Genomic DNA, 51,187 nt, shown 5'->3' on the forward strand with positions numbered 1-51,187 from the left:
AAAGGAATTAAGCACGAAAAACCCAAATACAACCTAAATAGTGGTAATTAATAATGATCCCAGAAATTGGTTATTTTTCTTTAACCTTAGCCTTAGTGCTAAGTGTTTTATTGTGTATTTTTCCGCTGTGGGGGGCACATAGCGGTAACCTGCGCTTAATGCGTGCCGCTCCTTCGTTGGCGGTAGGGCAATTTGCGTTTGTATTAATCTCGTTTGTGGCGCTAATTTATGCCAGTTTAACCGATGACTTTACCGTTTCGTATGTGGCTTATCATTCAAGTAGCACCTTACCTTGGTATTATAAAATCACCTCAACTTGGGGCGGGCATGAAGGGGCGATTTTATTATGGCTCGTGATGCAAGCTGGCTGGACAGCCGTAGTTGCAGTGCGCTCTAAGTCGCTACCTTGGGTATTGCGTGCTCGCGTACTGGGGGTGCTGGGCTTTTTAGGGGTGGGCTTTATGCTGTACACGCTGTTACTTTCAAGCCCATTTGAGCGCTTATTGCCGTATTTTCCGGTGGAAGGACGCGACTTAAATCCGTTATTGCAAGACCCAGGCATGATTATTCACCCGCCATTACTTTACATGGGGTATGTTGGCCTCTCGGTTGCTTTCTCATTCGCTATTGCAGCGCTGTTAACCGGCAAATTAGATAACACGTGGGCTAAGTGGTCTCGCCCATGGACCATGACTGCATGGGGCTTTTTAACGCTTGGCATTACCATAGGTAGCTGGTGGGCATACTCAGAACTAGGCTGGGGTGGCTGGTGGTTTTGGGATCCGGTTGAAAACGCTTCTTTAATGCCGTGGTTAGTGGCCACTGCATTATTACATTCATTAAGTGTCACCGAAAAACGCGGTGTGTTTAAATCATGGACCGTGTTATTAGCCATTGCGGCATTTTCGCTGAGTTTATTGGGCACCTTTATTGTGCGTTCGGGCATTATTGTATCGGTACACGCGTTTGCTACCGATCCCGATCGCGGGCTGTTTATTTTAGCGTTTTTGGCCATTGTGGTCGGTGGTGGTTTAGCCCTTTATGGCATGCGAGTATCGCAAGTACATAGTGAAGGGCGCTACAAGTTTGTATCACGGGAAGTGGCTTTATGGCTGAACAATATTTTCTTAGTGGTGGCAACGTTAATAGTATTACTAGGCACGCTCTTACCTATGGTGCATAAAGAAATGGGTTTAGGCAGCATTTCAATTGGCGAACCGTTTTTTAATAAAATGTTTGCCATATTGCTGGTGCCGTTTGCCATCTTAATGGGCATTGGGCCATTTTTACGTTGGAAACAAAATAACTGGGCATTTTTGCAAAATAAACTCCTAATGTCCGCAGTTGCGAGCATTATTATTAGCTGTACGTGGTTGTTCTCTAGTTACGCTGTGGTGGCGCCGCTCACCTTAATTGCCACTACCCTTGCGGTGTGGATAGTGGTCACTGCAGTGGTTGACTTATATAGTAAAGTGACCGTGCACAACACAGTTCAAGAGGGCTTTAAACGGCTTGGTTTAAGCTACTGGGCAATGGTGCTTGGTCATGTAGGGATTGCCTTTGTGATTGCAGGCGTTACCCTCACCTCAGCTTATTCGGTTGAACGAGATGTTTCCATGAAGCCTGGTGATACTGTGCAGCTCAATGAGTATCAATACCGCTTTGAAGGAGTTAAAACTATCCGCGGCGCCAACTACAGCGGCCATGCAGGGGTGGTGTCGGTATTGAAAAACGACCGCTTAGTAACGCAATTACATGCAGAAAAGCGCCGTTACGACATTGGCATGCAGTTTATGACCGAAGCGGCTATCGACGCCGGCTTTACTCGCGACTTATACCTCGCCTTGGGTGAGCAATTAAGCCAAGGTGCATGGTCATTACGTATTTATCATAAGCCATTTGTGCGTTGGATGTGGCTTGGTGGCATACTTATTTCACTTGCTGGATTTGTGATTCTGTTTGATAAACGCTATCGCACATCAGCCAGAACAAATAAAGAAATAACCCAGGAGGAGGCACTATGAAGCGTAAGATAATAGCGATAGCGCCCTTACTGATTTTTATTTTTATTTGTGTGTTTTTGTACCAAGGCTTATTTGCTAACCCGCGAGAAATTCAAACGGGTCGCATAGGCCAAGCCATGCCCACCTTTAACTTGCCCGATTTAATGCAAGATAATAAGCAGTGGAATGAGCAACAGTTAAAAGGCGAGGCTTACTTGCTTAACGTATGGGGCACCTGGTGCCCAACGTGTTTATCAGAATTAGCTTACTTAACTCAATTGCGTGAGCAAGGCGTTAAAATTATAGGTTTGTACTATGTACAAGGTTATGACGCTGATTTTGATGGCCCGTTTGATATGCAAGCACTGCGCGACGATGTTAGTAATATGCTGGCGCGCGCCGGCGACCCTTATCAATTTAATATTTTAGATTTACAGCGCACATTATCGTTAGATTTAGGTGTCTCGGGTGCCCCAGAAACGTTTTTAGTGGATAAAACCGGCACCATTTTATTGCACCATACGGGGGATATTAACCCGCGAGTATGGCGAGCTAAATTTGCGCCAATTATGCAGGAGCTTAAATAATGAAGTGGTTGTTAGTTGCCTTAAGCCTATTAGTGAGTGTTGCGGCATTTGCTCAGCAAGACCGTTATCAGTTCGATAACAATGAACAGGCCGTGCGCTTTGAAGAGTTGACTAAAGAGCTGCGCTGCCCGAAGTGTCAAAACCAAAATATTGCCGATTCTGATGCGGTGGTGGCCAAAGATTTACGCGACAGAGTGCTGTCATTAGTAAAAGAAGGCAAAAGCAAAGATGAAGTGATTGAGTATATGATTGATCGCTATGGCTACTTTGTACATTACGACCCGCCGGTGACACCGGCGACGTTAGTGTTGTGGGTACTGCCATTATTAATTGTTATTATTGGTTTTGGTTTTATTGTGATTCGGCAACGTAAAGCGTCAGTCAAGCAGAGCTGGAGTAGCGATGATGAAGCGAAGTTAGTGAAGTTAATTGCAAAAAACAAACGTCAGGAGCAAAATTAAATGATTTTAATGTGGGCGTGTTTTGCTTTACTCACACTAATGGCACTGTTATTTGTGGTGCTGCCTTTTTTAAAAAAAGAGCAAGTGACCACTATTACGCACAACGCTAATGCCGAGTTAATTAGCATTTATGAGCAACGCTTAGCTGAGTTACAAAGCGATTTAGATAGCCAGCGTATTGACGCACAAAATCACAGTGAGTCGGTGGTGGAATTAAAGCGCCGTTTACTGAACGAGTTATCACCGGAAAAATCACTGCATAGTCGTGGTAATAATCGAATTTTTGCTTTAACCGGTGCAGCATTCGTAATTGCGCTTACTGGAGTATTTTACACCATGACCGGTAACCAGCAGCAAATAGTGGCATGGCATGATGCGATGGACAACTTAGCCGAATACGGCGAGCGTGCGGTAATGCAAAAAGGCGAGCCGCTCAGCGAAAACGAGCTGCAAGCATTTGCGTTGGGTCTTCGCACTAAATTAAGCCGTAGTGGTGATGATGAAATGGCGTGGATGTTGCTCGGCCGTGTTGCTATGACCTTAAGCGAGTTTGATATGGCGCAGCAGTCATTTGATAAAGCGTTGCGAATGAACCCAAATAACTTACAGGTACTGATCAGTTATAGCCAAATATTGCTCATAGAAGGCAGTGATGCCAGCATGACTCGTGCTGCGGGAATGTTGTCAAAAATATTACAAGTTGAACCAAACAATGTGGATGCTATTTCATTATTAGCACTGATTGCGTATGAGCGTAAAGATTGGCCGCAAGCAAAAGCGGCTTTTGAAGTATTATTAGCGAGTATGGATAAAACCGATACCCGCTATACTATGATAGAACAACGCATTAGCGAGATAGAGCAGCAAATCGCAACCACGAACCCCCAAGTTAACACGTCGGGTTCAGCTATCAGTGTAACGGTAGATATTGCCCCAGAGCTTGCCAATAAACAGCCTGAAAACGGGATTTTATTTGTATTTGCAAAAGCACTGACAGGCTCGCCCATGCCGATAGCCGTGGTTAAGCTGACAGAGTACCAGTTCCCTATTACCATCGAGTTAAGTGATGAAAACGCTATGGTGGCAGGGTTAAACCTTTCTAGTGCAGAGCAAATAATTATATCTGCGCGTATCTCTAATGATGATTCAGTGATGCCAAGTGCGGGTGAGTTAGAAGGGCATTCAGCAGTATTGCAACGTGCAGCTACTGAGCAATTACAGCTGCAAATAAACACATTAATACCTTAAGGATACGAGATGTTAAAACACGGCTTTACTTACCTACTTTTGTTAGTGCTGGCAGGGTGCGCACAAATTCCCGAGAGCCAGCAGGATGAGCGCGACCCGTTGCAAAGTATTAACCGTCCCGTTTACGACTTTAATATGGACATTTTAGACACTTATATATTAAGGCCGACTGCGGTTGGGTATATTACGGTTACACCGGCTCCTGTGCGACAAAGCTTAGTGCATTTCACTAATAACATCAGTGCGCCCGTTGATATGATTAACGCGGGCTTGCAAGGTAAAGCGGGTAATGCCAGTGTCAGCTTAGCGCGATTTTTAGTGAACTCCACCGTGGGTGTGTTCGGCTTATTTGATGTGGCAAGCTCGTTAGGACTTAACCATGTTGATGAAGACTTTGGACAAACATTAGGAGTGTGGGGAGCCGGTGATGGTGCTTATTTAATGTTACCTGCCATGGGGCCTTCTACGGTGCGTAACTTAAGCGGTGATCTCGTCGATAACTTTGTGTTACCAGAAATAGCGTTAACGACACCGCAAACCGTGTTAGTGTTTGTGTTAAAAGCAGTCGAGACGCGCGCATCACTGATCTCTCAAGAAGGTTTATTAAACGACTCGCTAGACCCTTATTTATTTGTTAAAGATATTTACTTTCAGCGCCAGCTGTATGAGCTGTATGACGGTAACCCACCGATTAAAGAAGAGCCCGATGACTTTGATGAAGACTTTTTAGATAGTCTGTAGTGATATTAACAAGCAAAAACGCCAAGCAATTGCTTGGCGTTTTTGCTGTATAGTTGCGCTTTATTCGTCAATCATAATTTGCATTTGTTCGTTTACCCAGCTAATTGCTTCATGATACGCGTCGGGTACCTTTCCACCTAAAGCTAACTTTTCGGTCAGTTCATTGGCTGCAGGCCAATTCCCCTGTTCATAAAATTTAACCAGATTTAAATAGCTTGCCAGTAAGCCTTCATCATTTAATAGTGCCGCTTTTATCTCGTTAGATAATGGCAGCTTTTTCATAACACTTTGCATACTTTCATCAAGAATAGCGTCCATCAGCGACATCATGCCGGTTAAAAAGGCCATACCGGTGTCTTTAAATTGACCATGGGAAATGGCCAATAACTCGCTAAAACGCGCTCGGGTTAACGATAAGCGAATAAGCTCTGTCGGCTTGTCTGCTGACATTTGCGCAGCAAATAGCAGAGATAGCAGCTTTTTAATTTCGTTTGCGCCCAGCACTATTAATGCTTGCTTGATGGTGCTAATTTCGGAGCGGCGTACGAAGGCAGCCGAATTTGAGTAACGTAATAATTTATAAGACAAGTTAACATCACGCTCAAACACTTCAGTGATCTTTTTCAGATCCATATCCAGCGTGGATGTTTCGTAAAGCAATTCAGCAAGTGCCATTTGCGAGGGCGGTAACGCTTTACTTTGGATCATTTCGGGTTTTGAAAAGAAAAACCCTTGAAAATAATCAAACCCGAGCTCCAGCGCTTGATGATACACCTCATAAGTTTCTACTTTTTCAGCAAGTAATTTTAGGTGCGGGTAAGGCTTTAAGTCTGCTACGATTTGTTTAATTGTGTCGATATCACAGCTTAAAAAGTCTATTTTAATAATATCTACAAACGGGTAAAAGTGACGCCATACGGGTTGATGAATATAGTCATCTAAGGCCATGGTATAGCCTTTTTCTTTTAGGTCTTTAACAATCGCAAGTAAGCGTTTACCGGGTTGTATGGTTTCAAGAATTTCCACCACAACGGTATCTTTACCCAGTAAAGTGGGGTAACCCTTTAATAAGGTATCTAAGGTAAAATTAATATAGGCAGGTTTATCGCCAGTTAAATCTTCCAGACCAAAATTAAATTGGCTGCCTTCAATTAAGCGTGTGGTTGCTTCGTTGCCGTCGATCTCGGGGAAAACATTTTTTACACCATCACGAAACAGTAACTCATAGCCAATAAGATTTTTATCACGATCTAATATAGGTTGGCGTGCAGCATAAAAGTACATAAAAGTTCCGTTTTGGTCAAAAAATTATCAAGTATTGTAATAATATATGGTAAAACAAGTAAAATAGCATTGAGTAAATTATGAATCTAGCCTTATTAAGCCCAATGACTAAATTATTCGGCTAAATTGCATTATTAATATGCAAATTGATGGTTTTTAAGCCGTTGAGATTGACATGTTGGAATTATTACTATTACCCATGGTATAGTTGCAGCGAATGGTTTTTATCCCAATACTGTCTTAATTATAATACTTTAAGAGTCATTATTTGGATTGAAAGCCTATTATAATTTATTATATGGAGGCGAATTTGGAAACAGGAATGATTATTTCACTGGCATTGTACTTTGTTGTAATGCTGGGTATAGGTTTATACGCATATAAACAGTCTACTAGTGATGTGTCAGGCTACATGCTAGGTGGACGTAGTTTATCGCCAAGTGTGGCAGCACTGTCTGCAGGTGCATCAGACATGAGTGGCTGGATCCTAATGGGCTTACCGGGTGCCATGTTTGTTAGTGGTTTTAGCAGCACTTGGATAGCGATAGGGCTTATTGCCGGTGCGTGGTTAAACTATTTACTGGTTGCACCTCGCTTAAGGGTATATACCGAAAAAGCCAATGACTCCATCACCATCCCCGATTACTTCTCAAACCGCTTCAATGATAAATCTAATTTACTGCGTGTTGTATCTGCTGTAGTCATTATCGTATTCTTTACGCTTTATACTTCATCGGGTGTGGTTGCCGGCGGCAAATTATTTGAAAGCTCATTTGGGCTTAGTTACGAAACCGGCCTGTATATCACTACCGGCGTGGTAGTGCTTTATACGTTATTTGGTGGCTTTTTAGCGGTAAGTCTCACTGACTTTGTGCAGGGTTGTATTATGTTTGTTGCATTAATACTGGTACCTGCAGTGACTTATTCATTGCTTGATCAACCTTTAGAGTCAACGTTAAATAGCATTGATCCCAGCATGTTAAGCTGGATTGGTGCCGGCTCTGTACTGGGTATTATATCGGCAATGGCATGGGGCTTAGGTTATTTTGGTCAGCCACATATTATTGTCCGCTTTATGTCTATTCGCAGTGTTAAACAAATGCCAACGGCGCGCCGTATTGGTATGAGCTGGATGATCACCGCGGCTTTAGGTGCGGTGGGTACAGGTATTTTTGGTGCCGCTTACGCGTATGAAAATAACATTGAAGTTGCAGATCCAGAAACCATTTTCTTGGTATTGTCTGAGCTGTTATTCCACCCGCTCATTGCAGGTTTCTTACTCGCGGCTATTTTGGCTGCTATCATGAGTACTATCTCATCTCAGCTATTGGTGAGCTCAAGCTCGTTAACCGAAGACTTTTACAAAACCTTTTTACGTAAAAATGCCAGCGACTTTGAACTTGTCAGCGTAGGGCGTATTAGTGTTGCTGCTGTTGCACTTTGTGCCATTTACTTAGCTTATGATAGAGACAGCTCTATCTTAGACTTAGTGAGTAACGCATGGGCTGGTTTTGGCGCTGCTTTTGGTCCATTGGTGCTATTTAGCCTTTATTGGAAGCGGATGAACTTCGCGGGTGCCTTGGCGGGTATGGTTGTTGGCGCACTCACCGTATTGGTTTGGATATATGCCCCAATTACCATTGACGGTGCAAGCCTAAGTAGCCTGATCTATGAAATCGTACCAGGTTTTATCTTAGCCAGTATCGCCATTGTGGTTGTTAGCTTAGCAACGAAAGCGCCGAGTGATGAAATTACCACATTGTTTGAACAAGTAGAGCAAGAGTTATAATGGTATTTATGCCCTAATGTGGCGCACTAAAAAGGGAGTAACGTGAGTTACTCCCTTTTTTAATGTTTAACGATTAAATTGCTATTAGCTGGCTTTTTTATCTTTATTGTCTTCGATGGCAGTTACCTCAGCAGTGTTTTTACTACTCGCTGCTTTTGCCTTTGCTACCGGCTCTTTAGCTCCTTTTAAAATAGCCATAAAATCATCTTTACTCTTCGCCATTTCTAAAGCAAGCGACTCTACTTGTTGTTCGCTTAGGGGCACGTCAACCTTTGCTAATAAAACCTCAAGTGACTCAGCAATATCGAGCATTTTGTCATAGGCATCAGCTTCTTTTTTGGTAGTAAACGTCATGCGCTCGACTCCGTTTCGTTCTACAACATACTTAACAACAACAGCCATGATTTCTCCTGCTTACTTGCGTGGCAATATAGTTTATATAAACCATTAGATTACTGTTTTTATGTACAGTACAAGTTTGCGGCTAAATTTGCAAGTTAGAATACTAAGTTTTCAAGCGTAAAGTTGACAATAAAGAGTTAGTTTACTTTAGTTAAATAGGGCGTGTTGAGCTAGTTTTATGTAGCAGAATAAACGCGACCTAATCACTTTTGAGTACCATAGCTGTTAGGGATTTCAAAGGGAGTGGATTTAAGCTTAGCGATCAATTAGCTGAATGGAGGTAAAAACATTCTGTTTATTAAGAGCTAAGTAATTAAATAACCAACTAAATGTTCAAGTAAGAACAAACAAGGATAAATTATGAAACAACTTAAATGTGCAGCTTTAGCACTCGCGTTATCACTATTGAATATTAGCGTAGCCTATGCGAATAATGAAACATCAGCCACTTCACAGCAGGTAATGCCTGCAACGATCAATATCAATACCGCAGACGTAAACCAATTAGCAAAACTGCCCGGCATTGGTAAGAAAAAAGCACAAGCAATTGTCGACTATCGCCAAGCTCACGGTGAGTTTAGTTCATTGAGTGACTTAACGATGGTAAAAGGCATTGGCACCAAGCTCATTGCCAAACTGGAAGGGAAAGTTTCACTTTAATCTGTGCAGGGCGTTATTCGCCCTGCTGATATTGCTGTAATGCGGCAGTGAGATGTTTTTTGGCAAAATTAATTTCAATGGGAGTGGTAAGTAAAGGGTAAGCGAGCCCTGCTAATAATAAAAATGGCAGTAGGAGCCAACCCTCAAACACCACAAACATGAAAAAAAACGGACTTAATAATAATAGTTTTACAACCCGTAACAGCACCTTGCTCGTTGGCGATAGCATAGACAAAGCCAGTGCAATAACGTATTGCCGCTGACGTATTTTTAAGTGTTTAAGCTCGTTAAGTTGACTGGTAAAAAAAATAAACATTACAAAGACCTGTTGATCAGTAATCGGCTCATAACAACGATAAATAATGCGCCCGTAACTACCGCGAATATAATTTCCATCCATGCAGGCATACTCAAGCCAACAAACTGCCAATCAATATTACCACAATCGCCAGTGGCTGCGAAAAAGCTCGGTAGCCATTCGTGCAGCGGCATAAAAGTCGGAAAATTAGGTTCAAATTCACAGCTGTACGCAAACGGATCTGTGGTTGTTTGCATGTCGATATGCTCACGGGCAATTAATAACCCCCAAATGCTTGATAGCCCCCAGCCACTATAAGCTAATAGCCTAACGCCTTTATGTTTCGGGTTAGTCGCCCCAATGAGCGCTGCAATCAGTAACCCTAATACGGCAGTGCGCTGATAGATGCACATAATACACGGCGCTAAGCCCATATTATATTGAAAAAACAATGCTGTTGCTTCAAGCAGCAAAACAATAGCACTGAATAATAGCCAAGGACCCCGTTTAGTGGGGAGTTGTGCAAGCCAGTTCATAAAAAAATCCGCATTTAAATAAGTACCTTAGATTATGACTGAGGACAAAGTTGGGGGCAAGCAAAAGGGATAAACCTCGCTGCGGTCGGCTTTGTATCATCGTAAAACGGTAATATTCTAATAAATAGTATGCAAAAAACGCGTTATATGCCGTTAAGTTAGTTAACCATATTCACTGTGGTTAAAATAATTTATAGTCGCAGCAATCTGTAGTAGCGTGCACTATGCCGTTACATTGGCGCAGCGTAACGATTTAAGTTAGTTTGGCTGTGTGTGCAAACCATGTCGCAGGCGCCATACTCAGAGGCCCTACAAGTATAAAAGTGTATTGAAGATGAATAAAAGCCTATATACGCCTTCGTGTACTAATAAATTTAACAGTAAAACTTTAATTTTTAAGCTGAAAAACTTTTAACTATTTACCTAACGGAATATGGCGTACTTTACTTGTTAGTTGAGCGTCGTCTGGTACAATCAGTCGGTTAATCGTATGTAGTGATGTGAATTAATTCGAGTGAGAATTGAATGAGAATTTTTAAAGCGAAAAGCCCAGCAGGATTTGCTGAAGAATATATAGTCGAGTCTATCTGGAATGGCGACTTTCCTCCAGGTTCAATTCTACCTGCTGAGCGTGAACTCTCAGAGCTAATAGGTGTTACCCGAACAACGTTACGTGAAGTATTACAGCGATTAGCACGCGATGGCTGGCTGACGATAAAACACGGTAAGCCAACAAAAGTAAATAACTTTTGGGAAACATCGGGGCTCAACATACTTGAGACGTTAGCGCGTCTTGACGAAGATAAAATGCCTGAGCTGACAGATCAACTGCTCTCTGCACGAACCAATATAAGTGCTATTTACACTCGAGCAGCAATCAAGCTAAACCCACAACGGGTGATTGAAATTCTGTCACTGAGTGATGAATTAGAAGATAGCGCACAAGCGTTTGCTGATTACGATTATAAAGTGCATCACGAGTTGGCTGTTGCAGGTAATAATCGTATTTACGTGCTCATTCTTAATGGCTTTAAAGGGTTTTATTCAAAAATAGGCTGTCACTATTTTTCTGATCCGGGTACCCGTGAATTGGCTCGTCAATTTTATAAAGACTTAACCAAGTTGGCAGAAAACAAAGAGCACGACGGTGCCATTATGCTGATGCGTAAATACGGACATCAAACCGGTGAAATTTGGCAACAGATCCGCGGTGATATGCCAAGCGATATAATGGACTAAATACCTTTATGCGGTAAAGTTTGTAAAGAGAAGCCTGCTTAAGCAGGTTTTTTTATTTTCACCAAGCATGAACATTTGCACTATCGTTACTGGTTAGTCCGCTAATTTTCATTTGCCGACATGCGTGTTAACGATAAAGCCGATATTGCAACTGCTTCAGCCATCATTGCTATCGCTATTATCGATGGTGGGTATCGCTTAATACGATTGTTATTTTGTAGCAGTTCCCTCTAGAATGACAATAATTATATGTGCGCTCTTGGTTTTTTGATTTTAGCGCCCATATAACTATCAGTATTGCATAAGCAATTGACAACAAACTCAAAATATTTGGAGAATAAAATGGGTGTATTAGTAGGCCGCCAGGCACCAGACTTTACCGCTGCAGCTGTATTAGGTAACGGTGAAATTGTAGATAGCTATAACCTTCATGAAAAAATCAAAGGTAAAAAAGCAGTGCTTTTCTTTTACCCACTCGATTTCACGTTTGTATGTCCTTCTGAACTTATTGCATTTGATAAGCGTTATGAAGAATTCCAAAAACGTGGTGTTGAAGTGATTGGTGTATCTATCGATTCACAATTCTCACACAACGCATGGCGTAACACTGCTGTTGCAGATGGCGGTATTGGTAAAGTTAAATATGCACTAGTTGCAGACGTTAAACACGAAATTTGTAAAGCGTACGACGTTGAGCACCCAGAAGCGGGCGTTGCGTTCCGTGGTTCTTTCTTAATTGACGAAGAAGGTAATGTACGTCACCAAGTAGTGAACGATTTACCACTAGGTCGTAACATTGACGAAATGCTGCGCATGGTTGACGCACTAGCGTTCCACACCGAGCATGGCGAAGTATGTCCTGCTGGTTGGTCTGAAGGTAAAAAAGGTATGGACGCAAGCCCAGAAGGCGTTGCTAAGTTCCTATCTGAAAACGAAGGCGAGCTATAATTTAGCCCTTTAACAATCCAATCTGCTGGTTAATTAAGTTAACGTGACGGGTTGAAATAAAAAAAACCGCCAATTGGCGGTTTTTTTATGTGCTTTGCTTAGAACGAGAAAGTTACTTTAGTGTAAATATAACGCCCACGTGGGTTGTGTACCCCAGACGCATAACCGTAAAGGTCTGAATCGCCATCACCAATTGCAAACGGTGGTGCTTCATCAAACAGGTTGTTAATACCTAATGATACTTTAGCCGAGTCACTAATACGGTAAGCAGTTTGTAAATCAACCAGTACTTGTGAATCAACCATACGCGATTGATTGCTGTCGAAGTCTAAATTGCCATCAAAGTCGATATCTGGCGTATCTTCAAACTCACCGACATAACTAATGTTCATGTTGGTATTAAAGTCACCAAATTCCCAGTTAGTTGAAAAAATCCAACGGTGCTCTGGGTAACCGTATTCACCAGAATAATCACGACCATCTTTTTCAAACTTATCTTGGTAAGCCCATTCTAAATTGAATTTTAATAACCCTAAGTCATCCAGTGAGTGGTTATAGTTAGCAGAGAAGTCAATACCCGACACTTCTTGCGATGATACGTTTTCAAAGGTGCTATAGATTTTTTGAATCGAACCTAAGCTTTCACCATTAGTCGGCGGTAAGCGCACACACACTGTGCTGTTTTGGCTGTCACACTCTGCAGCATAAATGGGGCCAAACTCTTGCTCGTCAATTTTGTTATCTTGGGTAATGCTCCACACATCAATGCTTAGACCAAACTCAGCGGTGGGGGCCCAAATAAAGCCAACGTTCCACGATTCAGATTCTTCTGGTTGCAGATCTGCATTACCCGAAAATTGAATATTATAATCGAGTGCATCACAATCTAAGCCTGTTTGTTCACAGCGATAAGTATCAATAAAGAACTGGCTTTTTTCTGACGGACCTAAGCCAACTTGTGCCAGCGAGGGGGCTCTAAAGCCTTGTGCCCACGAACCACGCACGGTAATTTCATCACTCGGTGCCCAGCGCAGTGCCACTTTTGGATTTGTAGTCGTACCAAAATCGCTGTAATCATCGTGACGGCCAGCAAGTTGCAGCTCTAACGTGTCGGCAAGTGGGATTGAAAATTCAACATACGCGGCATATTGATCACGCGATGCAGCTGCTGAAACGGCCTCAGTACCAAAAATTAAACCACGACGGAATTGATCATCAGGGATATCGCTAACATCTTCCTCACGATATTCGATACCGGCTGCCATCATCACCACATCATCGCCAAAGCTAAATGCTTCACCGCTAATATTGGCGTCAAACGAAGTCATGTGTGACTCACCTTGGCGTACTAGGCTGGTAGTAATTCTATCGATCACGGCTTGATCGTTATAAGTGCCACCAAAAGGGTTGTAGTTACCGGCATCTATTTCTTGTTGTAAATAGTCGGTACGTACCCAACCTTGGCTGCGATTGCCAGTTTGTGATGATTTACTGCGGCCTTTTTGTACCGCTGTTTCCCAGCTCCAATCGTTAAATTCGCCGCGTAAACCGGCAACAAAACGCATGGTATCAGATTCAATATCCCATTGACGTGCACCTGCATCAACCGTTCTGTAACGACCAATTTCAATGTCTTTATTAAATGGATTATTAGGGTGATTTGCTGGCACTGTTAGGCCGGCATCTTCATCGAGTGGAGTAGGGGCACCGGCTGCAACCGAACTATTATGCTGTACCGCCATTTCTAAAAAGCCGGTAATGCCATTATCAAAATTATATTCAAACTGTGAAATAGCCCCGATACGCTCAGATGCTGGCGCAATATAGCCGTATGGGCCGTAATCAAATAAACAACTACCACTGGCTGTTGCGCTATCGGCAGGACATGCAGGGTCAATGGTTTTTACGCCATCGACGTAAAAGTAACCCGGGAAGCCACGCGATGAACGGAAATCTTCACCACCATAAGGGGTTTGATTCGCGGTGCCTAAGCTGCCCATTTCATTAGATGATAATGAGGTGTTTTTAAAGTAGTCTACTATCACTGAAGCGCTACTTTTTTCGCTAGTGGTACCCCACACAATGCTTGCCGTGGTTTCTTCGTAATTAGGGCCGTCGGTGCCACCATAACCTAAGTTAACCTCAACGCCGTCAATGTCTTTTTTCAAAATAACATTCACTACGCCAGCTACGGCATCTGAGCCATAAATTGCTGATGCACCATCTTTTAAAATGTCTATGCGTTCAATTGCCGAAACCGGAATGCTGTTAATATCAACAAACGAGTTGGTAATCCCTTCGGCAAAGGCGCTAATAGCAACGCGGCGACCATTAATAAGCACTAAGGTCGCATCAGCGCCTAGGCCTCGTAAGCTAACTGCCGCTGAGCCATTTGCTGTAGAGTCTTGGTTATTACCACGGGTTGAGAAAGTACCATTGCCTGCAACCGGCATTCTTTCAAGTAATTGCTGCAGGTTATCGTAACCCATATTATCGATATCGGCACGACTGATAGATTGAACCGGAGAAGGCCCTTCCATATCTGAGCGTTTAATACGCGAGCCTGTGACTTCAATGCGTTCTACTTTTTTTGCTTCATCAGCGGCGTAAGTTGTGGTGGAAAAGCCGGCTGTCAGTGCCAAAGTAGCCCCAGCGATTAGGCTAGGTGTAAAAGAACGTTGCTTCATCCTTAAGTCCTTGTTGTTAGATGATAAAAAATAATTGACTAAAAAGTCGCAACATTAATAGCATGTAAGCTAATGGTTATCAATAGTGTTAAATTATTTTTGCTAATAGGTGTTTGTTTGTAAATTAAACAATGCCTTTTGTGTGTATTTAAGAATAATAGCGGGTCTAATGGCGTATTTTGGCAATAAATATTGCGTTATGAGAATAGGAGGTAGTTAAATAATGTAAAAAATGCTGTTTTTGTAATAATTTATTTAACAAAATTAGTGGTTGAATTGTGTGGTATGTGTACGATGTGATGTGAAAATAGCCGTTAAATTATTTTTCAGCGTACAACGAAAAACGCCTAACAAAGTTAGGCGTTTTATTTATGCTTTATGCTTCATTAAGCGTTCTTTTTCTCGCGACCAGTCTTTATTTTTACCGTCTTCGCGTTTGTCGTGCAGTTTTTTACCCTTCGCTAAGTGAAACTCAAGTTTTACCCAGCATTTTTTCCAGTACATCGCGGTTGCGATTAATGAGTAACCATCACGCTCCGTTGCGCCTACAAGGCGATCGAGTTCGCGTCGGCTCAGTAACAATTTTCGATAACGTAATGGATCGCAAATTACATGGGTTGAGGCACTGTTAAGCGGCTGAATTTGACTGCCAAGTAAAAATGCTTCACCATTTTTAAGGTGGATATAAGTTTCAGAGATATTCACTTTTCCAGCTCGGATACTTTTCACTTCCCAGCCTTGCAGCTCTATTCCTGCTTCAAACTTATCGTGTAAAAAATACTCGTGTCGCGCTTTTTTGTTTAGCGCGATGGTATTATTTGTCGATTTTGATGATTTATTCTTAGCCATAGTGCCCTATATTATACGTAATACGCGATGTTTTACATCGATTTTTTAATAATGCTTTTAAAAACTGAGTAATTCATTTTAAGCCGCATGAATGTTTGGGGAAACGTGCAAAGCTTGCTAAAATCTCATCACACAGTTGGGAGTGAGTATGCCACAAATAGAAAAAAGTGCGCTGGTTATGTACAGCACTAAAGAGATGTTTGACCTAGTTAATGATGTTGAAGCCTATCCGCAGTTTTTACCAAATTGCTCGAACTCAAAAATTATTCAGCAACATGATAATAGCATGACCGCCAGTTTAGAAATATCTAAAGCGGGTATAAAAAAATGGTTTACCACAGAAAATACCTTTGTCGATGAGCAAACTGTGCTACTGCAGTTAGTCGATGGCCCCTTTAAAAAATTACAAGGGCGTTGGTATTTTCAACAGCTAGATGCAAAAGCGTGTAAAGTACATTTACAACTAGAGTTTGAGTTTTCCACTAAGTTGATTGAACTGGCCTTTGGTAAAATATTTAATGATGTGGCAAAAAATATGGTTAGTGCGTTCACTCAACGTGCAAAGCAAGTTTATGGAGCGAGAGTATGATCCGTGTTGAGGTGGTATTTGCATTACCCGACAAGGCAACTAGTTTAACCATTGAAGTCGTAAAAGGCACCACTGCAGAGCAAGCGGTGATTCAGTCGGGAATTATTGATAAGTGCCCTGAAATTGATGCCACGGCGCTGACTTTGGGTATTTGGAATAGAACCGTGAAGCTTACTCAAGAGCTTAAAGAAGGCGATAGAATTGAGATATATCGTCCTTTGATTGCCGATCCTAAAGATGCGCGCAGAAAACGTGCTGAAAAGGCAAAAGAAGAAGGGCGAGCTAATAAAATCACCGGTGGTCGTCCTTTAGAGCGCTAGCATCGCACACATTTGAGTTAGCGTGCTGGTATATAAAGGCGTTGTCTAACAAAGGTGAAGGTTATTCACCTTTGTGAGCGGCTAGCGCAAAGACTTTATTGTTCGAGCGGGGTAGTGAAGTTTTCTGGTTGCTGGTAATCACCCGCAATAGATACTAACTTATCATTTTCAAAGTGAATAACTAAAGACTTGTATTGCTCGTTTTTGCGGCCTTTATTAAAGCTATACACATAGCGCCAGGTGTTATTGTCAAAGGCATTTTCAGCAATAGGGTGGCCTAACACGTAAATAACCTGTTCACGGCTCATGTTAACACGCAGCTTATCAACATCGGACTGCTCTAAAAAGTTACCTTGGGGAATGTTTATTCTGTATACCCAGCTAGAACACCCAGCTGCTGAGCTCAACGTTAAAGCAACGATAAGCCAAAGAGAAAAAGTTTTTAACGACTGCATTGTTAGTTGTGATCCTTATTTTTTATAATCTGCATGATACCGATTAGTCACTGAAGGTAAAACCCTTTTCAGTAATTGTTTTTGTTTACTGTAATACGCTAAGGCAGTGTTTTGACCAGCAATATTGAAAAAAGTTTAAAATCTAGTAAAACACCCGCTACCACCGCTGACTCTGTGTGGTATTTATATATAGTGCAAACACGACTTGGTCATTGGTATACGGGGATCACCACCAATGTAGAAAAGCGCTTCGCTACCCACCAAGCAGACAAAGGCGCAAAAAACCTTAAGGGTAAAGGGCCGCTAATGCTGATCCATCAGCAAGCCGTCGGTAGTAAAAGCGCGGCGAGCAAATTAGAGTACCAGCTAAAAAAACTCCCTAAAGCAAAAAAGCGTGCCTATGTAGCAGCATTTAAGCACTCCACAACAGCAAATACAGCTTTGTGAGCACTAGCAAAGTGGCTTAGTTACGCGCTTAATGCACACATTTTAATTGATTTTCAGCCGCCGTGGTTTTAGCTGTTAATGTATTTCCTTTTCAAGTACATAGGCTTGCAGCGCATTTAGCTTAGTGGCATAGCGCTGCTGGTCGTGAGCAAAGTCAGCTTTTTTACCGGCTTGGCGTAAATGATAATCGGCTCGCGATAATTCTCCCCACTGAAAATAAACCCGTGCCAAACCAAAATGCGCTTCATGTAAAGTTGCGGCAAGTGAATAGGCTTTTTTAAAATGTTTGAGAGCTTGGGCGTAATTATTCTGTGCATAATCAGCATTGCCTAATGAAATATGATAATAGGGGTTACTCTGGCGTTTATTATCAAGTTGTTTGAGGATTTGTTGCCCTTGTTGTTCGCGGTGGGTAAGTTGGTACAGCACGGCTAAGTTACCCAGTGCAGTATGGTTGTTTTTATCTAAGTAAATGGCGTAGTTATAGGCAAGCTCAGCGGCATTTAAATGCCCAAGGTGGCGATATAAAATACCTAAGTTCCCCCAAGCTGCACTATAGCTAGGCGCTACTGTAGTGGCTGCGTTAAAGTAGCTATAGGCTAAATCATATTGCTCGTTTATCAGCGCCACTGCGCCTTTATTGTTATAAAACATCGCGGTTACTGTGGCTTTGCTGAGCAAACTGGTTTTAAAGCGGGCTTGACGACTGGCGGGGTAGAAGTCAATCACCAAGCCGTTATCCCGTTGATACACTGTTTTACTGCTACTTCGCGAGTTTGCCGGGTTAGCAACGGTTAAATTAATGTGTCCGGTTAAAAAGTTGACCCCTTGAGTCAGTGCCCAGTATTCGGGAATATGTACTTTTTGAAATTGTGCCTGTAAGCCAAGATGCTCCGCTAAGCTATAGGCTAAAATAGATAATGACAAACAATTAGCATTCAAATTTTGATAACTTTGCGCCGCAGTTAACGTTGCGCCCGATTGATAGGCAAGTGACGCATCGCCATTTGTTAATAGCAAATTTAAAATAGCATGAGCGAGTTGCGGTGCTGTATTTTGCCGTGTTAAATGACTATCGAGTTGTGCGACTAGGCTTTCATCTAGTTTAAATATCTCGTTTGGGGATTCAATCGGCTGAATTTTAATATTGGCAGGCTGTAAGCTCGGGGGAGTCATAGACTCTTTAGCCGCAGAGCTGCAGCCGATTAAACACAGCATAATGCTAAAGAGTAGCAGGTAAACAGACAGTCGTAGGGCATTCATATATCACCTCCGAGCTCAACATCCCTTTAAGTATAGGGGAAATTGGGCTCAGCGGTATATTTGTATCACGTATTAGCTATAACGGCTTAGCTTAACGTTTGGCTTCAAAAGTGGCCACCAAGGCGGCTAGGGCTTGTGCGCTATTCGCTAGGTCGCGAATTGCTTGTTCGGTTGTTAGTTGCTGGTGCATTGATTTATCACTAATTTCGCTAATTTGTTCAATATTGCGTCCAACATCGGCTACCACATTACTTTGTTGCTCCGTCGCAGTGGCGATCAAGGCAGCCATATCATTGATTTGGTTTGCTGTTTCGGTAATGGCATCCAGTCGCTCTACTGAGCTTTGCATTGCCCCTACGCTTTGCTGGGCTTTTGTTTTTGATTGGCTAATGTCGTTGACAACATCGTTAGAAATTTGTGTTAGCTCTTCAATCATCGATTGAATTTCGGTGGTTGACTGTGACGTCCGATTCGCCAGGGCGCGCACTTCGTCGGCAACCACTGCAAAGCCGCGACCATGCTCTCCCGCACGCGCTGATTCGATGGCCGCATTCAGTGCGAGTAAATTGGTCTGCTCAGAAATGCTTCGAATTGCGTCAACAATACTGGCGATATCCACCGTTTTTTTCGATAGCAAAGTAACTTGCTCAGTAATGCCGTCGATATCGCTGGCAAGGGCGGCAATAGTGGCTTGGCTTTGCAATACCTGCTGATGACTTTGTGTGGTGTTTTCATGGCTATTACTCGTGAGCTTAGCCGTGTTAGCAGCGCTTTGCGCTATTTCTTGCACTGTGGCGCCCATTTCGTTGATTGCAGCGGCAACTGAAATAGTTTGCTCTTTTTGCTGATCAATAGCCAAAGAGTTTTGCTTGGCTTGCTCGAAAACCTGATCAGAACTTTGGCGAATACCTTCACTTTCGTGTGCCACTTGCTTGATTGCGGTCTCAATTTTTTCAATAAATTGATTAAAGCCGGTGGTTAAATTATGCAGTTCAGGCTGTGTTGAGTGAGGTAACCGGTAGGCCAAGTTGGCATCACCCGAGCCTAAGCGCGAGAATAATTGCGCGATGTTAGAAAGCGGAGATGCCAGCGAACGTGCAAGTAAGTAGCTGATAAAGCTGGCTATTAACGCAATGATTACGGTAAAAGTTAAAATTTGCCATTCTAATTGAGCTACACTGGAAAACACTTCCTGCTTTGGCACTTGTGCGACTACGAAGAGGTCGGTATTTTTAATTGGAGTGGCGGCAACGAGTGTTGCTTCATCATTTAAATTAATTTCTTCTAATGTAAAACCATGCTGGTTTAACAGTTTAGTGTGTATATTTGCACCATAAAGTGTATCTATATTTACTTTTGCCACTTTGTTGGCGTCTTTATGTAATTGGATCAAACCATGCTTGTCGGCTAAAAAAACAAACCCCGATTGCTCAATATTAAATTGTTGCAGTAACTTTTGCATCTCGGTAATGCTTTTAGCCAGCCCCGCTAAACCAATGCCGTTAGGCTGCTGATGATTTATATACATTTTTACGTCATTGGCTGATTCTTGATAAATACTAATGTCGTAACGGCGCTTCGATTGTTTAAACGCATAAAACCAGCCATCTGCCGCATCATTTTTTAATACCCGTAAAAAGCCTTGTTGGTTCCAGTATTGCGCTGTTTCTCGGTTGGCCCATGAGGCGGTAGCAAGATCATATTGCTTAACCAGTCGATTTAATTCTTTCAGCAGTAGGGTGTCGTCAGTCGTGTCAGAATTAGCCCAATCGATCACAAAAACATTCGCGGATAACTGCTCTGCCGCCCCAAGTAGTTCATTAATTTCGCCACCAATGTGGTTACTGATCGCTTGAACTTTACTCGGCAGCTCAGATCCTATCATCCGTTGTTCGATAATGTTTTCTGCATTATGTAACGATGTAACGCCGATAAGGGCTGCAACACATATAGCAATTGCACTGCCTAATGCGGTAATTTTTTGGGTTATTGAGAGGTTTTGTATCATCATTATAATCGTTATCTTACAACTAAGCCGAGTAGCTTGTTATTTTAACACACTATTTAATTTGCGCGAGTGATCAATGCTGGACTGCAAAAACGAAAAAGCCCACTGCAAAAGCAAATGGGCTTGGTTTCTAACAAGTGAAACTTAGTGTGGCTTGGGATTAAACAATTTTCTTCATGGCCGACATGTAGCCACGTAATTTGGCGCCAACAATTTCAACAGGGTGTTCGCGCAAGGCACTGTTTATTTGGATCAAGGTTTGGTTATCGACTTGATTACTGTGCTCACCTAAGCCTTTGCCGATGACGTCGCTATCAATTTTTTGCATGAAATCTTGTAATAGCGGTAAACACGCATGGTTATATAAATAACAGCCGTATTCAGCAGTGTCTGAAATTGTGCGGTTCATTTCAAACAGCTTTTTACGAGCAATGGTGTTGGCTATTAACGGTGTTTCATGTAATGACTCGTAATAAGCCGACTCGGCAATGATGCCTGCTGCGGTCATGGTTTCAAATGCCAATTCTACGCCGGCTTTTACCATAGCAACCATTAAAATACCGTTGTCAAAAAACTCTTGCTCAGCGATTTCAACGTCGCCCGCCGGGGTTTTTTCAAACTGTGTTTCGGCTGTTTCAGCACGCCACTTTAATAGGTTAGCGTCATCGTTTGCCCAATCTTCCATCATTACTCGTGAGAAGGTACCATCAATGATGTCATCTTGATGTTTGTTGTACAGTGGGCGCATTATCTGTTTTAGCTCTTCACTTAACTCAAACGCTTTTACTTTAGCGGGGTTTGATAAGCGGTCTAGCATATTGGTAACGCCACCGTATTTAAGTGCTTCGGTGATCACTTCCCAGCCATACTGAATAAGCTTTGAGGCGTAACCGGCATCAATGCCTTTTTCAATCATTTTATCAAAGCATAAGATAGAGCCGGTCTGTAACATGCCACATAAAATAGTTTGCTCGCCCATTAAGTCAGACTTTACTTCAGCAATAAATGAAGACTTAAGGACGCCCGCACGATGCCCCCCGGTGCCCGCTGCATACGCTTTTGCTTGCGCTAAGCCGTGGCCTTGCGGATCGTTTTCTGGGTGTACTGCAATTAAAGTCGGTACGCCAAAGCCACGCTTGTATTCTTCACGTACTTCAGAGCCTGGGCACTTTGGTGCCACCATGATAACGGTAATGTCTTCACGTACTTGCATGCCTTCTTCAACAATATTAAAGCCATGTGAGTAAGCAAGTGTAGCGCCATGCTTCATTAATGGCATAATAGCGTTTACCACGGCAGTATGTTGCTTATCTGGAGTTAAATTAAGTACCACATCAGCGCTTGGAATTAGATCTTCGTAAGTGCCTACTGTAAAGCCATTTTCTGTGGCGTTTACAAATGATTGACGTCGCTCACTAATGGCTGAGTCACGTAGCGTATACGATACATCTAAGCCCGAATCACGCAAGTTTAAACCTTGGTTTAAGCCTTGTGCACCACAACCAACAATAACCAGTTTTTTACCTTTTAGCGCATTCACGCCATCGCTAAATTCACTCGCGTCCATAAATTCACATTGCGCTAATTGCGCCAATTGTTCGCGTAAAGGTAAGCTGTTAAAATAATTCGCCATGTTAGTATCCTATTAATTTCAGTTTGTTAGATATGTTGTAGTGTTTGCTTAACACCACCATATGAAAAATCTTTTCTTGCGTAAACTGATATATTTGCATTAGAGTGTTTCATAAAATGAAATGCAGATGCGGTTATGGATCATAAACATTTAAATTACTTTTTAGCGCTGGCGAAAACCTTACACTTTTCCCGTGCCAGCGAGCTGTGCCATATTAGTGCCCCCACCTTGAGCCGTAATATTAAGCAACTCGAAGATGAAGTGGGGGTGATGCTATTTTTACGCGATAACCGCAGTGTGAAGCTAACTCGTGAAGGTGTGGCGTTTATTGATTATGCCACCTCAACTTTGGCTAACTGGCAGCACTTTAAGACCCACTTAACCGAGCCTCAGCAACATATTTATGGCAATGTCAGTATTTATTGCTCGGTCACGGCCTCCTATAGCTTTTTACACCATATTTTAGAGCAGTTGCGCGCCCATCATCCGCATATTGAAATTACCTTAAATACCGGCGATCCTGCACTGGCGATTAATCGCGTATTAGATGGTCATGAAGCAATGGCGATTGCCGCGCGTCCCACTAAGTTACCGGCGCAAATAGCCTTTGTTAAAATAGGGCATACACCGCTGGTCTTTATTGCACCGAAAATACCGTGCCCAATCACTGAAAAGTTAGCTAGTACGGCAAAGCAAATAGATTGGTCGGCGCTTGAGTTCATTGTTCCCGAGCAAGGTTTTTCTCGGCAACGGCTAGAGCAATGGTGGCGTAAAAATAATGTGCATGGCAAAATTTATGCACAAGTGGCGGGGCATGAAGCCATAGTGTCTATGGTAAGTTTAGGGCTAGGTATCGCGATGATCCCCAAAATAGTATTAGATAACAGCCCACTACAAGACAAAGTCCAAGTGCTATCAACTGACACTGCCGCCCCTAGTGGCATTGATATCGGCTTGGCGGTGTTACATAAAGAATTAAACGACCCTGCCATTAGTGCGCTGTGGAATATAGCGCAAAATATGGGAGAAAAAGTGCTGTAGCGCAGTACCGTAGACTAAGTTAGCGATAAAAGAGGAAAGTGCAGCTGAAGCAAACTCAGGGTAATTGTATTAAAATTGTTAACAGTTGTAATTGACTAAAGCTTGTTTTCATTGCGCTTGCTACTATCAGCTTATAATCACGCTTTACACTCATAATAATCATGCGGCTTTATTCAATACACAACTCCATTTACTCAGTGTTTTTTTTCATGCTTAGTTTATCTGCCAGCGCTTCCGCGCAAAGTGATAACACGGTGCAGCCGCAAATAGCGACAGAACAGCTACACTTAAGTATTAACCTAGGAGCCGGGGTGATTACTAACCCTTTAAAGGGCGGCACTAATATCCCGCTGGTGGTGGTGCCGCAGTTGGCTTATTATGCCCAGCAGTGGTTTTTTGATAATGGCCGCGTAGGGTTTAGCGTTAAACAAACACAGCAACATAACCTCAATATTGTGGCGGAATTAAACCCCGAATCACGGTTTTTTATTGACTGGCATCCAAGCAATTTGTTTGCGTTAAAAAATACCAGCTCAAGTGAAGCTGTTTATCAGGCGTCGCAGGACAACTCGCCTTTAATTAGTATTAAAACCACACATAAACGTAAATTAGCACTCGATGCCGGCATCAGTTATAGCTATGTTTTACAGCAACAGCTATTTTCCATACAAGCCTTGCAAGATATGAGTGGGGTTTATAATGGTTGGCGAGCAGCGCTGCAATGGCAGTATTATGCCCACTTTGATAAGTTGACATTAAAACCCACTTTAGGGGTTAACTATAAATCAGCTCAGTTAAATGACTACTTTTATGGCCTACATGGTAATGAATCACCTTTAGGTGAAATAGTCGTTGGTAGTAGTTGGCAACCTTATGCTAAAATCGACGCCCGCTGGCGCCTGAGCGCAGCAAACGCTGTTCGTTTTCATGTAGCATATTATGACTATTCGGCTGTCGATAGTAGTCCGCTGTTCGAACGTCATTATTCAACGACTGCCTTTATAGGATTTGAACATACTTTTTAATATGAAGTATCTAATCTTAATCGTGTTTACTGCCTCACTATTTAGTGGCGTGAGTATGGCAAAAACAACGATGCTCTATGTATCTCCCAAAGTCTGTGTGGTCTCTGAACAACAAGATTTTTGCGATGTTAATTTGCAGTTTAGCTGGCAACAGGCCAGCGCCAATGATGTCTGTTTATATCAACACACCACGCAAATTAAATGCTGGCAACAGCAGCAAACAGGCCAGTTTAATTATAAAGCGCGTGTTCAGGTGGAGACCCTATACTCCCTGATCAATCCTCATACCGGTGCCTCGCTTGCAAATGTACTTGTTGAAGTACAAAGCGCCCATGCTAAAAAACAGTATCGGCTTCGTTCACCGTGGAGTTTCTTTTAATTTAGGAGTGGTTAATGCCAAAAATATTACTTGTTGAAGATGATCTTGGCTTGCAACAGCTAACCAAAGATTACCTAGAGAACAATGGCCTCGAAGTCGCTGTGCTGGATCGTGGTGACGAAGTATTTGCTTTTTTAGAAACTAATCAGGTCGATCTGATTATTTTAGATGTGATGTTACCGGGTAAAGATGGTTTTAGTGTTTGCAGACAAGTGCGCGACAAATACACTACACCTATTTTAATGCTTACCGCTAAAGGTGAAGACTTTGATCAAGTTATTGGCTTAGAGCTCGGTGCCGATGACTACGTGATCAAACCGGCTGAGCCGCGTGTGCTATTAGCCAGAATAAGTGCGTTATTACGCCGTGGCCAAGCGCCAATAAAAACCTCGGAAGAGTTACAGTTTGGCGACTTATTTATCGATAAAACCAGTCGTATTGTTAAATTGGCCGATAACGAAATTGTGCTTACCTCACACGAGTTTGAGCTGCTGTGGTTGTTAGCATCCAATGCCGGAGAAGTGCTGAGTCGCGAACATGTCCATCAACATATGATAGGGCGCCAATACGACGGCCTAGATCGCACCGTGGATGTGCGAGTATCCAGAATTCGTAAAAAGCTCGGTGATAACAGCGACAAACCGTATCGTATTAAAACGGTATGGGGACAAGGCTATTTATTTGTCTCTGACGCATGGGGAAAATAATTTAATGCTGACTGTTAGGCTGTTTTAATGGGAAAGCTGTTTATAAGCCTATACGTTTACATTATTGTGTCACTGTTTATTGTCAGTGGTGTTATTGAGCAGCTGTGGCCGTATGAAGAGTCGCAGCAGGCGCATTTTCTAGATAATCAATTTGGCCAATCTTTATGGCTATTATCGCAAACTAGTGATGGGCTTGAAAAATTACAACAGCACTTTTCAAGCCAAATCATTGCCCCGCGTGATTTAATGTTACCTGCTGAACAACAAGCGCAGTTAGCCAAAAATCACTACCTCCCTTTATACGACAATCAACAACGCGTTGTATGGTATGTGCAGCTTAATGCTGAGCAATTATTGCAAGTAGGCCCGATTGGGGGAGCGGTTAAGTCATCCAATTCAGTATTAGCCTACTTATTATTGCTCATTATTGTGGGGATACCGGTTGGCCTGTGGAGCTTTTTACTGTGGCGTGACTTTGCCAAACTGCGTCATGCGTGCGAGGCTGTGGGGGGGGCACAAGACTTTCAGTTGAGCAGCAGTTCAAAATCACTGTTTTTACCCATCACCGACACATTGCATGTTATGCAGCAACGCATCGAGTTTTTATTAACTGCACAACAAGAGCTCACCTCCTCGGTATCGCACGAATTTAGAACCCCCTTAGCGCGATTGAAATTTGCTATTGCCATGTTGCAAGACCGCTTAGCAGACGAGAAGGCAGCAACTTACTTAGCAAATATGCAGCGTGACATTTATGAGCTTGAATCTTTAGTTTCTGAAATGCTTGAATATGCGCGTCTAGACTCGCAACAACCTAGTTTACAGCTGATGGATTGCGACTTAGTAGCACTGCTCACGACGGTGATGGAAAAGCTGAGTTTTGGCGCCAACATACACATAACTAGTCAGCTTCCTGCGCACTTGAAATATCGCTGTGATAGTCACTTTATGGCTCGTGTGATGCAAAATTTAATTGGTAATGCGTTAAAGCATGCCAGCAACCATGTGCAGCTTTCACTGACGACAACAGACAGTGATATTCAGTTAATTGTGGAAGACGATGGCAGTGGGATTGCTCATAATGAACGCGAAAATGTGTTCAAACCCTTTACCCGTTTAGATAAAAGCCGCGATAAAAAGACTGGTGGTTTTGGTTTAGGGCTCGCCATTGTTAATAAAATAGTGACTTGGCACCAAGGAAAATGCGAAATAGCAGATACCCCATTAGGCGGCGCGAAATTCATTGTGAGCTTACCAATAAAAAAAGCGCCACTTTAACAAGGGCGCTTTTTGCGGTTAAAAACCAAAATCAACAAGTAGCAAATAAATAGACTCAGAATGGCTGATAAAGTTCCTGATTTTATTTTTTTTCTAATAAGGGCATTAGCATTGGCTCTAGGCCATTGAGTTTTACCTCATACATCATTGCCAGTTGACTGCCCAGCAAGGTATCGGGAAAGCCTTGTTGTTTAAACCACACTAAATAAGGCTCGGGTAATAGCAGCAAAGGTCGGCCGGCATACTTACCAAACGGCATAATAGTATTAATAGCGACTTTGAGTTGTTTCGCATCCATAGGTCTGTCTGATTGTGTAAAGCATAGCTAAGTGTAAGGGATTTGCGGCAGATAAAATAGGCTGTGACGGGCAAGTAACAGCCTATTGTTGAAGAGAGTAGGCTCTCAATTAAATTGCTATTGGTAACACAGAGTTAGCTGGAGTCTAACGCTGTGTAGAGACGCGGCTCTTAGATACCAATGACGCCTAGTTTACCCTTTTTTTCGGCGCGTAGCCCATTAGCATGTAAAAGAATGTAAACCAGCCTGCAGTAAGCAGGCAAAGTAGGCTTAAGAGAATAACTTGTGTTTAACATGCTCAGCAAAGCCACTACCGGCTTCTAGGTAAAAGTTATAGGTGGAATCAACTCCCATATCTTCAAGCTCTTTTTGCTGATCTGGGTAGTTGGCAATCGCGGTCACTTGGCCGTCATACCCCGACGCTTTTAATTGCTCTAAGGCAAAAATATTTTGCATATGCTGTGGCATAGTTAGCATTACCATTTCAACTTGTGAGTGATTAACGCGTTGCCAAAAATCAGGATCGGTGGCATCGGCAAGCAGTACCTTTCTACCTCGTTTAATATGCTTATCTACAACTTCAGGTTTTATATCAATGCCGGCAACAAATTGCGCATGGGATTTATTGATGGTTTCGTAGGCACCGGTACCAATGCGGCCCATGCCAAAGATAACCACTTTAGTATTGCTGAGGTTAACAGGTAGCTCTTCAGCTAAGCGGGTTTTGCTTTCGAACTTTAATAGCCAAGGTTCAATTTTACTGTAAATGTCGTTAGCGCGTTTATTTAGTGGCGAAGCAATAATAAAGGTAATTGAAACGGCAATAGCGATTACCGCTAACCACTCAGAGGTGATCATGCCCGTTGCAGCGGCTACCGCACAGACGATTAAACCAAACTCGCTAAAATTGGCTAAGCTAAATGTGGTTAATAATGAGGTACGCGCGCGCAAATTAAACATATTAGTAAATACATAATACAACAGCGTTTTAAAGGGTAATATTAACACCAATACTAACGCTGCAAGTAACGAGCTGGTCGTCAGCTCAGCGTTTAGACCTATGGTTAAGAAAAAACCAACCAGTAAAATGTCTTTCAAATTAAGCAGTGACTTAGACAGCTCACTGGCTTTTTTGTGAGGGGCAATCATCATTCCGATAATTAGCGCCCCTAAATCACCTTTTAAGCCCACCCATTCAAATGCGTGATAACCGGCAACCAGTGCAAAGAAAAAGCCAAATAAAGGCAATAATTCGCCATGCTTAGAGCGATTAAGTATCCAGCCCATCACAGGACGCACTAAAGGCAAAGAAATAATCAGTAATAAGGCCCAAAAATTAGGGATTTTACCGGTGCTGATAGCCAAAAACACCACGGCAAAAATATCTTGCATAACTAAAATGCCAATGGCCACTTTACCGTGTAAGCTGCCCATTTCACCACGTTCTTCAAGCACTTTAACGGCAAAAACGGTACTAGAAAAACTCAATGCAAAGCCGATTAATAAGGCACTTTTCCAGCTTAAGTCAACAAATAGCGGCAGTGCAAATAAACTCAGTAATAACATAAAACTGCTAAATAGTGCGCTACTTAAAATGATATGCAGAGTGGCCGAAGCCCACACTTGCGGCTTCATTAAGTTATGTACTTTAAGCTTTAAGCCAATACTGAATAGCAGTAGTGTTACCCCAAGAGTGGCGATGGTATTAAGTAATTCCGTGCTTTTATAGCCTGCTAAATTGAGTGCAAATCCCGCAAGTAAGAAGCCAATCAGAGGGGGCAGTTTTAGCTGATAAACAGCAAAACCACAGATAAACGCGGCGGCAAAGTAAATGAGTTCCATAATTATTACTATCACTTTATTTGGTGTTGTAGTTTAGCGAAAAAGTCGAGGCATTAAAATAAATATAGGCAGATAGTGCTATTTAATTAGCCTATAACGCGCGGGCAGTTTGGTTAACTGGATACACAGTTTCAAGCAGTGTTTGTGAGTGGGTGTATAAAAAAACGCCATTTAGCACTTATTTAATCGTAAACAGCATGTAAATAGCAGTTTTTCACTGACAAGAGCAATTAAATATGGTTAAGATGCGCTAACGACGGAGTTTAAGCGTGGGCAAATAACCGAGCCGCCCAGCTTAGGAGAAAAATATGTTTAAAAAGATTTTAGCATCAGTAGGCATAGGTGCCGCCAAAGTTGACACTATTTTAGAAACAGAGCATTTACAGCCCGGACAAATATTTAATGCAAAAATCGTGATTACCGGGGGAGATGTAAGCCAGCAAATTTCAGGATTAGATTTACTGTTAATGACACGCGTTAAAGTATCGAGTGAAGACAGTGAATATTTTACAAATCATGTTATCGAACAGTGGCGCATTACAGATATTGGCACTATTGAGCCGGGCGAAGTAAAAGCCATTCCCTTTCAAGCACGACTGCATTCAGAAACGCCAATCACCGAAATTAACGCCGGTTATAACCAATCACATGTGTGGCTAGAAACCGGTGTTGATATTGATTTAGCATTTGATCCAAGTGATAAAGACTCTCTGCATATTTATCCCAATGAAGCAGTTAAAACATGTATGCAGGCGATGGAAAAACTTGGCTTTAGTTTAACTAAGGCCGATGTAGAGCAAGGCCATTTACGTGCATCTACCTTTCAGTCTGTATCGGGTTGCTATCAAGAGCTTGAGTACAAGCCGAATAGCCGCAGCTTATTTGGCATTCAAGAAATTGAATTGTCCTTTATTCCTGAAGCGCATAAAACCCATGTATTAATTGAACTGGACAGAGCTTTTCGAAGCGATGGCTATGTTGATTTAACCATAGAGCATGATCATGTCAACTTATCGCAATTATGCGATCAGCTAGAGCGGTTATTTACCTAACTGAGTGAGACATTAAACGGTATCAAAACCCAGCGCTCGCTGGGTTTTTAATGCCTGTAATAGCGGGATATTAAATGCTTCACTCATGCTTGATGCAATGATGTTGCGTAATTTTAAATAATACTCAGCCTATGCTTTACGGTATGGGCTTTTTAGTAGCCAACAGGAGTTACAATGGTATTTCAATGTAAACCATTTATAGCGCTTGATACACACAGTTTATTTACTATCATGCGCGGCCGCGTTGATGTGTTTGTGGTGGAGCAAATGTGCCCTTATCCAGAGCTTGACGAGCATGATATTGCAGCCACTACGCAGCATCTCTATTACCTAGCAGGTGAACGCTTGTTAGCTTATGCGCGCTGCTATGAAAAAAACGCCAACTACAGTGCGATTGGGCGTGTGCTGGTCAATAAAACAGAGCGTGGCAAAGGGCTGGCTCAGCAGCTAGTTGCTGAGGCCATTAACTGCTGTAAAAGCCAATGGCCCGACCGCGATATTTATATTGGCGCGCAAACGTATTTACTCGATTTTTATCGTGGCTTTGGTTTTAACACGGTTAACGCAGCATATTTGGAAGATGGCATTGCCCATCAAGATATGATTTTGCAATTAGCTCGTTGAGCAAAAAGCCCACAAAAGTGGGCTTTTTTGTGCGAATAGTAAAAAGGCTAGCTTAATAAAGAATGAAGAAACACCAGGCCTATGGCAATTGGACAAACAAATTTAGTGTACCAAGGCCACACCTTCCAAAATAGCGTGTTATGTACCTCAGGGTTACCTTGTTGAATCGCTTTAAGTAGCGAGCCTCGTGACCAAATCCAGCCCACGTAAATACAACACATTAGTCCAAGTAATGGCTGCGCTACTTTAGTGGTCAAGGTGATCACTAACCCAAATAAGGTACCTAGGTTACATACTATGGTGATGCTGACCAGTGTAATAAGCGCACCAATCAGCCAAGTGGCTTGTATACGGCTCAGTGCAAAGCGCTCTACGGTATATGAAACCGGTGCTTCAAGCATAGAAATAGACGAGGTGAGTGCGGCAATACTCATCAGTGCAAAAAAAGCAAAACCAACAAACAGTCCCATCCCCCCCATGCCCTCAAATAAAGCGGGTAACACTTGAAATACTAAGGTGTCCTCAGAGAGCAACTTACCTGTGGTGGGTGAAAAAATTTCGATGCCTTGTGCTTGTGCGACATACATAGCCGGAATAATTAATAGCCCAGCGACAAAAGCAATAAACACATCAATTAAGGTTACATAAGCACCGAGTGAAACGAGGTTTTCTTTTTGGCTTATGTAGGAGCCGTAAATAATCATCACACTGGTGCCCAGCGATAATGAGAAAAATGCTTGGCCAAGCGCGCTTACTAATAAGGTTGGATCAAAAATAGATGAAAAGTCGGGCACTAAATAGGCTTTTAAGCCAACAATGGCGCCATCTTGGGTCATTACATAGGCAATTAGAGCAAATAAAATTGCCAGTAATGCGGGCATTAAACGTTTCGACCATTTTTCGATGCCGTTTTCTACACCACGACTAATAATTGCTACCGTTAATACGATAAACAGCACAGTAAATAAAATGTTGCGACTAAGTGATTGCTCACTTAACCAGCTTGACGCGGCATTGGCGCCGACTAAGCTGGCTACTGGCTCTGCGGTGGCACTGAGCATCCAACCGGCCACGATAGCATAAAAGCTTAAAATGAACCCAGCGCATAAAATACCGCCAAAACCAACGATAAACGAAAAGTGTTGCTGCCATGGGCGATTGGAAATTTTTCTTAAAGAGCTAACTGCATTAGCCTGACCATGACGACCAATCATTAGTTCCGCCATTAAAGCCGGATAGGCTAAAAAGAACGCCAACACTAAATAGGCTACCAAAAATGCGGCGCCCCCATTGCTTGCGGTTTGTGTAGGGAATCCCCAAATATTACCTAAACCCACGGCAGAGCCGGCGGCGGCCATAATAAACCCAAAGCGAGAGCTGAACTCACCTCTTACTGCACTCATATTATTATACTTCTCTATTTTTCAACGGCGCTGACAATCTACTGGAAATGTAAAAAAATAAAAAGTGCTTATTCGCTGATTTAGCACAATTAACGGATTAAATTACGGTTAAAGCGTAGCAATTTATATTTTATTACGGCTATTGTTGAATTAACAAACTGATATTGTTTAATAAATGTTAATTACAGTGTGTAGCATTTACTTTACAGGGTGGTGATGTTGCGCTATTTTCAAGGTAAAGTAGGCGCCGCCTAAGTAGCAACTATGACTCACTTGCACATCACCGTGATGCCAGTCTGCCACCTTTGCTACAATAGCGAGTCCTAAACCATAACTTTGATCGGCCCGATTTCGGTGGTTTTTCTCACGGTAAAAAGGGCTAAATACCTTAGCGGCATTTTCATTGGCGACACCGGGGCCATCGTCTTCTACATTTATAATCAGCTCGTGCTCATTGAGCGCGGCGCTAATATAAATATGCTGCGCAGCAAAGTCACAGGCATTATTGATTAAGTTGGTTACCGCTCTGGCCAGCCAATGTAAATCGGCATAAATCACGTCATCGCTACAGCTTAGCTGGACGCTGAGGTTACGCGCCTGCAACTTAGGCGCAAGCTGCGTTAAAATATCTTCAAAATAGCTTTTCAATGAAGTGGTTGAGTAGGTTAGGCGGTTGGCATTTTGCTCTAACGTTGCAAATGCTAAGTAGCTTTTAAGCATAGATTCCATCTGATCGAGATCATTTTCCATGCGGGTTAAATACTGCTTTAACTTGGTTTTATCTGCGCATTCTAGGGCGGCATCTAAACCAAAGCGAAGGCAGGCAATGGGCGTGCGAATATCGTGAGAGAGGCTTGACGCCATTAGCTTGTTTTCAGCGACGAGTTTTTCTATTTGACTCGCCATGCGATTAAAAGTGAGTTCCACATCTTTGATATAAGTAAAGTGCGACACTTTTATGCGTGCATGTACATCGCCCGCGGCAAACTTTTTCGCCGCTTCATTTAATTGTGTTAAGCGTCGGCCTAACGGTAAAATAATAAAACCCATAACGACACACAAAGCGGCATAAAACAGTAAGGTCAGCATAATGTCGTTACGCTGCTCATGTTCAAACGAGCGCTCTAGGCGCATAGCTAAGTGATACGGGCTGATTGCTTGGCTGCTATAGAGCAAGTAAAAGCCTTGCTGATCTTCTAAGATTAATCCGCCATGATTGTACATTTGTTGTTGTAGTGCAGGGGCAAGCGCGACTGAGTCGGTGAGTTTATACTCTAGCGGTAGCTTAAAGTCAGTGGCTAACTGTTTTACGAAATGACTGCGTTCAGCGAGTGCGACAGCTTGTAATTGCTGACTAAAGCCTGCAATCACCTTGCTTTGCACACTAAACTCGTCTTGAGGAGAATGCGCTTGTTGGCTAAATGCATCAATTAACCAGCCTAAAATAATAATCGACAGCAGCGCGCTACTGAGTAGTGAAATATAAAACTTTTTCATTTAATGGCTACCACGCTGTGGTAACAAGCAAATAACCACGCCCCCAAATTGTTTTAATTTTTTCTGGGTTTTGTGGATCGTCATGAAACTTTTTACGCAACGCCGAGATCAGTACATCAACACTTCGGTCTAGGCCATCGTATTCACGGCCTTTGGTCGCTTTAAATACCGCATCGCGCGAGACAACCTGACCGGCATTACTGGCTAAATAGTGCAGCAATAAGTACTCGGCACTGGAAGTATTAATATCTTGGCCATTATAGGTGACATTTCGCGACGCACTATTAATTTGCAGTCCACCTACATTAATAATGTTTTGCTGGCTGTGAGGCTGGTGTGCTTCGTTGGCGTGCCTAAGTGCTGACTTAATTCTGGCGAGCAAAGCACGCGGTCGAATAGGCTTCATGATGTAGTCGCTAGCCCCCACTTCTAAGCCTATCACTTCGTCCATTTCGTCATCTCGAGCCGTGAGCATAATAATAGGAGCATGGTAAAAACTGCGCAGCTCACGACAAACACTGATACCGTCAAGACCTGGCAGCATAATATCGAGTAATACCAGCTGTGGGTTTAAAGTTTTTACCTGACCTACCACCTCATCACCACGATAACAAACATGTACCCCATAACCTTGCTCGGTTAAATACTCTGCTACCCATTGCGCTAGGGAGCTGTCATCTTCAACCAATAAAATAGTACCGTAATTATCCATAAGCCCTCTGATTTAAAATAATCGCCAGCGACGTTTTTTTTGTCTATTTTGATACACCCACTGCACCTTTACTTCGGTGGTGGCAATAACCTGAGAGGTATTGCTGTTTATGAGCTCAAATGACAGGCTTTGCTGTGCATCAAACGCATAGTGAAAGACCCCGTGCTGCTGCTTAAGCCAACACTGCATAATGTACTTAGAGGTCGCGTCACGCAGACAGTAATTTCCTATGTTAGCTTGTTGCCACGAAAGCGTAACTTCAGTATAGCAATGCCGTCCTTCACGCAGCGCTACACAGGTATCGGGTACTGCGCTGAGCATGGGCTCTGGCACTGTGGGGGTTTTAAGCTCTGCGTGTACTAAGCTTGGGTAGGCCAGTAATAAATACCAAAACCATCTAAAATACATAACGCAGGCCTACCTTGGCTTTGTGCTGATATCCTTGTGAGACAATGGGGCTGTCGTCAATTTCTTTGGAAAACCAAGTCGTCAGCCAGCCGGCTAAAAATACCCAGTCTTGATTGAGCGGGTATTCAGCGTGAAATTCGAGCATGATACTGCTACTGCTATTGGTTTTATAGCTGGGGCGAAACGCAGTCGCTTCACTTTTATCAATCCCAAAATAATAGTTGGTAAAGTCAGCGGAGTACGCAGTAAAGCCAATACCCGAGCGGAACTCCCAATTGCGCCAAGGCTGAATACGACTAAAAAATGAATTAAACATCCAGCCGTTGTGGGCACCGCTGATATCATGTAAGTATTCAAAAGAGATTTGCGAGCCTTGAAAGCGCCGCGTTAAGCGCAAGCCGCCATTAAAGTCGTAATGACGTTTTTTAATGCCGCGCAGTTGTTCAATAACGCCATTGTTATAAAACCCTAAGCCATTTTCATCAAAACCTGCTTGGGCATTGGTGCCGAGTAAATCCAGCTCCCAGTTAAACTTATTGAGTAGACTATAGCCTATAATAAGCCCGCCACTGAGCTGGTTATGATCAAAGTCGAGGTAAAAGTTATCATAAGCAATAGCCAGACTTAAATCGAGCTCAAGCCCATCATTATAGGAGTCCATTCCTACTAGGTAAGAGTCTTCTACATAATAACCGGCGCCGGCGCTCCAATCCCATGCAAAACCTTGACTGGGCACCAAAGTATTATCGGCGTAATAGCGGTTGCTCGCGCTACTTGGCATGCTAAATACACTGGCAAAGAATAAGCAGCCATAACAAAAAACATGACTTATTGGTGAGTGTTGCATGCTTAAACCTAATTAAGTGACTGTTAAAAAGCCAAGTATATTGTTAAACGAACGACTAAGTCTGTAAGTAAATGTAGCCGTATGCCTTATTGCTATAGCACCTTTATTTTGTCGATTAAGATACTGCTTAAATAAAACTGCATCATCGGGGTTAACGCACTGACCTCGGTACGGCTGCACGGGCCGTGTAATTTAGTTAGCGTGCTCAGCTGGCTCATTGTCTGGTATTCAGGAATAGCAACCGGGGTGTTACTTTTCGCCCGCGCTAAACGTGCCTGTTCGGTATTTTGTTGATGCACAAACGCCACCACTTCAAGTTCATTAGTGATTTTTTGCTCTTCACTAAAGCTATAAATAAGCGGCTCGCGGTGAAAACTGCTGCTGTCGAGTGACGATTTTGCAAACCATACCACATCACCAGAGGCTTTGTGGGTTAAGCGCATACTCACTTCGGCCAAAATAGTGGCACACTGTTGGGTTGGAAACTGTCGTGCTACTTTACCAAACAGTGGGTAGGGCTGTTCAGGTTGCTTAAGGGTATATTTTGTGTCTTCAATAAATGCAAGGTCAGCTTGGTGAATAGCCAGGGTGTAATCACTGTTGTGACTACTGGTTACTTTAAGTTGCTTGTCATTGAGTGCTTGGCTAATTTGTGCCAGTAAAGTGTCGGTTACGCTGGCTTTGTCGGTGATGATTTTAACCGTTTGATTTCTTTTTACCTTATGCGCCGGCAATTGCACCGATTTCACCTTAGGTGAATTATGCTGTGCTTGGTACTCTAATTGGTACGTTTGGCTTTTTAACAGGGGTTTTACAGGCACAGCTAATGGCTCAGCAGGCATTCTAGTGACAGCACAACCCGATGAAAATAAAATAAAAACTAACACAACTAAAAAACGCATAACAACTTCACACCCACTCAAAAGTCAATAATCGCCATATTGTACGTTAGTCCTAACAAAAGTTCATGATATTATATACAGAGAAATAATTAAAAGAAGAAAAAACAGCCTACAATGAAGTACGTTAACTGCCTGATTTATTCCTTATTTGCTTTATGCTTCATGACAACGACTACTGCGTTGGCGAATACTATTGATGCCGACTGGCAAGACTTTGTAAAGCAGTATGGGCGTTACGCAGAAAAAAAACTAAAAAGAAAAGGCATACCCGGTGCGGCGTTATCAATTGTGAATAGCCAAGCTAATGATTACATTCATACTATGGGCTACACTAAAGCGCGTAGCGGCCAAAAAGTAAATAAACATACCCGCTTTAGGCTTGCTTCTGTCTCTAAAACTTTTGCCGGTTCGTTAGCGGCAAAACTTGCTAGTGACGGTGTACTGGACTTATTTACACCGCTAAGCAGCTATATTCCCGAGTTTGTGAATACAGTTTACAAAGATAATTTAAAAGTATTTCATATTTTAAGCCACTCCAGTGGATTAGTGCCGAATGCCTACGATAACTTGATTGAATCGAGAATGCGTTACCCCGATATAGTGCAAAAGTTGCTTACGGTAGAGCCTATTTGTGAACCAGGGCAGTGTTACGGCTATCAAAATGTGATGTTTAGCTTGATTGATGATGTGATTTTACAAAGTACCAATAAAAGCTACACACAGTGGCTAACAGAGAGTATTTTCACCCCATTAAAGATGCACGATACCAGCCTAGGTTTTGACGCTATGGTGCAAGATGACAATTATGCACACCCACATGTACGCGGCAAAAAGCGCTGGTATAGCGCAAAGTTAAAGCCAAATTATTATAAAGTAGCTCCCGCTGCTGGGGTAAATGCCAGTGCGGCCGATATGGCAATATGGTTAAAAGCGCAATTAGGGCAATATCCTGAGGTGTTATCACTTGACGCATTAGCTGCGCAAACTCGCCCCTACACCCATACCAAAAAAGAGCGCTACCGGCGCGTATGGAAAAGACACCTTAACGAGGCATACTATGGCTTAGGTTGGCGCGTGTATAATTATGATGATGAAACGCTGTATTATCACAGTGGCTGGGTTCAAGGCTATCGCACCGATTTAGTGGTGTTCCCGCATCTTAATGTTGGTTTTAGTTTAATTATTAATGCCGAAACAGGGGTTATTAATGAGCTCACCACCGAGTTTATTAACCGCTTACTGGAGTATAAGCGAGGGCAAAGATGATTCTAAAACAAACAGCGCTAATAATAGCGACGCTGCTTATAAATGTAATGAATAGCGCATCGGCGTATGCGGCGCCAGAGCAGATTTATTTATTTCGTCATGGCGAAAAACAAACGGGAAGTAACCCCGCATTAACAGCGCAAGGGGCTACACGTGCAGAGCACTTGGTGACATTATTACAACCGCATGCTGCAATCGAGCTGTTTAGTAGCAATTACATTCGTACTTTAGCGACTGCAGCACCGCTTGCGGAGCATTTTAACACCGCTGTTGAGGTGTATGATGCTCGTGACTTAGTGGCGCTTAAAGCGCAATTATTAACTTTGCAGGGTGTTGTCGTTGTCATAGGCCACAGCAATACCACACCGCAGCTGGCTGCGTTATTAGCAAAAAGTGACGTTGCATTGATGTCAGAGCAGCAATATTCGCTGTATTATTTGCTTAGTAAGCAAAGGGATACTGAAGACTATGCAATCAACGCATTAACCATGCAGTTAACGGCAGAAAAAAACCAGCACTAGGCTGGTTTTTTATTACTCGCAGTAACGCAGCACTGTTACGTTATTTAGCCACGCGGTAAGTGAATTTTCTTTTCGGCGCTTTGGCGGTAAAGCACAATAGTGTGGCCGATTGATTGTAATTTAGTCGCCCCGGTTTCACGTACAATTGCGTCAAAAATAAGCGCTTTAGTTTCGCGATCGTCGGTAGGCACCTTCACTTTGATTAATTCGTGAATTTCTAAGGCGCTTTGTATTTCTACAACTACACCTTCGGTTAAACCGTTAGAACCTAGTAAAACTACGGGCTTCAGGCTATGTGCCTGACCTTTTAAAAACTGCTTTTGTTTGTTTGATAATGTCATGTTTCTACAAATTTTGCTGAATATGGCTTGAATTAAGGGTATTCTACCGCCATCTAAACAATATTACTAATTAGTTGCGTGTTAATTTATGACAAATAAAAAACAGTCAGCCAGTTCACAGCGATGGTTGAAAGAACATTTTGACGATCAATATGTTCAGCAAGCGCAAAAACAAGGCTGGCGCTCTCGAGCTGTTTTCAAATTAGATGAAGTACAAAAGAAAGATAAATTACTCCGCCCAGGTATGACCGTCGTCGATTTAGGGGCTGCGCCGGGGAGTTGGTCACAATATTTGGCTGAAAAGGTGGGTGATAAAGGCCAAGTTATAGCCTGTGATATTTTGCCGATGGATTCATTAGCGGGTGTTGACTTTTTACAAGGTGACTTTCGTGAAGAGGCAGTGTTAACTGCATTATTAAAACGTATTGATGGTAAAAATGTGGATGTGGTACTCTCTGACATGGCGCCAAATATGAGTGGCAATAATTCAGTCGACCAAGCTGGTAGCATGTACTTGGTGGAGCTTGCACTGGATATGTGTAATCAAGTACTAAAGAAAAATGGTGCATTTATTGTTAAAGTATTCCAAGGTGAAGGCTTTGATCAATACTTACAAGATGTACGTAATAGTTTTAAAGCAGTGAAGATACGTAAACCAGATGCCTCGCGCGCCCGTTCTCGGGAAGTATATATAGTAGCGACTGGATATAAACTGTAGTACAGTTGTTGGGCGTTTAGTTGAATTTAAATTAATTGGATACAAGAGGTTAACCCCTTGAGCGATATGGCGAAAAATCTAATACTCTGGCTGGTTATTGCAGTTGTGCTGATGTCAGTATTTCAGAGCTTTAATGGTGGCGATCAAGTTGATCGTCAAACAAGTTACAGTCAATTTGTTAAAGATGCCCGAAACGGCTCGATACAAGAAGTGGCTATTGAAAGCACCAGTGGCACTATCACCGGTACTAAAACCAGCGGCGAACGTTTTCAAACGATTATGCCAATTTATGACAAAGACATTTTAAATGATTTGTTGAAAAGTGACGTGAATGTTAAAGGGGTTAAACCCGAAGAGCAGTCATTTTTAGCGAGTATTTTTATTTCTTGGTTCCCAATGATCTTGTTAATTGGTGTGTGGATTTTCTTCATGCGTCAAATGCAAGGTGGGGGCGGTAAAGGCGCCATGTCATTTGGTAAAAGCAAAGCACGGTTAATGAGCGAAGATCAAATTAAAACCACCTTTGCTGATGTTGCTGGTTGTGATGAAGCCAAAGAAGACGTGTCTGAACTGGTCGATTTTTTACGTGATCCATCAAAGTTCCAAAAACTCGGTGGCAGTATTCCTAAAGGCGTACTGATGGTGGGTCCTCCTGGTACCGGTAAAACGTTACTTGCTAAAGCTGTTGCTGGTGAAGCAAAAGTGCCGTTCTTTACAATTTCAGGTTCAGACTTTGTGGAAATGTTTGTCGGTGTGGGTGCATCGCGTGTACGAGACATGTTTGAGCAAGCGAAAAAAGCCGCACCGTGTATCATCTTTATCGATGAAATTGACGCGGTTGGTCGTAAACGTGGCGCAGGAATGGGCGGCGGAAATGACGAACGCGAGCAAACATTGAACCAAATGCTAGTTGAAATGGATGGCTTTGGTGGTAACGAAGGTATTATCGTTATTGCAGCAACAAACCGCCCTGATGTATTAGACCCAGCGTTACTACGTCCAGGTCGTTTTGACCGTCAAGTTGAGGTAGGTTTACCGGATATTCGTGGTCGTGAGCAAATACTTAAAGTGCATATGCGCAAAGTGCCATTAGGCGACAACGTAGAAGCGGCGGTAATTGCACGCGGTACACCGGGTTTCTCGGGGGCTGATTTAGCAAACTTAGTAAACGAAGCCGCATTATATGCAGCACGCGGTAATAAACGCGTGGTGAGCATGGCTGAATTTGATGCCGCTAAAGATAAAATCATGATGGGTGCAGAGCGCAAGACCATGGTGATGAGCGAGCAAGAAAAAGAAATGACCGCCTATCACGAAGCGGGGCATGCGATTGTCGGCCGTTTAGTGCCACAACACGACCCTGTGTATAAAGTGTCGATTATTCCACGTGGCCGAGCACTCGGTGTGACGATGTATTTACCCGAGCAAGACCGTGTAAGTCACTCTAAAGAACTGTTAGAGTCAATGATTTCAAGCTTATATGGCGGCCGTATCGCTGAAGCGCTGATTTATGGTAACGATAAAGTCACCACAGGTGCGAGTAACGATATAGAACGTGCCACCGATATTGCCCGTAAAATGGTGACACATTGGGGGTTAAGTGAAAAGCTAGGCCCGTTACTTTACGCTGAAGATCAAAACGAGATGTATATGGGCGGTCGCGCTAATAGCATGTCGGATGAAACTGCGAAGGTAATAGACAGCGAAATTCGTTTATTCTCAGACCGTAACTATCAACGTGCTGAAACGATATTAAAAGAAAATATCGATATTTTGCACTCAATGAAAGATGCACTGATGAAGTACGAAACCATCGATGCGAAACAAATTGATGACCTAATGGCGCGTCAACCGGTACGTGAACCGCGTGATGCGCATGACCGTCATGAGAAAAAACCGGCTAGTGATACAGCGGCACCAGAAAAATTAGTTGATGAAAATCAAACACCAACTAGTGAAGTTAAAAAAGATGAAACAAATCTTGATGACAAAGCCGAATAATCGTTAAAATAGCGAAACTAAAAGCCCCGAACTTCGGGGCTTTTTTGTATTATGCAAATAACAATTAATCGAGTAATACACGTTAACCCCAACAAGGTTTGTAATGAATAAACTACTCAATTTGCCGCGCCAGCGCACGCTGGACTTGGCGCAGCCAGTCATAATGGGAATACTGAATGTAACCCCTGATTCGTTTTCAGATGGTGGGCAGTTTTTACACCCCGACATCGCATTACAACGCGCGTTACAGTTACTAGAAGATGGCGCCCAAATCATTGATATTGGCGGCGAGTCAACCCGCCCTGGTGCGCCCGAAGTGTGTGTTGAAGATGAACTTGCGCGTGTTATTCCCGCCATAACAGCGATTCGCGCAAAAAGTGATTGTGTCATTTCTATTGATACTAGCAAAACAGAGGTTATGCAGCAGGCTATTTTAGCCGGTGCCGATATCATTAATGATGTTCGCGCTTTACAAGCGCCCGGCGCCCTCGACGTGATCGCGCAATACCCGGATGTTGCCGTGTGTCTTATGCATATGCAAGGGCAGCCGCGCAGCATGCAAGCCGCCCCGCACTATGATGATTTAATGGGGGCTGTAAACGCATTTTTTACTCAGCGTATCGCAGCGTGCGAAACAGCGGGGATTAAGCGAACGCAGCTTATTCTGGACCCCGGTTTTGGCTTTGGTAAAACGCTCAGCCATAACTTTGAATTACTAGCGAAATTTAACGATTTTAAGCAATTTGATTTACCGCTGTTAGCGGGGTTGTCGCGTAAGTCGATGATTGGCAACTTATTAAAAAGAGAAACGAATGAGCGATTAGCCGGCAGTTTAGCCGGGGCATTAATCGCAGCACAAAACGGTGCGCATATTATTCGTGTACACGACGTAAAAGAAACGGCAGACGTACTCAATGTATTACACGCCTGCGAACAAGGAGTTTGAAAGTGAAACAAAGAAAATATTTTGGCACCGATGGTGTACGCGGCTTAGTGGGTGAACACCCTATAAACCCAGAGTTTGCAATGAAGTTAGGTTGGGCTGCAGGGCGAGTATTATCAGAAAATGGCACCAAAAAAGTAATCATAGGTAAAGACACGCGCATTTCAGGTTACATGTTAGAAACCGCATTACAATCGGGATTGATAGCTGCCGGTATTGATGTGGTGTTACTCGGTCCGATGCCAACGCCCGCCATTGCCTATTTAGCACAAACCTTTAGAGCCGAAGCCGGTATTGTAATTAGTGCCTCGCACAACCCTTATTACGATAACGGTATTAAGTTTTTTAATAGCCGTGGCTTAAAGCTCGATGATAAAGTAGAGCTGGAAATTGAAGCCATGCTGGACGAGCCAATGACCTGTGTTGCCTCTGATAAACTGGGTAAGGCAAGTCGCTTAACCAGTGCCGATGGCCGTTATATCGAATTTTGTAAAAGCCAATTTCCACAAGGTTTATCACTGGACGGAGTAAAAATTGTGTTGGATTGTGCCAATGGTGCAACCTACCACATTGCACCATCGGTGATGCGCGAACTTGGCGCTCAGGTGATCACCCACGCATGTGAGCCGGATGGCGTAAATATTAATCATGAATGTGGTGCCACTCATGTTGATACACTAAAGCGCAAAGTGCTTGAGCACAATGCTGATGTGGGTATTGCTTATGATGGTGATGGCGATCGTGTGATGATGGTGGACCATAATGGCCGCGTATTTGACGGCGATGATTTAGTCTATATTATTGCCTGCCAAGCAGCTCAAGATGATAACTTAGGCGGTGGCGTTGTCGGCACTGTGATGTCAAACATGGGGCTTGAAAATGCGTTAAAAGCGAAAGGCATTGAGTTTGCACGCAGTAAAGTAGGCGACCGTTATGTTATGGAGTTGCTACAGCAAAAAGGTTGGATCATCGGCGGTGAAAGCTCAGGACACGTGTTAAATCTTGACTTGATCAGCACCGGTGACGGCATTATTTCAAGCTTGCAAGTACTGGCCGCTATGGTTGCACAAAATAAAACCCTGCAAGATTTAGGCGCGGGCTTTACCAAGTACCCTATGAAAATGATTAACGTACGTTACACACCAGGCACCGATCCTACACAAGCACCCGCGGTATTAGCTGCAGTGGCAGAAGTGGAACAAAGCTTAGGCGAAAAAGGCCGTGTGTTACTGCGTAAATCAGGCACTGAGCCGGTGGTACGGGTGATGGTAGAAGCTGAACAAGAGAAGCTAGTGATCGATAGTGCGGAAAAAATTGCCGCAGTTGTCGAATCTATGAGCAAACAAACTGATTGAGAACAATAACCTCTTGTAACTTTAAGCGAGTCGAGTTAATATCTCGACCGCTTTCTCATATGGAGTGGAACAATGATAGCACGTAAGACGATGGTCGCAGGTAATTGGAAAATGAACGGCTCTTTAGCGTTGGTTGAACAGTTAGCTGATGCTATTAACAATGTAAAATCAAGCGAGATAGACATTGTGTTATTTCCTCCGTTTCCGCTCGTATCAGCAATGATAGCCAGTGGGGTCACTACGGGAACGCAAACTGTATCAGAAAATACCCCCGGTGCATTTACCGGTGAAGTGGACGCACAACTTATTAAAGAGTTGGGTGCACAGTATGTATTAGTTGGTCACTCAGAGCGTCGTAGTATTTACCACGAAAGCAATGATACCGTAGCTGCCAAATTTGCTCGCGCACAACAGGTTGGTTTAACCCCTATCTTATGTGTGGGGGAAAGCGAAACAGAGCAAGCTAACGGCGAAACAGAACAAGTAGTTGCTGCACAACTGGATGCAGTAATTGATAAATTAGGTGTAGCAGCACTGAAAGATTCTGTGATAGCATATGAGCCCGTTTGGGCCATCGGCACAGGTAAGACTGCATCGCCTGAACAGGCGCAACACGTTCACAAATTTATCCGTGACAAAATTGCTAAACTAAACAGCGATTTAGCACAAGGGCTAACCATCTTATATGGTGGTAGCGTTAATGAAAAAAATAGCGAATTATTATTTGCACAAACAGATATAGACGGCGGGCTGATTGGCGGCGCCAGTCTAAAAGCAGATTCATTTACTGCTATCTGCAACAGTGCAAAAGGGACCGTATAAATGTACGAAATTTTATTAGTAGTTTATTTAATTGTAGCTTTAGCGCTGGTGGGTATGGTTTTAATCCAACAGGGTAAAGGTGCTGATATGGGGTCTTCATTTGGCGCGGGTGCTTCGGCAACTGTTTTTGGTTCGTCAGGTGCAGGTAACTTCATGACTAAAACAACCACTGTTTTAGCAACGGTATTTTTTGTACTTAGTATTGTATTAGGTAATCTAACTGCAGGTCAGATCAAAAAGACTGACGAATGGGAAAACTTAGAAGCGGCACCCGCTGCTGAAACAGTCATCCCTGTTGAAGAAGATGTACCAGTTACATCAACTAAACAGCAAAGTTCAGACGTACCAAACTAATTTTAGCGTAATAGCTAATTGTTAAACGATTTATAGTCCTCGCATAAATCAATAGAGTTTAACACCTTAAGCGCAAGCTTAAAAAATGCGGATGTGGTGGAATTGGTAGACACGCTACCTTGAGGGGGTAGTGCTTTCGGGCGTGGGGGTTCAAGTCCCCCCATCCGCACCAAATTTAAAACCCAGTAACTAATGTTACTGGGTTTTTTCGTTTTAGCTGCTAAATAGCACAAAACGTCTTTACTAAATCACTCCCTCAGCTGGTGTTCTCGCTAGCGTTATATAACTTGTCACGTAATGTTTTCATACCGCAGCAGCCCCTTGGTCCATTTAAACTATGCCGTAACGCTAAATAGCTGTTAAGTTAGCTAAAAAATAGGAGATGAGTTGTGTCAAAAGTAGCGTTTATTACGGGAGCGAGCCGAGGAATTGGCCGTGCAACGGCTATTGCCTTTGCTAAAGCAGGCTATCGTGTGGCCATTACCGCGCGTGAGCTAGACAATGAGTTGAGTGCACAAAGTACTAAAGGGAGTTTAACGCAAACTGCAAAAATGATGCAGCAAGCGGGTGGTGAGGTGCTAGCACTGCCGATGGACTTGCTTGATTTTAATTCTGTTGCTAGCGTGTTAAAGCAGGTGTTACAACAGTTTGGTAAAATTGATGTGGTGATTAATAACGCGATTTATCAAGGTGCTGGTCTTAATGCTGCTTTATTAGATGTAACGCAGCAAACGCTTGAAAACGTTGCGAGAGGTTACATCGGCGCACCAGTGCAAATAGCACAAGCTGTGTTACCAAGTATGTTAGCGCAACACAGCGGTTGCATAATTAATATAACCTCAGGAGCGGGTGAAAAAGATCCCCCGATCCCAGCCTCTAAAGGGGGCTGGGGCTACGCATACGGGGCTGGTAAGGCTGCGGTGTCGCGGTTATCGGGCATTATTTGTCGTGAGCATGGTCATCAAGGCATTCGTGCTTTTACTGTGAACCCGGGTGTAGTGAATACCGAAACCTTACGAGCAACCATTGGCGACATTGGCATTCAAGGCCTGCAGCAAGCAGTCGCAGAGCCTGAGACCATCGCCGAAGTATTATTATGGATTGCTGAAAATACAGCAGCAGATGAATTACAGTACCGCACCATTGCAGCGCAAAAGTTAGCGCGAGAGCTCAACCTGCTAGCGTAATCAGAGTTAATACATTTAATAACCCGCAGCATAAATACTAACGCACCTTTAGTAATGCAAATAAAAAGGCCTTAATCAATATTAAGGCCTTTTGCTTCACTATAATAACTTGTTAATTAATACTCAAAACTAATGTCGATGCCATAGGTTCTTGGCGTGCCGTAGGCCTGCGCATCAAAGAAATTAAAGTTTGAACCAAATACAATGTATTCTTCATCGCTGATGTTTTTACCCCAAAGCGAGACTTTCAGACTTGAGCGCTCACCGACTTTAATGTCTGACAATGTTAGGCGAGCGTTAAGTAGCTGATAATTATCACCGACTAAACTAGGATCTGATACTGAAAATTGATAGTCATCTACCATCACATAGTTTGTATTGAGTGCTAAGTTACCAAAGTCGAATTCGGCGATAGTCCAATTCATTGCAACAGATGCCGAATAAGTGCTTTGATCGGTAAATGTAATATCACTGTATTTGGTATCTAAATAACCAAGGCTAGTGGTAAAGAATAGGTTGTCGGTAGCCGCAAATTTAGCATCAATCTCGATCCCCTTATTTTTCGACTCACCAGTATTAAGTGAGCGACGAATACTGCCATCGAAAATGGTTTTTTGTAGGTTAGTATTATTATTAAGAAATACTGCGGTATTAAGCATTAAACGGTCATCCAGCAGCATTGCTTTAACACCTAGCTCATACGCGGTTGTGTCTTCTGGATCGGCAGGTGTTAGTGTTCCTTCATAGTTAGCTTCGCCCATATTTGCTGGATTAAGATAAGCAAAGCGGTCGATAGAGCCTGGGTTGTAAACCCCTGCAGCGTACCCTTGTGAGATACTAGCGTACATAGTTAAATCTTGATCGACTACATAATTAAATAGCAGTGATCCCACCGTTTTTGACCAGTCAGTTTCAGAGTGTAAATCGTCTCTTAACATTGCATCGTGTTTTGCTACGTTAGTCAGTGATTTGGTATCTTTTGTATAGCGTATCCCCGCAACCACATTTAACTCGTCGGTTAATTTATAATCAACGTTGGTAAAGAGCGCCGATGATTTAGCTTTAACACTATAAAAACCACCCCATGGCAGTGATCCGGTGAATAATACGTTAGCGCCTTGGCCGGTAAAAATACCTATGTTCCAGGGGTTGTTTTCTTCACCTTCTTCACTGAAATAATAATACCCAGCTACGTATTTTAGATCACCGTCTAAAAACTGACCAAGCAGTTGAAACTCTTGTGATTTTTGCTCTTGTGATTTCACGCTAGTATATTGAAACGCGGGAATAGCAAGCACATCACTGGTGTCAACACTCGGTGGCGAAGTACTAAAGTCGAGAGCGGCGCCAAAATAAGCACCGCCATCGGTATCGTAACCTTCGCTTAAATCTGAGTCATAGCTGCGAAATGCGCTAATCGATTTAAAGGTATGGTTATCCGAAAAATCCCATTCAAACGTTAAGTTATGGCCTTCAATATCAACATACTCACGGCCATGTCGATCTAATTCAAATTCTGTTTGACGACCTGGTGCCTTTTCATTCGCGGCCATCATTGCAAATACGTTTCCGGCATAAAGCTTACCCGTAGATAAATCCATAGTGGGCACACTAGGATCGGTATACTGTGGGCGTACATTACTAATTTGCACCGGTATCGCTACTGAGCTGCCATCGGTAAGGTCGTAGCTGTAGTTAACGGTAAAATCATCACCGGCATAGCGCAGTGCAACACGCAGCGCGTCAACATCTTCTGCACCTAAGTTCTTTTCTTTTGCGCCTGCGAAGGTATTGGTTGCCCAGCCATCATGCTCACTGGTCATGTAAGTAAGTCGGGCAGTCAAGTTACCAAACGCACCGCTATCAATGGAGGTGGTTGAACTAAGTAAATTATTATTGCCTACCGAAAATTTTTGTTTAAATTGAAATTCATCGGATGGTTTGCTGGTGACTAAGTTAAGCGCACCACCGGTGGTATTTTTACCCCAAAGCGTACCTTGAGGTCCACGTAGTATTTCCATCCGCTCTAAATCAACAATATTAAAAATAGCGCCAGAGTTACGTGCTAAATAAACGCCATCTAAATAAATACCTACTTTAGGGTCAATCGCTAATGAAGGCTCTGATGTCCCTAGGCCGCGAATATCCATGCCAACGTTAAACGTACTACCATATGGAGGAAAAATTTTTACATTGGGTGCTTGCGCATTAACATCACTGATATCTTCAATACCTAGGTTTTCTATTGCTTCAGCGTTAAATGCGGTAATGGCAATAGGCGTTTCTTGTAAGGTACTAACACGCTTTTGGGCTGTAACAGAAATACGTTCAATACCTTTGCCTTTCACCTGTGTCTCGCTGTCAGTTTGCTGTTCTTGTGCTGCCAATGCGTGACCAGATACAGCGCATGCAATTGCAAACGCTAACGGTTTTATAGTGAGATTTGATGAAAACCTATTGTCATTTAAATTCATTCCACTTCCTCGATGATTTTTATATTTATTTCAGCGATAGGCGTTCATTAACTACTGCAACCCTCATTGAATAAAGCGTATCAAAGAGGAATTACCTAACCGCTACTTTGTTGTACTTTTTTTACACTGCGATTTGAAAGTAGCGATATGTGTTCTGTTGAGCATCACGCATTTGGACTAGGTGCAATTTAGCGATGATAAAAGTCAAAGGTTAGCGAAATAGCGTCAGCGCTAAGCGTTGTCGCTGTATGCGGCTATTTAGGGGATAAATGACGATAGTTGCAAAAAACAGCATTACTTATATTTAAGTTATTGAATTTATTGTAAAGAAAATCACTCACAGCAGAGCAGAAAGAAATAATTTGCTGCTCAAATAAAAACGCAGTTATTTTTTACCTTGCTATCAGTGAGGCAGTCAGACTGGTAATGAGCGGCAAAGAATTAGATGTTTGGCTGCTTAGTCCATATTGACGATGAGAGATAGTGGCGGGTGTGGAAATCTGATGGTAAGCAAGTTGATGAGTTTAATCAGCGCCTCTGACGCGCTACCGCTATAAAGGATAACAACTATGAGTGTTCCATATAAAATAGATATTACAGGTATCTCAGATGATTTTCTTACGCCAGAAGCTCATCGTTTAATCGCAGCGGCCGAAAAATTGGTGCCTAATTTACTGCAGCGCGCGCCTGCGGCTGAAGCGGCAGGTAAAGTGCCTGATGAAACAATACAAGAAATGATTGCGGCAGGTTTATTCCGAGTTTTACAGCCAAAACGTTGGGGCGGTTATGAGTTAGATCCACGGGTATTTTACATTATTCAAATGACGCTCGCACAAGGCTGTATGTCTACGGCTTGGATCTATGGGGTTATCGGGGTACATAATTGGCAAATTGGTTTATTTGATGAAAGAGCACAAATTGAAGTGCTGGCTGAAAACCCTGAAATATTAATAGCGTCTACGTATATGCCGGTCGGCAAAGTAGAAAAAGTAGACGGTGGCTATCAGTTCTCCGGCCATTGGGGTTTTTCTAGTGGTGTTGAGCATTGTGAGTGGATCTTTTTAGGCGGTTTAGTGCCTAAATCACCGGACAGTAAAGAGCTTGAACACCGCACATTTTTATTACCTAAGTCAGACTTTAAGGTAGTAAAAAATTGGGATGTACATGGCCTTCGCGCCACCGGTAGTCACGATATTGTGGTTGAAGGGGCATTTGTACCCGAGTACCGCACCCACCAAACCAATGACTACAGTGACGCGGCCTGTAAAGGTCGTGCAGTTAATGAAAATTGGTTGTACCGCATTCCGTTCGTGCAAATTTTCCAACGTGCGGTGTCTACCGCCTGTATTGGTGCACTAGATGGGGCTATCACTGAGTTTCGTCATCGCTGTGCTGAACACGTGGGCAAACATGGCGGCAAAACCGCAGAAGATGTGAATGCACAAACGGCAGTAACAGAAGGCATAATGACCAGCGATCAGTTAAAACTGGTGCTATTTCGTAACTTTGCCGAAGTCGTTAAACACACAAAAAATGGCGAAATGATGCCGGTTAATGACCGTTTATTACAACGTGCACAATCGGCTGCGGTACCTAAACAAGTGGCTGAACGGGTTAATGATATTTTGCGAGCGTGTGCCGGATCTGGCTTATATCGCAGTAATCCTATTGAGCGAATATTTCGTGATGTGCATCAGTCGCGCGGTCATATTGCGAATAATACCGATGCTTATATCCGTGCTCACGGTACCGTTATGTTAGGGTTACCCAACGCCGATCCGTTTGTATAACCAAGGGGGTCGCTATGTCTCGTTACCATAACTTAACCGTTGCAGAAGTAATCGCAGAAACCGCAGACGCGCACTCTATTGTATTTGATGTACCCGCAGCGTTAACCGAGCAGTTTAACTATCTGCCTGGGCAATTTATCACCTTAAAATTGCCCTATAACGGCCAGTCTTTAATGCGCTGTTACTCCATGTCGAGTACGCCGAGCCTCGATAGCGGCTTACGCGTTACCGTGAAACGTGTTGCCGATGGGCGTGGTTCAAATTGGATTTGCGATAATCTTAAAGCGGGCAGCAGCGTCGAAGTGATGCAACCTGCGGGCTTATTTGTCACAAAAGACTTAGCAGAAGATCATTTGTTATGTGCTGGTGGTAGCGGGGTGACCCCAGTGCTGTCTATTTTGCGTCACGTATTAACTAACGGCACTGGTAAAGTGCGTGTAATTTACGCCAACCGCGATGAAGCGTCGGTGATCTTTCAGCACACATTTAAAACTTTGGCGGCGCAGTACCCTGAGCGCCTTGAGGTGATCCACCTACTAGACTCATTGCAGGGGATACCTTCTTTGGGGCTGTTAACTTCACTGGCAGAGGGGATGCAGCAGGGGCGTGCCTTTATTTGTGGCCCTGGGCCCTTTATGGATGCGATGGAAGCGGCTGTTAAAGCGGCTAAATTCCCCCGCAGCCGCATTCATATAGAACGCTTTAGCAGCGCCGTGCCTAAAAGTACGGCACACGCTGCCGCAGTTAATTTATCGCAACCAACCATAGATACCAGTGTTGTAGAGCCTCAGCCAGATGCAGCAAACCTGCCGGCAGCCACAATACAGCTCGAGCTTGATGGTGAGCACTATGTTATCCCCTGTGAAAGTGGTCAAACCGTATTAGATGCCGCTGAAAAAATAGGCATTGAATTACCCTACTCATGCCGAGAGGGGATGTGTGCATCGTGTATG

At 43.0% G+C, this 51,187-nt stretch carries 50 protein-coding genes and 1 tRNA gene; 31 read left to right on the forward strand and 20 right to left on the reverse strand.

Annotation, left to right across the window (positions count from 1 at the left end; all coding sequences use genetic code 11):
- The first annotated feature begins 53 nt into the window (after positions 1 to 53).
- From ABYB02_RS01255 to ABYB02_RS01275, 5 genes are read left to right on the forward strand one after another with little or no spacing between them, the layout of a single operon-like run.
- Entirely contained in the window at positions 54 to 2,024 is a 1,971-nt protein-coding gene (locus ABYB02_RS01255) for a heme lyase CcmF/NrfE family subunit (protein WP_372760253.1), read from the forward strand.
- Complete coding sequence (locus tag ABYB02_RS01260; RefSeq protein ID WP_372760255.1) at positions 2,021 to 2,590, forward strand: redoxin family protein; 570 nt, start codon at positions 2,021 to 2,023, stop codon at positions 2,588 to 2,590. The genes ABYB02_RS01255 and ABYB02_RS01260 overlap by 4 nt, the downstream gene beginning before the upstream one ends.
- On the forward strand, positions 2,590 to 3,051 hold the full coding sequence (locus tag ABYB02_RS01265) for a cytochrome c-type biogenesis protein (RefSeq protein ID WP_372760257.1): 462 nt from the start codon (positions 2,590 to 2,592) through the stop codon (positions 3,049 to 3,051). Before ABYB02_RS01260 ends, ABYB02_RS01265 begins: the two co-directional genes overlap by 1 nt.
- Positions 3,052 to 4,299 (forward strand): c-type cytochrome biogenesis protein CcmI, encoded by a 1,248-nt coding sequence (ccmI, locus tag ABYB02_RS01270; protein WP_372760259.1) that lies wholly within the window; start codon positions 3,052 to 3,054, stop codon positions 4,297 to 4,299.
- Between the two features lie 9 nt (positions 4,300 to 4,308).
- On the forward strand, positions 4,309 to 5,040 hold the full coding sequence (locus ABYB02_RS01275) for a VacJ family lipoprotein (protein ID WP_372760261.1): 732 nt from the start codon (positions 4,309 to 4,311) through the stop codon (positions 5,038 to 5,040).
- Positions 5,041 to 5,100: 60 nt separating this feature from the next.
- Here ABYB02_RS01275 and ABYB02_RS01280 read toward each other — a convergent pair whose 3' ends face one another.
- Positions 5,101 to 6,324: an EAL and HDOD domain-containing protein gene (locus ABYB02_RS01280; RefSeq protein ID WP_372760263.1), complete on the reverse strand. Its 1,224-nt coding sequence runs from the start codon at positions 6,322 to 6,324 to the stop codon at positions 5,101 to 5,103.
- A 310-nt stretch (positions 6,325 to 6,634) separates the two neighbouring features.
- Between ABYB02_RS01280 and putP the strand changes: the two genes are divergently transcribed.
- Positions 6,635 to 8,113, forward strand: coding sequence for a sodium/proline symporter PutP (gene putP, locus ABYB02_RS01285; RefSeq protein ID WP_372760265.1), 1,479 nt, complete (start codon positions 6,635 to 6,637; stop codon positions 8,111 to 8,113).
- A gap of 84 nt (positions 8,114 to 8,197) precedes the next feature.
- Here putP and ABYB02_RS01290 read toward each other — a convergent pair whose 3' ends face one another.
- Positions 8,198 to 8,515: a YebG family protein gene (locus ABYB02_RS01290; protein ID WP_372760267.1), complete on the reverse strand. Its 318-nt coding sequence runs from the start codon at positions 8,513 to 8,515 to the stop codon at positions 8,198 to 8,200.
- Positions 8,516 to 8,875: 360 nt separating this feature from the next.
- Here ABYB02_RS01290 and ABYB02_RS01295 point away from each other — a divergent pair, with 360 nt between their 5' ends.
- A complete protein-coding gene (locus ABYB02_RS01295) occupies positions 8,876 to 9,175 on the forward strand; it encodes a ComEA family DNA-binding protein (RefSeq protein ID WP_372760269.1) in 300 nt (99 codons plus the stop codon).
- Positions 9,176 to 9,188: 13 nt separating this feature from the next.
- Here the strand turns inward: ABYB02_RS01295 and ABYB02_RS01300 are convergent, their stop codons facing one another.
- Entirely contained in the window at positions 9,189 to 9,491 is a 303-nt protein-coding gene (locus tag ABYB02_RS01300; RefSeq protein WP_372760270.1) for a DUF6170 family protein, read from the reverse strand.
- On the reverse strand, positions 9,491 to 10,009 hold the full coding sequence (gene dsbB / locus ABYB02_RS01305) for a disulfide bond formation protein DsbB (protein WP_372760272.1): 519 nt from the start codon (positions 10,007 to 10,009) through the stop codon (positions 9,491 to 9,493). Before dsbB ends, ABYB02_RS01300 begins: the two co-directional genes overlap by 1 nt.
- A 525-nt stretch (positions 10,010 to 10,534) precedes the next feature.
- Between dsbB and fadR the strand changes: the two genes are divergently transcribed.
- Together fadR and ABYB02_RS01315 are read left to right on the forward strand one after the other, a co-directional pair.
- On the forward strand, positions 10,535 to 11,248 hold the full coding sequence (fadR, locus tag ABYB02_RS01310) for a fatty acid metabolism transcriptional regulator FadR (protein WP_372760274.1): 714 nt from the start codon (positions 10,535 to 10,537) through the stop codon (positions 11,246 to 11,248).
- A 342-nt stretch (positions 11,249 to 11,590) separates the two neighbouring features.
- The gene (locus ABYB02_RS01315) at positions 11,591 to 12,196 is read left to right on the forward strand and encodes a peroxiredoxin (protein ID WP_372760276.1); all 606 of its coding nucleotides are present in this window, start codon (positions 11,591 to 11,593) and stop codon (positions 12,194 to 12,196) included.
- Between the two features lie 98 nt (positions 12,197 to 12,294).
- Here ABYB02_RS01315 and ABYB02_RS01320 read toward each other — a convergent pair whose 3' ends face one another.
- Both ABYB02_RS01320 and smpB read right to left on the reverse strand, forming a co-directional pair.
- A complete protein-coding gene (locus tag ABYB02_RS01320) occupies positions 12,295 to 14,883 on the reverse strand; it encodes a TonB-dependent receptor (protein ID WP_372760278.1) in 2,589 nt (862 codons plus the stop codon).
- Between the two features lie 369 nt (positions 14,884 to 15,252).
- The gene (gene smpB, locus ABYB02_RS01325; protein WP_372760280.1) at positions 15,253 to 15,732 is read right to left on the reverse strand and encodes an SsrA-binding protein SmpB; all 480 of its coding nucleotides are present in this window, start codon (positions 15,730 to 15,732) and stop codon (positions 15,253 to 15,255) included.
- A gap of 148 nt (positions 15,733 to 15,880) precedes the next feature.
- Between smpB and ABYB02_RS01330 the strand changes: the two genes are divergently transcribed.
- Both ABYB02_RS01330 and ABYB02_RS01335 read left to right on the forward strand, forming a co-directional pair.
- A complete protein-coding gene (locus ABYB02_RS01330; protein WP_372760282.1) occupies positions 15,881 to 16,321 on the forward strand; it encodes a type II toxin-antitoxin system RatA family toxin in 441 nt (146 codons plus the stop codon).
- A complete protein-coding gene (locus ABYB02_RS01335; protein WP_372760284.1) occupies positions 16,318 to 16,641 on the forward strand; it encodes an RnfH family protein in 324 nt (107 codons plus the stop codon). Before ABYB02_RS01330 ends, ABYB02_RS01335 begins: the two co-directional genes overlap by 4 nt.
- A 95-nt stretch (positions 16,642 to 16,736) precedes the next feature.
- On the opposite strand, the gene ABYB02_RS01340 is transcribed toward ABYB02_RS01335, so the two are convergent.
- Positions 16,737 to 17,096, reverse strand: a complete 360-nt coding sequence (locus ABYB02_RS01340; protein WP_372760286.1) for an outer membrane protein assembly factor BamE — start codon at positions 17,094 to 17,096, stop codon at positions 16,737 to 16,739.
- Positions 17,097 to 17,207: 111 nt separating this feature from the next.
- On the opposite strand from ABYB02_RS01340, the gene ABYB02_RS01345 reads away from it, so the two are divergent.
- Positions 17,208 to 17,543, forward strand: coding sequence for a GIY-YIG nuclease family protein (locus ABYB02_RS01345; protein WP_372760288.1), 336 nt, complete (start codon positions 17,208 to 17,210; stop codon positions 17,541 to 17,543).
- A 75-nt stretch (positions 17,544 to 17,618) separates the two neighbouring features.
- On the opposite strand, the gene ABYB02_RS01350 is transcribed toward ABYB02_RS01345, so the two are convergent.
- The 3 genes from ABYB02_RS01350 to ilvC form a co-directional block, all read right to left on the reverse strand.
- Positions 17,619 to 18,806: a tetratricopeptide repeat protein gene (locus tag ABYB02_RS01350; RefSeq protein ID WP_372760290.1), complete on the reverse strand. Its 1,188-nt coding sequence runs from the start codon at positions 18,804 to 18,806 to the stop codon at positions 17,619 to 17,621.
- Positions 18,807 to 18,897: 91 nt separating this feature from the next.
- Positions 18,898 to 20,817, reverse strand: a complete 1,920-nt coding sequence (locus ABYB02_RS01355; protein ID WP_372760292.1) for a methyl-accepting chemotaxis protein — start codon at positions 20,815 to 20,817, stop codon at positions 18,898 to 18,900.
- A 157-nt stretch (positions 20,818 to 20,974) separates the two neighbouring features.
- On the reverse strand, positions 20,975 to 22,447 hold the full coding sequence (gene ilvC / locus ABYB02_RS01360) for a ketol-acid reductoisomerase (protein ID WP_372760294.1): 1,473 nt from the start codon (positions 22,445 to 22,447) through the stop codon (positions 20,975 to 20,977).
- A gap of 135 nt (positions 22,448 to 22,582) precedes the next feature.
- On the opposite strand from ilvC, the gene ilvY reads away from it, so the two are divergent.
- From ilvY to ABYB02_RS01385, 5 genes are all read left to right on the forward strand, one after another.
- Positions 22,583 to 23,488 (forward strand): HTH-type transcriptional activator IlvY, encoded by a 906-nt coding sequence (ilvY, locus tag ABYB02_RS01365; RefSeq protein WP_372760296.1) that lies wholly within the window; start codon positions 22,583 to 22,585, stop codon positions 23,486 to 23,488.
- A 209-nt stretch (positions 23,489 to 23,697) separates the two neighbouring features.
- A complete protein-coding gene (locus ABYB02_RS01370) occupies positions 23,698 to 24,513 on the forward strand; it encodes a MipA/OmpV family protein (protein ID WP_372760298.1) in 816 nt (271 codons plus the stop codon).
- Position 24,514: 1 nt separating this feature from the next.
- Entirely contained in the window at positions 24,515 to 24,892 is a 378-nt protein-coding gene (locus ABYB02_RS01375; protein ID WP_372760300.1) for a DUF3019 domain-containing protein, read from the forward strand.
- A gap of 14 nt (positions 24,893 to 24,906) precedes the next feature.
- A complete protein-coding gene (locus ABYB02_RS01380; RefSeq protein ID WP_372760302.1) occupies positions 24,907 to 25,599 on the forward strand; it encodes a response regulator in 693 nt (230 codons plus the stop codon).
- A gap of 27 nt (positions 25,600 to 25,626) precedes the next feature.
- Positions 25,627 to 26,877 carry an ATP-binding protein gene (locus ABYB02_RS01385; protein ID WP_372760304.1) on the forward strand — a complete coding sequence of 417 codons (1,251 nt, stop codon included), beginning with the start codon at positions 25,627 to 25,629 and terminating at the stop codon, positions 26,875 to 26,877.
- Between the two features lie 82 nt (positions 26,878 to 26,959).
- Here ABYB02_RS01385 and ABYB02_RS01390 read toward each other — a convergent pair whose 3' ends face one another.
- The gene (locus ABYB02_RS01390; protein WP_372760306.1) at positions 26,960 to 27,175 is read right to left on the reverse strand and encodes a putative quorum-sensing-regulated virulence factor; all 216 of its coding nucleotides are present in this window, start codon (positions 27,173 to 27,175) and stop codon (positions 26,960 to 26,962) included.
- 270 nt (positions 27,176 to 27,445) lie between these two features.
- Positions 27,446 to 29,017: a cation:proton antiporter gene (locus tag ABYB02_RS01395; protein WP_372760308.1), complete on the reverse strand. Its 1,572-nt coding sequence runs from the start codon at positions 29,015 to 29,017 to the stop codon at positions 27,446 to 27,448.
- 308 nt (positions 29,018 to 29,325) lie between these two features.
- Here ABYB02_RS01395 and ABYB02_RS01400 point away from each other — a divergent pair, with 308 nt between their 5' ends.
- Positions 29,326 to 30,069, forward strand: a complete 744-nt coding sequence (locus ABYB02_RS01400) for a sporulation protein (RefSeq protein ID WP_372760310.1) — start codon at positions 29,326 to 29,328, stop codon at positions 30,067 to 30,069.
- A 174-nt stretch (positions 30,070 to 30,243) separates the two neighbouring features.
- On the forward strand, positions 30,244 to 30,693 hold the full coding sequence (locus tag ABYB02_RS01405; protein WP_372760312.1) for a GNAT family N-acetyltransferase: 450 nt from the start codon (positions 30,244 to 30,246) through the stop codon (positions 30,691 to 30,693).
- 47 nt (positions 30,694 to 30,740) lie between these two features.
- Here ABYB02_RS01405 and ABYB02_RS01410 read toward each other — a convergent pair whose 3' ends face one another.
- The 6 genes from ABYB02_RS01410 to ABYB02_RS01435 form a co-directional block, all read right to left on the reverse strand.
- The gene (locus ABYB02_RS01410; RefSeq protein WP_372760314.1) at positions 30,741 to 32,096 is read right to left on the reverse strand and encodes a sodium-dependent transporter; all 1,356 of its coding nucleotides are present in this window, start codon (positions 32,094 to 32,096) and stop codon (positions 30,741 to 30,743) included.
- A 198-nt stretch (positions 32,097 to 32,294) separates the two neighbouring features.
- A complete protein-coding gene (locus tag ABYB02_RS01415; protein WP_372760316.1) occupies positions 32,295 to 33,593 on the reverse strand; it encodes an ATP-binding protein in 1,299 nt (432 codons plus the stop codon).
- A 7-nt stretch (positions 33,594 to 33,600) separates the two neighbouring features.
- The gene (locus tag ABYB02_RS01420) at positions 33,601 to 34,305 is read right to left on the reverse strand and encodes a response regulator (protein ID WP_372760318.1); all 705 of its coding nucleotides are present in this window, start codon (positions 34,303 to 34,305) and stop codon (positions 33,601 to 33,603) included.
- Between the two features lie 12 nt (positions 34,306 to 34,317).
- Positions 34,318 to 34,713 carry a DUF3019 domain-containing protein gene (locus tag ABYB02_RS01425; protein ID WP_372760320.1) on the reverse strand — a complete coding sequence of 132 codons (396 nt, stop codon included), beginning with the start codon at positions 34,711 to 34,713 and terminating at the stop codon, positions 34,318 to 34,320.
- The gene (locus ABYB02_RS01430; protein ID WP_372760322.1) at positions 34,703 to 35,560 is read right to left on the reverse strand and encodes a MipA/OmpV family protein; all 858 of its coding nucleotides are present in this window, start codon (positions 35,558 to 35,560) and stop codon (positions 34,703 to 34,705) included. Before ABYB02_RS01430 ends, ABYB02_RS01425 begins: the two co-directional genes overlap by 11 nt.
- A gap of 92 nt (positions 35,561 to 35,652) precedes the next feature.
- Complete coding sequence (locus ABYB02_RS01435) at positions 35,653 to 36,462, reverse strand: hypothetical protein (RefSeq protein WP_372760324.1); 810 nt, start codon at positions 36,460 to 36,462, stop codon at positions 35,653 to 35,655.
- A 114-nt stretch (positions 36,463 to 36,576) separates the two neighbouring features.
- Here ABYB02_RS01435 and ABYB02_RS01440 point away from each other — a divergent pair, with 114 nt between their 5' ends.
- Positions 36,577 to 37,728: a serine hydrolase domain-containing protein gene (locus ABYB02_RS01440; protein WP_372760326.1), complete on the forward strand. Its 1,152-nt coding sequence runs from the start codon at positions 36,577 to 36,579 to the stop codon at positions 37,726 to 37,728.
- The gene (locus tag ABYB02_RS01445) at positions 37,725 to 38,249 is read left to right on the forward strand and encodes a histidine phosphatase family protein (RefSeq protein WP_372760328.1); all 525 of its coding nucleotides are present in this window, start codon (positions 37,725 to 37,727) and stop codon (positions 38,247 to 38,249) included. Before ABYB02_RS01440 ends, ABYB02_RS01445 begins: the two co-directional genes overlap by 4 nt.
- Positions 38,250 to 38,293: 44 nt before the next feature.
- On the opposite strand, the gene yhbY is transcribed toward ABYB02_RS01445, so the two are convergent.
- A complete protein-coding gene (yhbY, locus tag ABYB02_RS01450) occupies positions 38,294 to 38,590 on the reverse strand; it encodes a ribosome assembly RNA-binding protein YhbY (RefSeq protein ID WP_372760330.1) in 297 nt (98 codons plus the stop codon).
- An 88-nt stretch (positions 38,591 to 38,678) separates the two neighbouring features.
- On the opposite strand from yhbY, the gene rlmE reads away from it, so the two are divergent.
- From rlmE to ABYB02_RS01490, 8 genes are all read left to right on the forward strand, one after another.
- Positions 38,679 to 39,308: a 23S rRNA (uridine(2552)-2'-O)-methyltransferase RlmE gene (rlmE, locus tag ABYB02_RS01455; RefSeq protein ID WP_372760332.1), complete on the forward strand. Its 630-nt coding sequence runs from the start codon at positions 38,679 to 38,681 to the stop codon at positions 39,306 to 39,308.
- A 66-nt stretch (positions 39,309 to 39,374) separates the two neighbouring features.
- On the forward strand, positions 39,375 to 41,309 hold the full coding sequence (gene ftsH / locus ABYB02_RS01460) for an ATP-dependent zinc metalloprotease FtsH (protein WP_372760334.1): 1,935 nt from the start codon (positions 39,375 to 39,377) through the stop codon (positions 41,307 to 41,309).
- Positions 41,310 to 41,412: 103 nt separating this feature from the next.
- Positions 41,413 to 42,255, forward strand: a complete 843-nt coding sequence (folP, locus tag ABYB02_RS01465; protein ID WP_372760336.1) for a dihydropteroate synthase — start codon at positions 41,413 to 41,415, stop codon at positions 42,253 to 42,255.
- A gap of 2 nt (positions 42,256 to 42,257) precedes the next feature.
- On the forward strand, positions 42,258 to 43,607 hold the full coding sequence (glmM, locus tag ABYB02_RS01470; RefSeq protein WP_372760338.1) for a phosphoglucosamine mutase: 1,350 nt from the start codon (positions 42,258 to 42,260) through the stop codon (positions 43,605 to 43,607).
- 72 nt (positions 43,608 to 43,679) lie between these two features.
- On the forward strand, positions 43,680 to 44,429 hold the full coding sequence (tpiA, locus tag ABYB02_RS01475) for a triose-phosphate isomerase (protein WP_372760340.1): 750 nt from the start codon (positions 43,680 to 43,682) through the stop codon (positions 44,427 to 44,429).
- Positions 44,430 to 44,783: a preprotein translocase subunit SecG gene (gene secG, locus ABYB02_RS01480; RefSeq protein WP_372760342.1), complete on the forward strand. Its 354-nt coding sequence runs from the start codon at positions 44,430 to 44,432 to the stop codon at positions 44,781 to 44,783.
- An 87-nt stretch (positions 44,784 to 44,870) separates the two neighbouring features.
- Positions 44,871 to 44,955: transfer RNA gene (locus tag ABYB02_RS01485), tRNA-Leu, on the forward strand.
- Between the two features lie 217 nt (positions 44,956 to 45,172).
- Entirely contained in the window at positions 45,173 to 45,970 is a 798-nt protein-coding gene (locus tag ABYB02_RS01490; RefSeq protein ID WP_372760344.1) for an SDR family NAD(P)-dependent oxidoreductase, read from the forward strand.
- 116 nt (positions 45,971 to 46,086) lie between these two features.
- On the opposite strand, the gene ABYB02_RS01495 is transcribed toward ABYB02_RS01490, so the two are convergent.
- A complete protein-coding gene (locus tag ABYB02_RS01495) occupies positions 46,087 to 48,444 on the reverse strand; it encodes a TonB-dependent receptor (protein ID WP_372760346.1) in 2,358 nt (785 codons plus the stop codon).
- A 569-nt stretch (positions 48,445 to 49,013) separates the two neighbouring features.
- Here ABYB02_RS01495 and ABYB02_RS01500 point away from each other — a divergent pair.
- Together ABYB02_RS01500 and ABYB02_RS01505 are read left to right on the forward strand one after the other, a co-directional pair.
- Entirely contained in the window at positions 49,014 to 50,234 is a 1,221-nt protein-coding gene (locus ABYB02_RS01500) for an acyl-CoA dehydrogenase family protein (protein ID WP_372760348.1), read from the forward strand.
- A gap of 14 nt (positions 50,235 to 50,248) precedes the next feature.
- On the forward strand, positions 50,249 to 51,187 hold a 939-nt coding region (locus ABYB02_RS01505), incomplete at its 3' end, for an FAD-binding oxidoreductase (RefSeq protein WP_372760350.1).

The sequence above is a fragment of the Pseudoalteromonas sp. genome (assembly GCF_041613455.1).
Lineage (GTDB): Bacteria > Pseudomonadota > Gammaproteobacteria > Enterobacterales > Alteromonadaceae > Pseudoalteromonas.

Excerpts from the sequence above, each read along its gene's own strand:
- yhbY (WP_372760330.1), bottom strand. The coding sequence starts at position 38,590 with ATGACATTATCAAACAAACAAAAGCAGTTTTTAAAAGGTCAGGCACAT.
- ABYB02_RS01335 (WP_372760284.1), top strand. The coding sequence starts at position 16,318 with ATGATCCGTGTTGAGGTGGTATTTGCATTACCCGACAAGGCAACTAGT.
- ABYB02_RS01440 (WP_372760326.1), top strand. The coding sequence starts at position 36,577 with ATGAAGTACGTTAACTGCCTGATTTATTCCTTATTTGCTTTATGCTTC.
- ABYB02_RS01430 (WP_372760322.1), bottom strand. The coding sequence starts at position 35,560 with ATGCAACACTCACCAATAAGTCATGTTTTTTGTTATGGCTGCTTATTC.
- fadR (WP_372760274.1), top strand. The coding sequence starts at position 10,535 with ATGAGAATTTTTAAAGCGAAAAGCCCAGCAGGATTTGCTGAAGAATAT.
- ABYB02_RS01280 (WP_372760263.1), bottom strand. The coding sequence starts at position 6,324 with ATGTACTTTTATGCTGCACGCCAACCTATATTAGATCGTGATAAAAAT.
- secG (WP_372760342.1), top strand. The coding sequence starts at position 44,430 with ATGTACGAAATTTTATTAGTAGTTTATTTAATTGTAGCTTTAGCGCTG.
- ABYB02_RS01315 (WP_372760276.1), top strand. The coding sequence starts at position 11,591 with ATGGGTGTATTAGTAGGCCGCCAGGCACCAGACTTTACCGCTGCAGCT.
- ilvY (WP_372760296.1), top strand. The coding sequence starts at position 22,583 with ATGGATCATAAACATTTAAATTACTTTTTAGCGCTGGCGAAAACCTTA.
- ABYB02_RS01260 (WP_372760255.1), top strand. The coding sequence starts at position 2,021 with ATGAAGCGTAAGATAATAGCGATAGCGCCCTTACTGATTTTTATTTTT.
- ABYB02_RS01340 (WP_372760286.1), bottom strand. The coding sequence starts at position 17,096 with ATGCAGTCGTTAAAAACTTTTTCTCTTTGGCTTATCGTTGCTTTAACG.
- ftsH (WP_372760334.1), top strand. The coding sequence starts at position 39,375 with ATGGCGAAAAATCTAATACTCTGGCTGGTTATTGCAGTTGTGCTGATG.
- rlmE (WP_372760332.1), top strand. The coding sequence starts at position 38,679 with ATGACAAATAAAAAACAGTCAGCCAGTTCACAGCGATGGTTGAAAGAA.
- ABYB02_RS01370 (WP_372760298.1), top strand. The coding sequence starts at position 23,698 with ATGCTTAGTTTATCTGCCAGCGCTTCCGCGCAAAGTGATAACACGGTG.
- ABYB02_RS01410 (WP_372760314.1), bottom strand. The coding sequence starts at position 32,096 with ATGAGTGCAGTAAGAGGTGAGTTCAGCTCTCGCTTTGGGTTTATTATG.
- ABYB02_RS01300 (WP_372760270.1), bottom strand. The coding sequence starts at position 9,491 with ATGTTTATTTTTTTTACCAGTCAACTTAACGAGCTTAAACACTTAAAA.
- ABYB02_RS01390 (WP_372760306.1), bottom strand. The coding sequence starts at position 27,175 with ATGGATGCGAAACAACTCAAAGTCGCTATTAATACTATTATGCCGTTT.
- ABYB02_RS01350 (WP_372760290.1), bottom strand. The coding sequence starts at position 18,806 with ATGAATGCCCTACGACTGTCTGTTTACCTGCTACTCTTTAGCATTATG.
- ABYB02_RS01375 (WP_372760300.1), top strand. The coding sequence starts at position 24,515 with ATGAAGTATCTAATCTTAATCGTGTTTACTGCCTCACTATTTAGTGGC.
- ABYB02_RS01295 (WP_372760269.1), top strand. The coding sequence starts at position 8,876 with ATGAAACAACTTAAATGTGCAGCTTTAGCACTCGCGTTATCACTATTG.
- ABYB02_RS01495 (WP_372760346.1), bottom strand. The coding sequence starts at position 48,444 with ATGAATTTAAATGACAATAGGTTTTCATCAAATCTCACTATAAAACCG.
- ABYB02_RS01330 (WP_372760282.1), top strand. The coding sequence starts at position 15,881 with ATGCCACAAATAGAAAAAAGTGCGCTGGTTATGTACAGCACTAAAGAG.
- ccmI (WP_372760259.1), top strand. The coding sequence starts at position 3,052 with ATGATTTTAATGTGGGCGTGTTTTGCTTTACTCACACTAATGGCACTG.
- ABYB02_RS01500 (WP_372760348.1), top strand. The coding sequence starts at position 49,014 with ATGAGTGTTCCATATAAAATAGATATTACAGGTATCTCAGATGATTTT.
- ABYB02_RS01290 (WP_372760267.1), bottom strand. The coding sequence starts at position 8,515 with ATGGCTGTTGTTGTTAAGTATGTTGTAGAACGAAACGGAGTCGAGCGC.
- ABYB02_RS01255 (WP_372760253.1), top strand. The coding sequence starts at position 54 with ATGATCCCAGAAATTGGTTATTTTTCTTTAACCTTAGCCTTAGTGCTA.
- ABYB02_RS01405 (WP_372760312.1), top strand. The coding sequence starts at position 30,244 with ATGGTATTTCAATGTAAACCATTTATAGCGCTTGATACACACAGTTTA.
- ABYB02_RS01400 (WP_372760310.1), top strand. The coding sequence starts at position 29,326 with ATGTTTAAAAAGATTTTAGCATCAGTAGGCATAGGTGCCGCCAAAGTT.
- ABYB02_RS01435 (WP_372760324.1), bottom strand. The coding sequence starts at position 36,462 with ATGCGTTTTTTAGTTGTGTTAGTTTTTATTTTATTTTCATCGGGTTGT.
- folP (WP_372760336.1), top strand. The coding sequence starts at position 41,413 with ATGAATAAACTACTCAATTTGCCGCGCCAGCGCACGCTGGACTTGGCG.
- ABYB02_RS01425 (WP_372760320.1), bottom strand. The coding sequence starts at position 34,713 with ATGTATTTTAGATGGTTTTGGTATTTATTACTGGCCTACCCAAGCTTA.
- ABYB02_RS01420 (WP_372760318.1), bottom strand. The coding sequence starts at position 34,305 with ATGGATAATTACGGTACTATTTTATTGGTTGAAGATGACAGCTCCCTA.
- ABYB02_RS01355 (WP_372760292.1), bottom strand. The coding sequence starts at position 20,817 with ATGATGATACAAAACCTCTCAATAACCCAAAAAATTACCGCATTAGGC.
- ABYB02_RS01445 (WP_372760328.1), top strand. The coding sequence starts at position 37,725 with ATGATTCTAAAACAAACAGCGCTAATAATAGCGACGCTGCTTATAAAT.
- tpiA (WP_372760340.1), top strand. The coding sequence starts at position 43,680 with ATGATAGCACGTAAGACGATGGTCGCAGGTAATTGGAAAATGAACGGC.
- dsbB (WP_372760272.1), bottom strand. The coding sequence starts at position 10,009 with ATGAACTGGCTTGCACAACTCCCCACTAAACGGGGTCCTTGGCTATTA.
- ABYB02_RS01395 (WP_372760308.1), bottom strand. The coding sequence starts at position 29,017 with ATGGAACTCATTTACTTTGCCGCCGCGTTTATCTGTGGTTTTGCTGTT.
- smpB (WP_372760280.1), bottom strand. The coding sequence starts at position 15,732 with ATGGCTAAGAATAAATCATCAAAATCGACAAATAATACCATCGCGCTA.
- ABYB02_RS01385 (WP_372760304.1), top strand. The coding sequence starts at position 25,627 with ATGGGAAAGCTGTTTATAAGCCTATACGTTTACATTATTGTGTCACTG.
- ilvC (WP_372760294.1), bottom strand. The coding sequence starts at position 22,447 with ATGGCGAATTATTTTAACAGCTTACCTTTACGCGAACAATTGGCGCAA.
- ABYB02_RS01415 (WP_372760316.1), bottom strand. The coding sequence starts at position 33,593 with ATGAAAAAGTTTTATATTTCACTACTCAGTAGCGCGCTGCTGTCGATT.
- ABYB02_RS01380 (WP_372760302.1), top strand. The coding sequence starts at position 24,907 with ATGCCAAAAATATTACTTGTTGAAGATGATCTTGGCTTGCAACAGCTA.
- ABYB02_RS01320 (WP_372760278.1), bottom strand. The coding sequence starts at position 14,883 with ATGAAGCAACGTTCTTTTACACCTAGCCTAATCGCTGGGGCTACTTTG.
- ABYB02_RS01265 (WP_372760257.1), top strand. The coding sequence starts at position 2,590 with ATGAAGTGGTTGTTAGTTGCCTTAAGCCTATTAGTGAGTGTTGCGGCA.
- ABYB02_RS01275 (WP_372760261.1), top strand. The coding sequence starts at position 4,309 with ATGTTAAAACACGGCTTTACTTACCTACTTTTGTTAGTGCTGGCAGGG.